This is a genomic window from Acetobacter suratthaniensis (assembly GCF_017377745.1).
Classification (GTDB): domain Bacteria; phylum Pseudomonadota; class Alphaproteobacteria; order Acetobacterales; family Acetobacteraceae; genus Acetobacter; species Acetobacter suratthaniensis.
The window spans coordinates 56,550-112,153 of sequence record NZ_JAFVMG010000009.1 but is presented as its reverse complement, the minus strand read 5'-3'; the positions used below and the strand labels follow the sequence as shown (position 1 = coordinate 112,153).

Genomic DNA, 55,604 nt, shown 5'->3' with positions numbered 1-55,604 from the left:
GGCCTTGGCCAGATCTTCCTGCGTAAGATTGTAATCTTCCTGCAGGCGGTTGAGGCCTTCGGCTTCTTCAACCGGATTCAGATCCGCTCTTTGCAGATTTTCAACCAGAGCCGCAGCCATTGCATCGGCTTCGTCAAGGTCGCGCACATGCACGGGTACATCGTGGCACTGGGCAAGCTGTGCCGCGCGCCAGCGACGTTCACCCGCGATAATCTGGTACTGCCCCGGCTGGTCCGGGTCGGGCCTAACCAGAATAGGCTGCAAAATGCCACGCTCGCGGATGGACTGGGCAAGTTCTTCCAACGCCTCGGGGTGCATATCCTGACGCGGCTGGAAAGGCCCCGGCACCAGTGCTTCTACCGGCAGAGAGCTAACCGTAGCGACCCGCACGCTCTGCGCAAGGGGTGCGCCCTGTTCTGGTGCTTCGGCCCCACCTGACTGAGCCGCAGACGCCGCAACAGACTGCGCCACGGCGGCATCACCCAGCAATGCGGCAAGCCCGCGCCCCAGTCGGGGCCGGGCTGCTGTTTTTTTCACGGTTCCGCTCATGCTGTCCTCTCGATGATTTCAGCCGCCAGCGCCTGATAGGCAGCGGCACCGCTGGCCCGGCTGTCATAAACGGTCACGGGCTGGCCGTAGCTCTGCGCCTCGGAAATACGGATATTTCTGGGGATGACGGTTTGCAGCACATCATCCTTGAAAAAGCTGCGGGCATCCGCCGCCACCAGTTCGGACAGGTTGTTGCGCCGGTCATACATGGTCAACACGATCCCGGCCATTTTCAGCTCCGGGTTCAGTTTTTTCCGTACACTGCCAATAGTGCGTACAAGATGGCCCAGCCCTTCAAGCGCAAAGAACTCACACTGCAAGGGTGCTAGCACGCCATCCGCCGCCACAAGGGCATTCAGGGTCAGCAACCCCAGACTGGGGGGGCAGTCTATAATAATATAATCCGCCTCTGCCTGAAGCGGGGCCAGAGCGCTACGCAGCCGGGTTTCGCGGTCGGGCGCATCGACCAGTTCAATTTCTGCCCCCACCAGTTCCGTATCCGAGGCAATAACGGACAGGTTTGCAACCTCGGTCGGCTGCAAGAGATCATGCGCGGTTTTTTCGAGCATAAGCAGCCCGTATGTACCCCCCATGCGGGCATCGTACGCAACGCTTACACCGGTTGACGCATTACCCTGTGGGTCAAGATCGACCAGAACCACCCGCGCACCACCAGCGGCCAGAGCCGCTGCCAGATTGATGGATGTAGTTGTCTTGCCTACGCCGCCTTTCTGGTTGGCGACGGCAAGAATACGACAGGTCTGTGTTTTTTTATCTGACACGATTGAAATTACTCACTTCCAGAATCACGCCATCGGACGCGGTTTGGCTCGGATAGGTTCGGATATCCATCCGCCAGTCCTGCTCCGCCTCCCTGATTTCCTGTTCGGCCTGCTGCCCTTTCAGGAACAGGCAGCGTCCTCCGGCCTCCAGCAAGGGAAAGGCCCATTCAAGCAACCGACCTAGCGGGGCCAGCGCACGGGCTGTCACCACGGGGGCAGCGGGCACCTGTGCCTGCTCCAGCCGTGACGCCACAACGTCTAGCTGTGCGCCGCCAACCCTTGCTGCCTCCCGCAGAAATGCCGCCTTTCGCTGATCAGACTCGATCAGCACACCGGGAATACCAGCCGCAATACCCAGCACCACGCCGGGAAACCCACCGCCTGACCCCATGTCGGTAAACCGCTCGTGTCCTTTTAACAAAGGAAGCAGTTGCAGACTATCCAGAATATGCCGCTCCCACAGCTTCTCCATATCTCTAGGCGAGACAAGGTTGATCCGTGGGTTCCATTTTTGCAAAAGCTCCGCGTACCGGGCGAGCCGCTCGCCTGTTTCACGTGAAACAGGCAGGTTCTCATACGGTGCGGGCATGAACTTTTCCCTTACGCAGATACGCCAGAACCGCCATGAGTGCTGAGGGCGTTACCCCTTTGATACGCTGCGCGGCTGAAAAACTTTCCGGCCGGGCGGCTTCCAGTCGTTCACGCATTTCCGCACTCAGGCCACCTACAGCCGCAAAGTCCATATCGGTGGGAAAACGGATTTCCGTTTCCACCTCAAGCTGACGGATTTCACGCTGCTGCCGCACCAGATAACCGCTATAACGCGCCTGCGTTACAATATACTGGCGCGCACGGGCGGGCACCTCCAGAAACCACGGGGCAATGCTACTGATCACGGCTTCATCCGTGCCGTAGCCCAAAATTTCCAGCAGGCTGCGCCGCCGTCCATCCTGCGCGATTTTCATGCCCATACGGGCCAACTCCTGTGGTTGCCAGCCCTGCTCTTCCGCCTGACGGGTTGCACTTTCTATGGCCGCCACATCACGCGCAAACACCGCTTGCCGGGCCGCACCAACACACCCCCACTCCGTGCCAAGCTGGGTCAGGCGCATATCAGCATTATCGGCCCGCAGGGTCAGCCTGTATTCCGCGCGTGAGGTAAACATGCGGTATGGTTCGCTCACGCCCTGCGTGGTCAGATCATCAATCATCACCCCGATATAGGCTTTGCCCCGATCAAGGCTGACAGCCTCCTGACCACCTGCACGGCGGGCGGCATTTACGCCAGCAACAAGCCCCTGCGCCCCGGCCTCCTCATACCCTGTGGTGCCGTTGATCTGCCCTGCCAGAAACAGATTGGGCACCGCACGTAGCTCAAGCGAGGCCGTGAGTTCACGCGGGTCAACATAATCATATTCAACCGCATAGCCATACTGGGCAATAACCGCACGCTCCAGACCGGGTATGGAACGGATCATCATCTCCTGCACGGTCGCGGGCAGACTGGTTGAAATACCGTTGGGATAAACCAGATCACCGCCTTCGTGCTCGGGCAGGGCTTCGGGTTCGAGAAAAATCTGGTGGCTGTTTTTTTCCGCAAACCGCACAACCTTATCTTCGATCGAAGGGCAATACCGTGGCCCACGACCGGAAATGCCACCGCCATACACAGCCGACAGGTGCAGGTGCTCACGGATGATTTTATGCGTTTCTTCCGTAGTCGCTGTAATGCCGCAGACAAGCTGGGGGGTCGTAATGGCCTGTGTCATCCGGCTGAACGGTTCAGGCACGGCATCACCCGGATCGCGCGCCAGACTGTCCCAGTCGATGCTGTCCCGCTTGATGCGCGCGGGTGTGCCGGTTTTCAAGCGCCCCATACGCAGGCCCAGCCCTTTTAACCGCTGGGAAAGCTGCACGGAGGGTGCCTCGCCAATACGGCCTGCCGGACGGCTTTCATGACCGATATGAATGACACCATCGAGAAAGGTACCGGTTGTCAGTACAACAGCAGCCGCCTGCAAATGCCTGCCGTCTTCCGTAACCACGCCACAGACATGGCCCTGCGCATCGCACACAAGATCCGCAGCGGCCCCTTCCACTATGTCTAACCCATCCTGCTCGGCCAGCAGGTCCTGAATAGCCGTGCGATAAAGAAACCGGTCAGCCTGCGCACGCGGCCCCTGCACCGCTGGCCCCTTGGAGCGATTGAGCAGTTTAAAGTGAATGCCAGCCCGGTCAGCCGCCTTACCCATCAGCCCATCCAGCGCATCAATCTCGCGCACCAGATGCCCCTTACCAATCCCCCCTATGGCCGGGTTGCAGGACATGGCCCCGAGTGTCGCCCGGCGATGGGTCAGCAATGCGGTGCGCGCGCCACACCGCGCGGCGGCCGCCGCGGCTTCGCACCCCGCATGGCCACCCCCCACCACAATGACATCGTAACCCGGCTGCATGATCCTGACCTTTTCCCCACTTCTGGCGCTGTATCTGCCAGCCCCTCTATTTTCCTATGCAGAACTGCCCGAATATCGCATCGAGCAGGTCTTCCACCCCGACTTCACCCGTCAGCCGCCCTAAAGCCCGCATGGCCAGCCGCAATTCCTCGGCGCGCATTTCAGGCCAGTCCTGCTGCATGGCGGCTTGCAGGTGTTCGCACGCCTCCCTGACACCAGCCGCATGCCGTGCACGTGTCAGCAATGGCATGCCGGAGGAAGACGCCGTAAGCGTTTCAGCCCGGCTTTCCAGCTCGGCTCGCAAAGCTTGCAGGCCATCGCCGGTTCTGAGGCTCACGGCCACAACCGGCACATCATCCACCGATTCCGGCACGGGGCCACAATCAGTTTTGTTTCCTACCAGAACAGCGCCAGGAAACACAGTGCGCGGTGGCGTATCCGCCGCGAACATCTGAATAACACAATCCGCCTGTTTCACGTGAAACAATGCCCGCCGAACCCCTTCGGCCTCAATCGCATCTTCAGTCTCACGCAGGCCAGCCGTATCAATAAACGTCACTCGTATGCCCGCAAGCGTTGTCACGATTTCAAGCGCATCGCGCGTAGTCCCTGCAACGGGCGAGACAATAGCAGCATCCCTGCCTGCTAACCAATTGAGTAAGCTGGATTTTCCTGCGTTGGGTGGGCCAGCGATAGCAAAAACCATCCCGCTTCTGATCCGCTCCCCCTGCTGGCCTTCGGCAATATGCTGCTCCATATCCGCCAGCAGCGCCGCCATACCGGACAGCAAAGCCTGCTCCACTTCGGGGGGTAGTTCTTCATCCGGGAAATCTATCAGCGCTTCCTGCCAGGCAAGGCTCTGCTTGAGCTGGTCTGCCCAGCCTGTGTACATACGGCTCAACGCACCATCGGTCTGGGCCAGTGCCTGCCTGCGCTGGCCTTCGGTTTCGGCTGCTACCAGATCGGCCACACCTTCGGCTTCCAGCAGATCCATCCGCCCGTTAACCACCGCACGGCGGGTAAACTCTCCGGGTTCCGCCGGGCGGGCACCCTGCTCCACCAGCACATCGGATACCGCCCTTATAATAGCTGGCCCTGCATGCAGGTGCAGTTCAAACCCATCTTCGCCCGTATAGCTGGCCGGGCCGGGAAACCACAGAACAACAGCATGATCCAGCACGCTCTCACGCGTGCGGGCATTATGCCAGAGCCGGCGCAGGCCCGCATGGCGCGGAGGTGGCAAAGTGCCACACAGGTGCTCCAGCAGGGCAGCACTCCCTTTGCCACTGACGCGCATGACGGCAATAGCGGCGCGTTCCACACCGCTGGCCAGAGCAAAAATCGTCTCTTCTCCCTGGTAGCCCAACGCCGCCTCTCCCTTTGCTGCTTCCTGTCATGATGGCAACACCGGTTCTAATGCAGTTTCTGCTCCAGACGTAGATTCAAATAATGATAAGATGCCGATAAACTCATGAATGCGACATAGTTTTACAACCGCATTCCGGCCCGGCTTTCTGGCGGGCCTGTCTTGTTATTCCCCGGAAGGTTTTTTCCTGACCATGCCCCAGCTTTCCCTGCACTCTCCCCTCGGCCCCCTGACCCTTTCGGAAGAAGATGGTGCCATTCTTTCTCTGGACTGGGGCTGGGGCCGCGATCAGACCGAAACACCCCTGCTCAGTCAGGCCTGCGCATGGCTCGATACATGGTTTGATGACCCCGCAGCCCAAGGAGCTTTTCCTTTCCCGCTCGCACCGTTCGGCACCACGTATCAGAAAAAAGTCTGGTCTGCCTTATGCGCCATTCCTGTCGGCCAAACCCTGACTTACGGCGCTCTGGCCGCACAGGTTGGAGGGAGCGCTCAGTCAATCGGGCAGGCTCTGGGGCGCAACCCTATTCCCATTCTCATTCCCTGCCACCGTGTTGTTTCCCGGCAGGGACTTGGCGGTTATTCGGGTGATGGTGGGGTAGAGGACAAAGCCTGGCTACTGACCCTTGAAGGCGCGGATTTTCCGGGCAAGGAAAAAGCCTGACCGATACCCGGCCCCCAAAAAAGGGGCCGGACAGCACCACCACAACCTTCCATAACCAAACGGTTACGGGCTTTCGCAGCTCTGGGTCATAACGTTAAAGAACCGCCCACCTGCACAATGCACCGCTGTCGGATCAGCCTGTGTCGTGCCGGGGTTAACAGTCGGCGTCGCAGTATAAACCGGTGAGGGAAACGGCGCCTGCCCGTTCACCTGTGTCATGCTCTGCGCACCACCCGGAACGGCATAAGTCGGATAAGACGCTACACCCCCGGACTGCACGGGCTGCGATGTCACATACTGTCCCTGCTCGTTGTAATACGCACCGCTAACAGCACCGGGAGAAGCCGCCACGCTCCCGGACTGGCCGTTGCCCCTGACCACAACGATATTGCCGACCGATGTGCCCATGGCCGCCCCAAACATGAATGGCGCTGACCAGCCCCAACCCCAACCAGCCCAGCCAGGGCTGATCCACGGATCGTTCCAGCTATCATAGCCCCAGCCATATGCCGGGTAATTCCAGCCACCATAATAATCAGGCGCCCACCAGCCCATGGAAGGGTATCCCCCCCAGCCGCCACCGCCCCAGCCACCGCCGTTAAAGTGATGGTGCCAGTCACCCCCACCACCCCAACCGCCACCGGGGCCGCCACCACCCGGGCCGGGGCCACCGCCCCAGCCTCCCGGGCCGCCATGGCCGCCAAAACCACCACCCGGCCCGCCGCCGCCAAAGCCGCCTCCGGGGCCGCCAGGCCCACCGGGTCCACCACCAGGGCCACCCGGCCCACCCGGATGGGCAAAGCTGACTCCGGGCACCGCCGTACACAAACCCATGCCAAGCAGGACAACCATCGCGCGTTTAGCCAGTTCAGCCCGTTTCATGAGCGCACTACCTTTTTCCTGATCTTTTTCCGGGCTGCGCCGGGCCAATCAGAGCCGGAGCCGCCTTTTCCTGTGTGTCTCACTACACATAGGTGTTGATACGTGAAGTTTCCATGAAACCGCGGTTTTCGTATGGCGAATCCAGTGTTCTCAGGCTGATTTATCTTGCAAATAAAGCATACCTGATATACATAAATAAGAACGGAAAAGCGGCAAACAATAAAAAATACCGCTGCTTTTGCCCCCTAACACCGCATAATTAGGAGGCCGGACCCATGGTAATGAAAAAAGCAACCTTCATCTCCTTATGGCTGGTGGCCCTGAGCCTCGCCATATGCTCGACATTTGTCTTCATCGCATGCGGGCTGAAGTTCTCGGTTTTCCATTCGGGTCTGAACGTCCGGCATCAGGATTTTTCAGACAGCACGCGGCTCTCGCTGTATCTGTGGCAGTCCCTGCCTGAATCCGGTGTATGGAGCGATTATGTGCTGTCCATTCCGGGCATGGTGGCGCTGGTTGCCTTCCTGTCCAGCATTGGCCTCGGCTCCTTTGCCGCCCTGCGTCTGGAAGATATCGACCACGGTATCTGCACTGATCGCAAGGCCGATATTCACCGCTGGGAAGCCATGCTGGTGGGCCAGTCCGCCACCGCTACCGAGCAGGCCTGACCGTTCAGCCCTACCCGCCTACAAAAGTAGGCGCATAACAGACCCGAACCCGGCCAGTCTCTTCTGGCCGGGTTTTTCATGTTTTTTTCGTAACAAAATAGCCCCGCAGAGATTGACGCACCGCCCTGCTCGCCAAACACTCTCCAAGGGCCAGACCGGCCCTGATACGGCAGGGACAGGAAGGGCCGCCCATGACCTTGAAGCTTTACGTTTTCTACCTTGGCGGCAGCGCCCCCGGCGCCAATCTGGAACTGCATGACGTGCAGTTTGCCCTTGGCACCAAACCGGAAGACACATACCCAACCCTTGCCCGCCACTGGTTTGGCGCACGCGAGACCCTGCATATCGACGCCTATGGCCTGATCGAATGGGCAGATGGCCACACGGTCACGCTTTGTCGCGAAGCGCCCCAGACAGATCAGCGCCTGTATTTTGTCAATATGGGCGGATACAGACCCGGCATACTGGCCGAAGAACATGAGTTTGGGTTTTTCGTTGCCGCATCCGCCGCCGAAGCCAAAAACAAGGCACGCAAACATCTGCTGACACAGCATGAAAACCAGCACCCCGACGCCGTGCGCGAGGTGGATCAATGTCTTTTACTGGAAGAACTAGATGGCTATTACATCCACCTGACCCCAAACCCGGAGGGGGTGCCACCCCACGCGCTATGGCAAGGGGCGGAATGGATCTAAATCGTGCGACAGGCCCATAACGGGCAGCACAACTCAAAAGCGGGAAAGACCTGGTCGGAGTGAGAGGATTCGAACCTCCGGCCCCTGCGTCCCGAACACAGTGCTCTACCAGGCTGAGCTACACTCCGATGCGGTGTGCTGGCTATACAGCGCTCAGGCCCGTCAGGCAAGAGCAGATTTACAGTGTATCAACCGATACGGGGATACCCTGCTCCCGCCAGACAGAACACGCCAGCGCTGTTTCAACATCTGGCACAACCTGCAAAAGCGCGCAGGCCTGCTCCGAGGCAAAGCCCTGCCGCACAGCTGTTTTAAGCATGGCCATTACAGCCTCGCCCCAGCCATCGGTGTTGACCAGAATGATGGGCTTGTCATGACGGTCAAGCTGCCGCCATGTCAGGATTTCCATCATCTCATCAAACGTGCCGAAACCACCGGGCAAAATCCAGAATGCCTCCGCACGGGTAAACATGATCTGCTTACGCTCGTGCATGGAAGTCGTAACAATCAGTTCCGACACGCATTCATGCATTTTTTCGCGTTCGCTAAGGAATTCAGGGATAACCCCCGTAACATCTCCCCCCGCCCGGATCACGGAATCCGCTACAACGCCCATCAGCCCGTTGGCGCCACCGCCATAAACCAGCCGGATACCTTCACGGGCCAGAACCTTGCCCGCATGCTCGGCGACCTGCTGATAAACCGGATCATTCCCCAAGCGCGAGCCACAGAAAACAGCAATAGTGCGTGCAATAGCGGACATTCTCGAAGTTTCCCCCCAATACGGCGATACGGGCAGCATAAACCGGCTTCACCAGCCGGGGCAAAGTCTGCCCGTTCTGTCAGAACGGCCGCACCACTACCATGATAACAATGATGATCATGAGCAGTGTCGGCACTTCATTGGCAAAACGATAAAATTTCTCGGTGCGTGTATTGGTGTCATTGGCAAAATCACGCCGCCAGCGACCGCACAGGCCATGAAAGCCTGCCATCAGTACCACGCAAAGAAGCTTCAGGTGCCACCACCCGCCGTGCCAGTCCACCGCACCGGGTGTCAGAACCAGCAATCCGCCAAACAGAAAGCTCGATATCATGGCTGGCGTGGTAATGGCCCGCAGCAGGCGGCGCTCCATCAGCTTAAAACGCGCACTCTCCTCCGTATCCGGCTGCACCTGACAATGGTAGACAAACAGCCGGGGTAGATAAAACAACCCGGCCATCCACGCCATCACCGACATGATGTGAAAAGCCAGAAGCCAGCGTGTCCAGGGCAGAAGCGCGTCAAAAACCATCAGGCGTTATCCTTGCCTGTGTTCAGCCGCTCAAGCACAGCAGGGAATTCAGACAGATGGGTAATCCGCAGCACGCCGGGTAATTCTGGCGGTGCTTTTCCCGCCTCTACCAGCATCACACAGGTCATACCTGCGGCCAGTGCCGCCTGCGCGCCGGGCAGACTGTCTTCAAGCACCACGCAGGCCTGAGGGGAAACGCCCTGCTGGCGGGCAGCAGTCAGGTAAATATCCGGCCGGGGTTTGGGCGCGCCCACATCCACGGCGGAATGAACGCCAGCACCAAAATACGGGCCAAGGTTGGTGGCCGCGAATTTGACCGCCATTTCCTCCATGGAGGAGTTGGTCCCCACCCGCATGGGCAGCCCCATAGCCCGAACCGCATCCAGCATGGCGTAAACGCCGGGTATGGGGCGGGCACCTTTTTCCATAGCCGCTACAAACCGGGCCTGCATCATGGCTGTCCAGTCGGAAGGCAGGGTTGTACCGGTTTTCTGCTCGATCATGGTACGGATCAACGGCAGGGCCATGCCCGAAAATGTCTCGATACTGTCTTCATCGGACACAACCATGCCGGCCTCACGCGCAGCCTGCGCGCACAGGCCGCAGGTTGCGGCCTCGCTATCGACCAGAACACCATCGCAATCGAAAATGACCAGCTCGACCAAGCCTGTTCCGGTCTTGTGCGACATTATGGCGTTTCCCTCACGGTGCGTACAAGGTCTTCCACATGTTCAACCGGTGTTTCCGGCAGAACGCCGTGGCCAAGGTTGAACACATGCGCCCGGCCCCGCCCGGCTTCGCGGATAGCCAGCGCCTCGCGGCGCATGGCCTCGCCACCAGCCAGAACGGCTACGGGGTCAAGATTACCCTGCACACCCAATGTTTCAGGCAGCAGGGTGCTGACCGTACGCATATCCGCCCCGGTATCGAGTGCAACAACATCCACCCCGGTTTCACGCGCGTATTCGGCAATCATCACCCCGGCCAGACGCGGAAAGCCGACAATACGCACATGCGGGTGCCGTGCCTTGACGGCCTGCACGATCTGGCGCGTGGGGGCGATAACATGGCGGCGGAACTCGGAGGGCGGCAGCAACCCCGACCAGGAATCAAACAGCATGACCGCTTCAGCCCCGGCCTCAACCTGTGCGCACAGATACGCCGCCGTGGTTTCTGTCAGCAGGGCAATCAGCCTGTCAAACAGCGCGGGTTCCTTGAACGCCATCTCACGGGTAATGGCGAACTCGCGTGAGCCTTTGCCTTCCACCATGTAGCAGGCCACCGTAAAGGGTGATCCAGTAAAGCCCAGCAGCGTTGTCCCGCCCGGCTTGGCCACGCCAACCGCATCCGGCCCATCGAGAATGCCCCGCAGGCGTGTCAGGGTTTCCAGAACCGGTGCTGTCACCTCGGCAATCCGCGCCGGGTCGAGTGCGAGCAGATCCTGCTCCGAACGGATCGCCCCTAGAACCGGCCCGGTTCCGGCAACAAACCGCAAGGACTGCCCCATAGCCCAGGGCAGGATAAGAATATCGGAAAACAGAATGGCGCCATCCATGCCAAAACGACGAATAGGCTGGAGTGTCAGTTCGGTTGCGATATCCGGTGTCATGCACCGGGTGAGAAAGTCGGCTTTTTCCCGCATGGCCCGGAATTCGGGTAAAAACCGGCCAGCCTGGCGCATCAGCCACATCGGCGGCGGCCAGAGTGCCTCACCATTGAGGGTTCTGAGCAGACGTTTGGCGGAGGGGATGGAAGCTTGCGTTGTCATGGTCTGAAGTCCTGCACGTCTTTATCCGCCCTGTCCACGCCCCATTTCCTATAAAAAAGAAAGAAAAGATATTGAGATGGTTTAAGGGTACTGTGGATGACGGGGTACCCGGTATTCCAAAAACGTACCCCGTTTTTCCCACAGTGTGTACAGTTTGCAGGCCCTTGCAAAATAAGGGGTTTTGAAGGTTATCCCGAATTATCCAAACCGAGCCTGTGTACAACTCACCCGTTCATGGTATTGCACAGTTGTGCACGGTACTCGGTACGCCCCTGTTCTGTTTTCCGTACAGTCCACATGTACCCCGGTACTCAGGAAAGTACTCACAGCCCTCTGACACGCCAGTACCTGAAAGAGACTCGATTCCATGACTGCTTTAGTACTAAAGCCGAATCCATTACAGGACAGTACCCGGACACTTCTGCTGGCGAGTGGTTCTGCAGCCCGGAAAAGGCTTCTGGAAAATGCAGGTCTGGCGTTTGGCATTGTCCGGCCAGAGGTGGATGAACAGGCCATTCGGGACTGTGCCCGCGCACAGGATCGCACAACGGATGAGACGGCTCTGGAACTGGCGGCGGCCAAAGCGCTGGCGGCAGAAGCAGAACCAACGGCGCTGGTGATTGGTTCGGATCAGATGCTGTCCTGCGAAGGGCGCTGGTATGACAAGCCGCCCACGCTGGAGCAGGCGGCCCAGCAGTTACGCGCACTGCGCGGGCGTACTCATACATTACATACGGCGGTGGTACTGTGCCGGGGCGGGCAGATTATCTGGCGCTATGTGGAGCAGGCGCATCTGACGATGCGGGCATTTTCTGATTCGTTCCTTGAGCAGTATCTGGCGGTGGAAGGGCGTGCCTGCCTGTCCTGCGTGGGGGCTTACAGGCTGGAAGGGCCGGGGCTTCATCTGTTTGAATCCGTGCGCGGAGACAGTTTTTCCATACAGGGATTGCCGCTTCTGGCCCTGATTGCCGCCCTGCGGGATATGAAAGTGCTGATGACGTAAAAATAATGGCTTGTCAGCCTGTTCGGAAGACGGTAATAGCTCCACCACGCACGGTGGTTTCCCCCAAAGAGGCCATTTAGCCGGGCGTCATAAAGTGTGGGGCCATAGCTCAGTTGGGAGAGCGCCTGAATGGCATTCAGGAGGTCGTCGGTTCGATTCCGATTGGCTCCACCAATATTGAAACCCCTGCCGGTTCTGGTCAGGGGTTTTTTTATGCCCTTTTTTTCCGCACAAATAGCTGGCTTTTGTCGCTTTAGGGAACAGTTTCCTTCCCTGTCTTCAGGAGAGGCGGAGAGTGCCTTTTTTTCTGAAAAACTGTTTTTATAAAAAGAAATAACCGATTTTATCGGAATATTTTTCATACAGGAAAATGAAAAAAAGAAACGGTTATTCTATAAAAACCGTTTCTTAATAAAGGAAAAGACGAACATTTATGAAGATTCATTCTTACAAAAAAATGTGATTTTTCTTATAAAAACAGAGAAAAATCACGTTTCTTTCAAAAAGAATGAGAAAACAGATTTTTTCAGCCTTTTAACGGCATACACGCTGCGTGCCATCCGCGGCGATATAGGTGCCGGTTTGGGTATTGTAGCAGGCGTTCTGTGTGCAGCTGTTCCCTGATGTCAGGGGTTGAGGGTAGTTCTGCACAGCCATGGCCATAGCCTCTCGCGCGGCTGTGCCGCACAGGGGCGTATCATGAGGGGCGGAGGGGTCGTTCTGTTTGGACGCTTTTGATGTTTCGGCTGAACTGACCGGAGCCATAGTCTGTACTGCCGGTGTGGGGCCAAATGTCTGCGGTACAATCTGGCTGGCCTGCTGGGGCTGCGTACAGCCACCCAGCAGCAGGGCCAGCGCGCTGAGCAGTGTGCCCGGCAGCACCCATGACCGGATACGTACCTGCTGGGAGGTGCGGTCTGATGAAAAAAGGGACATGGTTCAGCTTCCGGTTTGAGGTGTCAGTACCCTGCTACAGCCAGCATAGCCTTGTGTATGGGCCGGATTCAATCCGTGTATCCGCGTGCTGTCCGAGCGGTTTAGAAATCCAGTACACCTTGCGTGGCGGCAGTCCGGCCAATGGTGGCGTCCTGCGAGCCATCGGCAAAGGTCAGGGTTACATGCTGGCCTGTTTTCAGTGCAGAAGCGCCCGTAACAGGACGGCCATCATGGCTTACCAGCGCATAACCCCGTGCCAGAACCGCAAGGGGGGAGACAGCCTCAAGCCGTCCGGCTACGCCAGACAGGGCCAACCGCCTTTCGCGCAGCAGGGCAGCAAGCGGGGCGGTGGACAGCCGTCTTCCTGCCAGATGGGCTACACGGCGCTGGAGCGTTTTGCTCAACGCCGCTTGTAATGCAGCCTGCACGGCCATGAGCCGTGCCGTACGCGCCGCCAGTAGTGTTTCAAGCGCAGGCATGCGGCGTTCTACGCGCACCAGTTCGGCACGCCTGCGCTGGGTCAGGGCAGGCAGGGCGGTTTCCAGCCGGTGTGTGCGTTCATCCAGTCTCCAGCGCGCGGTCTGGAGCAGGCTTGGCAGATCAGGCAGGGCAGCGGCCGCGCGGTCAAGCCGGAGCCGGGCTGTCTGGAGCAGGCGGGCCAGAGCGCCTAAAGCGCGTGCATTCCGGTGGCCTAGATCCGCCAGCAGTTCTGTGCGTACGGGCACGGCCATTTCGGCGGCTGCGGTGGGGGTTGGTGCGCGGCGGTCGGAGGCAAAGTCTATCAGCGTGGTATCGGTTTCATGCCCTACGGCGGAAATCAGCGGAATGCGGCAGGCTGCTGCCGCCCGCACCACGGCTTCCTCGTTGAATGCCATCAGGTCTTCCAGCGAGCCGCCTCCGCGCGCGACAATCAGTACATCGGGCCGGGGAATGGCCCCACCGGGTTCAAGCTGGTCAAAACCGTCTATGGCTGCGGCTATCCGGCTGGCGGCCCCTTCGCCCTGTACAGGCACCGGCCAGACCAGAATAGGGCGGGCAAAACGTCGCAATACGGTCGTGCGGATGTCATGCAGTACCGCCCCCTGCGCGGATGTAACAACCCCGATCACGCGTGGCAGTAGCGGCAGGGCTTTTTTACGCGCAGGGTCGAACAGACCTTCCTGCCCGAGTTTCAGGCGCAGGCGCTCGATCCGGGCCAGCAGCGCGCCTTCGCCCGCATACTCCATACGTTCCACCACAAGCTGGTAGCTTGAGCGCTCGCCGTAAGCGGAAATCTTGCCGGTGGCGATAATCTCCAGCCCGTTTTCAGGCTCCAGCCCCAACCGGGAGACAGAGCCGCGCCAGACCACGCCCGAAATCTTGCCCTGCTCATCCTTGAGCGAAAAATACAGATGGCCCGAAGGATAGCGTTTGAACTCGGTTATTTCCCCGCGCACACGCACGCGCCCGAAGGTACCTTCGAGAGTGCGGCGGATAGCACCCGATATTTCCGATACCGTGTATTCAGGCAGGTTCCCGCCAGCCCCGCTATTGCCCTGCCCGTTACTGTGGGCCGCATTGGCAGAGAAAGAGCGGGACGGTTCAAAATTTTCGTGCATGGCTTAACCTATGCTACAGACGCACGCCCTGAAAGAGCAATGATACAGCGGGAGAGAAAGAATGCGCGTATTACTGGTTGGCTCCGGTGGCCGGGAACATGCCCTGGCTCAGACCCTGGCGCGTTCACCACATCTGTCCACGTTGTTTATCGCTCCGGGCAATCCCGGTACCGAGGCACTGGGCGTTAATGTGGCGATCGGCGCGCAGGATGTCTCTGCACTGGTATCCTTCGCGCTGGAACAGCAGATTGATCTGGTGGTGCCGGGGCCGGAAGCGCCGCTGGTCGCAGGGCTGGCCGATGCCTGCGCCAGTGTGGGTCTGCCCTGTGCTGGCCCGACACAGGCTGCCGCCCAGTTAGAGGGCAGCAAAGAGTTTACCAAGGAAATCTGCGATGCGGCGGGTATTCCCACCGCGCGCTGGCAGTCTTTCGACCGGGCTGAAAATGCCATCGCTTATGTGCGTGAACGGGGTGCGCCGATTGTGGTCAAGGCCGATGGTCTGGCTGCGGGCAAGGGTGTTGTGGTCGCCGCCAGCGTGGAAGAAGCCGAAGCCGCCATTACCGATATGATGACGGGTGGCTCACTGGGCGATGCAGGCGCGCGCGTGGTGATTGAAGACTGTCTGGTGGGTGAGGAAGTGTCCCTGTTCGCCTTCTGCGCGGGCGAGACGGCCTATCTGATCGGCGCGGCACAGGACCACAAGCGTGTGGGCGATGGAGATACCGGGCCGAATACCGGCGGGATGGGGGCTGTGTCGCCCCCCAAGGGGTTTGGCCCTCTTGAGCAGGAAGCCGCACTCGATCTGGTGGTGCGCCCCATGCTGTGTGAAATGGTGCGCCGGGGGACACCGTTCAGAGGCGTGATTTTTGCCGGGCTGATGCTGACGGATAACGGCCCGAGCCTGATCGAATATAATGTCCGCTTTGGCGACCCGGAGGCCGAAGCTCTTCTGCCGCGCCTCCAGTCAGACCTGCTGCCGGCTCTTTCCGCCCTTGCGGATGACAAGCTAGATGGCGTGTCGGTGTCGTTTTCCGATCAGGCTTCGGTCTGTGTGGTCATGGCGGCGCGGGGTTACCCTGCCTCCCCCGAAAAAGGCGCTGTCATTCATGGGGTGGACAATGCCGCAGCCCTTGAGGGCGTGCAGGTCTATCAGGCTGGCACCACACGCAACCTCGCGGGGGAACTGGTGGTCTCTGGCGGACGGGTTCTGGCGGTTACCGCTCTGGCCGATACGGTGGAACAGGCACGCACACGGGCTTATGCCGGGGTAAAGGCCATTTCATGGGATGGTGCGCACTGGCGGAACGATATTGGTGCGCGCGCCCTCTAAGACCGGCGGTTTAACGCTGTGTGCCTGTTGGCCAGAGCGTGTTTTAAAAGCGGGTCTTCAGCAAGGCTTTGCAAACGCATAAAAGTTTTTGGTGAAGCTTTTCCCTATAAAGCAACGCCAAAAACTTTTATCTTTTCTTATCCAGAAGGTTGTTTTGGAACAGCCTCTCAGGTGTGCCGGGTGTCGGGCAGAATGCTTGCCAGTACCAGCGCATCGCTGCCATCGGCATAATAGCGGCGGCGTATGCCCTGCCGGGTAAAGCCTGCCTGTTCATACAGGCGGCTGGCGGCCTCGTTATGTGTGGATACTTCCAAAAACAGACGTTCGGCCCCGGCTTGCGCGGCCTGCTGCTGGGCCTGTTCCACCAGATAGCGGGCAAGTCCGTGGCGGCGGCTGGCGGGCAGGACGCAGAGTGTCAGCACCTCGGCTTCATCCGCAATACAGCGAAACAGGATAAATCCGGCGGGTGCCTCGTTCTGGCAGGCCAGCAGGGCTATGGCGCCGGGTGAGGCCAGAAGGCTGGCCATGGCGGCTTCGTCCCACTGTTCTGGCGGGGTAAAGCAGGCGGCGTGCAGGCAGGCCAGTACGGCGGCATGGGCCACGCCCACAGGCTGGAGCGTTGTTGCCATGATCAGACGGGGGCAGCCCGCAATCCGTCCGCAGGTAATTTGGCTTCGGGCGGGTCCACATAGAGTGGCAGGGCCGGAAGGGGCGGCAGATCGCCTGCAAGACGGCGCAGGGCCGCCCGGGCAATCTGTGCGGCATCGGGCGTGCTGGATGCGCTGCGCACGGGGTGATCGAATGTCAGGGCTTCGGCGGCATCACCCGCTACCAGCCAGCGGCCTGCGGGGGGCTGCCAATCGGCTACGCTGACCGCCTGCAACCCACCCTGATGATCTTGTATAAACACCCGGCCACGGCGGGCCGATGTTACAAGCAGCCAGCCAGCCAGCCCGTCATGGCGGGCCAGTTCGGTATCCAGTGCCGGAGCCAGCGCTTCGGCCCGGCTGACCCCCACCAGTTCCGCCCCAACGCCCAGCGCATAGCCCGCCGCCACCGCGCATGAAGCGCGCAGTCCGGTAAAAGAACCGGGCCCGACCACAACCGCCACGCAGTCGGGTTTGGGGGCCGGGGTATCGGTATGGGGCTGGGTGGCCCAGCCTGCCTGTTCCAGTGCGCGGGCGGCCAGCAGGTTGATGCCCTCCGCTGCCTGCTTGCCCGCTTCCTCACACTGGCTGACGAGGGAGAGCGCGGGGCCGTGCCGATCAAGGCAGGCGGCCAGCCCTCTGGCGGCCTCTCCGGCCGGGCTGGCATCAAGAACGAGAAAACGTGCGGGCATGCTCAGTCCACCACGCGGCAGGCCTGCGCGAAATCCAGACGCGGTGCGCGGGGGGGCAGGCCAGTCAGATCACCATGGCCGAGGCAGAGCAGAAAATTGGCCCGCCAGCCGGTTTCCGCCAAAAAGGCGTCTTCCACCATCGACTGGTCAAAGCCTGAAACAGGCAGCACATCCAGCCCCAGTGCCCGTGCCGCCATGATTGTGTAAGCCCCTTGCAACGTGCCGTTGCGAAAGGCGGTTTCTTCCGACAGGCCTACATCCGCCGCAAACCATGAGCGCAGGTCTTCACCGGGGCAAAGAACGGGCAACTGTTCGAAAAACAGCGGGTCATGCGCCACAATGGCAATGACCGGCGCCCCCATGACACGATTGACATTGCCAGCTGAAAGAGCCGGGCGCAGGCGCTCGCGGGCATCCGTTCCTTTCAGGAAAACCAGCCGCGCGGGAGAGCAGTTGCCCGAGGTCGGGCCAAGGCTTGCCAGTGTGTAGAGCTGGCGCAGCACGTCATCGGCAACCGGGCGGGTGCTCCAGCGGCGTGGTGTACGCGCCGTGCCAAAAAGCTGGTCGAGTGCTGTCTGGGCCAACGCGCCCTCCGGCAGGGGGGTGGGCTGGCTGTCGTCCTGCGCGGGGGGCAGAGTGCTGCCCGTGCCGGTGTTTTCCGGCACGGTGGTTTCTGCCACGGTGCTGTCAGCCCCGCTGCCCGCCGTTAGGGCGTCATGGGCCGGGGTAGCGCCCTGCCCGCCTGTCTGCTCGTGGCGTTCGTCGGCCATGGCTGTTCAGTCCACCTGTTCGACGGAAACCACTTCCGGCACGTAATGGCGCAGCATGTTTTCCACCCCGTGCTTGAGGGTCGCGCGTGAGGACGGGCAGCCCGAACACGCCCCCTGCATGGTCAGGCGCACCACACCGTTGCGATAGCCACGGAAGACAATATCCCCCCCATCGCCCGCCACGGCCGGGCGCACGCGCGTATCCAGCAGTTCCTTGATCTGGGTGACGATTTCCACATCTTCAGGGGCGATGGCGTCTTCGGTAATTCCCGCACCATCAGCCACGATGGGCAGGCCCGCCACGAAATGATCCATCAGGGTGGAGAGAACCTGTGCGCGCAGGTCTTCCCATTCCGTGCCGTCTGCCTTGGTGACGGACACAAAGTCATTGCCAAGGAAAACCCGTGCCACACCGGGGATGGCAAACAGGGCATCCGCCAGAGGAGACCGACCGGCTACGGTGTCGGCATCAATGAAATCAACCGTTCCCGCGTCTCCCATGACAGTGCGGCCAAGCAGGAACTTGAGCGTGGCGGGGTTGGGGGTGCCTTCGGTTTCGATAAACATGCTTGCCGGTTCCGATCAGTGGGGCGTGTGCCGTGTTGTTGCCTTACATGCCTATTCAGTTGGCACTGGAATAAGGACAACACAAGTCCTGTACGGGAATTGCCGCCCCTACCGCGCCAGATGGCGGTAAGGGCGGGGTCTGCTCAGCGCAGGATGCCAGTATGGCCAATGCTGTAGCGGCCGGGCTGGGGCCAGACGGTCAGGCCATGCGGTTCCGCCCCGACAGGGATTTTGATAACCGCCCCGGTCTGGGTATCGAAGCGGTACACCACATCATCAAACCGGCCTGACAGCCATAGGCTTTTGCCATCCGCACTGACATTGCCCATATCCGGGCTGCCACCGCCGGGAATGGGCCAGTTGGCTACAACCGTGTTGGTGGCGAAATCAATGATCGACACCCCGCCCGCCTTGCTGTGGGGGCGGCCGTGGATCAGGTGTGAGCCACGGTTGGCCACGTACATCTGCTTGCCATCCCGCGTGGGGTACAGCCCATGCGTACCCACACCGGTATGGATGAAGCCGGTCTGGCGGAAGCTGTCGCCATCGACCATGAACACGCCATCGGCCATCATGTCAGCCACGTAGAACGTGCGGCCATCGGGCGAGACCAGAATATCCTGCGGCATGCCGCCCGATGTCAGCTTGAGATAGCCGAGCACCTTACGGTTGACGGTATCAATCTTGACCACATAGCCGCCGAACTCGCAGGTAAAGATTGCATAGCGTCCATCAATGGCAAAAGCGGCGTGGTTAATGCCCGCACAGTGCGGCGCTTCCACCGAGCCCTGCAACACCATGCTGTGCGGGTCACGGAAGTCCAGCCTGCGGCGGGCTTCGGCCACCACAATGGCGGAACGGCCATCGGGCGTGAAATACATGTTGTAGGGGTCATCCACTGTAACAGCGGTGCCGGGTTTGCCGGTGCGCGGGTCAATGGGGGTCAGGCTGCCATTGGTGCTGCCTTCGGCATTGTTGGTCACCCACAGGGTGCGCAGATCCCATGAGGGAACGACATGCTGCGGCCCACGACCAACCTTGAAGCGGTCAACCACGGTATTGGTGGCCGGGTCGATAACGGACACATCGTTCGAGCGCAGATTAGGCACATAGATACGCGCCAGATCCTGCGCCACTTCCGGGGCGATATGGCCGGATGCGGTCTCGCTATACAGGTTGAGCGGATTGATGACGGGCGGCATGCCTGCAATGGTCTGCGCCGCATTACTGTGGGTTATGGCCTGCTCGGGCAGGGGCGTGAGCGGAACATCGTCCGCTTTTGCCACCGGTGTGCCGGGTGCGGTCGCAGCCGTTGTAGCCGGGGGTATGACAGCCGGGGGGATAACGGGTGTGGTGGCGGCGTTCCCTGCCTGCGGCACCGTGGTGGGTACGGCTTGCGTTGCGGCGGGGGCTGTTGGCGCGGGGGTGGCCTGCGGTGCCGCAGGTGCGTTGCTGACGGGGCGTGAAAGATCGCTCTGCCAGCTCCAGTCCTGTGCATGGGCAAGCTGCCCGCCCAGTGTGGCGTTTGCGGCCAGAAGCCCAGTCAGGGCCGCCGCCGATGCCAGATACCGTTTTACACCCATGACATTATGCCTTTGTATACACGCTTTGCGCGGCTGTCCCTTACGGGGCCATTGCCCCGAAAAACCGGCGCTGTATCTAGCATGGCGTCGTGGGGAGCGTCCATTCAGCGGACTTTAAATTCCCTTTACGGTTTATGGCTGGTGGGCGCGGGCTGACTCTATGGCCTGTGTTGCGGCACGCACCTGCATATCCAGCCCCGGCTGGCCCAGTGCGGCAGTTGCTCCGCGCGGGTCGCCGCCGTAAATGCCCTGCGCGGCACTGGGGGGCGGCCCTGCATGCAGGGCTTGCTGGCGCACCATAGCGGGATCAACCGCCAGCATCAGCGCGGTATCCGAGAGTTCGGCATGCAGCCCGACTTCGCCTGCATGGCCGTTTTTCTTCAGCCAGTCAGCATACTGGTGGGGCAGGACATCATAATAATCGCGCACATACAGGGCTTTGGCTCCCGTGCCGCGCCATGCGGTGTTGAGGGTGTCCGCCGCCTGACGGAGCTGTGTCTGATAGCCTCCGTGGTCGCCCAGCAGCACGACAAGGCTGAAACCCTGCACGCGCAGGCTTTCAGCCGCTGAAAGGACGAGTTTTTCAAACACGTCAGGCGGAATGCTCAGTGTTCCGGCAAAGCGCATGTGGCTGGTGCGGGGCTTTGTGCCACCTTCGGGTACATAGGCCATGACGGGGGCCACCAGCGTGTCGCCCACGGTGCGGGCAATGCGTTGGGCCTGCGCCATAACCCGCACATTATGCTTGCCCACGGCAATATAAGGCCCGCTCTGCTCTGTCCCCCCCACGGGAATAATGACGGTGCGGACACCACAGGCCAGGCCCTCCTGTATTTCAGTCCATGTGCGTTGCTCGAACAGAACAGAGGCAGGGAGGCGCGTACAATCAGGCGCGGCAGCACTGGCGGGGGCGCAGGCCGCCAGATTAACCGCCAGACAGGCCGCTAGCCCGGCCACAAGCCCGGACAGGACACGCCCTGATGGCCCTTTTGCCGGTTCTGGCCTGTTTGCCACCGGTTGGCCCGCCCTGCGGGTGAGCACCCTGCCGGAGGGAGGGTGCCCGGCGGCACCGTGCGGGGGCGGAGGAACAGGGGCCAAGGCGGGCAGGCCCTGTGCCAGCAGGTGGGGCCGGGGCAGCATGGGGTTAGCGGCTCTTTGTCTGCGAGGGTGTCTGGGCGGCGGGATCGAGCAGGGGGGCGAGAAAGCGGCCCGTATGGCTCTGCGCACAGGCGGCAATGGTTTCGGGTGTGCCTTCCACCAGAATGCGACCGCCGCCGCTGCCCCCCTCCGGCCCGACATCAATAATCCAGTCTGCGGTTTTGATGACTTCGAGATTATGTTCGATCACCACCACCGTATTACCCTGATCCACCAGCGCGTGCAGCACTTCCAGCAGTTTACGTACGTCCTCGGTGTGCAGGCCGGTTGTGGGTTCATCCAGAATATAGAGCGTACGCCCTGTGGCCCGGCGCGCCAGTTCCTTGGAAAGCTTGACGCGCTGCGCCTCCCCGCCCGACAGGGTGGTGGCCTGCTGGCCCAGTGTCAGATATCCAAGCCCCACTTTCTGCAAAATGGCCAGCCGGTCGCGGATGCGCGTCTGGGCGGAAAAGAAGGGGTAGGCCTCATCCACGCTCATGGCCAGCACATCGGCAATGCTCTTGCCCCGGAAACGGATTTCAAGTGTTTCGCGGTTGTAGCGTGCGCCCTTGCAGGTATCGCAGGTCACATACACATCGGGCAGGAAGTGCATTTCAATCTTGAGCAGCCCATCGCCCTGACAGGCCTCGCACCGTCCGCCCTTGACGTTGAAGGAGAAGCGCCCCGCCTTGTAGCCGCGCGCCTTGCTTTCAGGCAGTTCGGCAAACCAGTCGCGGATGGGGGTGAACAGGTCGGTATAGGTCGCGGGGTTGGAGCGCGGTGTACGCCCGATGGGGGACTGGTCGATGTCGATAATCTTGTCGAGCAGCTCCACCCCCCGGATACGCTGGTAAGGCTCGGGTGTTGTGGCCGTACCCATGAGCTGGCGCGACAGGGCGCGGTACAGCGTATCCAGCACCAGCGTGGATTTGCCCGAGCCTGAAACCCCGGTCACGCAGGTAAAGGTACCAAGGGGAAAGCTGGCTGTAACGTTACGCAGGTTGTGGCCGGTGGCCCCTTCAAGAATGATCTGGCGCTTTTTGTCCACCTTGCGCCGGGTGGCTGGCACTTCAATACGCCTGCGGCCCGAAAGGTAAGCCCCTGTCAGGCTTTCAGGCACACGGGCGACCTGTTCGGGCGTGCCTGCGGCAATAACCTGCCCGCCGTTTAACCCGGCTCCCGGCCCCATATCCACCAGCCAGTCAGCACTGCGGATGGCGTCCTCATCATGTTCAACCACGATCAGCGTGTTGCCCAGCGTCTTGAGCCGCTGCAACGTACCCAGCAGGCGCTCGTTATCGCGCTGGTGCAGCCCGATCGAGGGTTCATCCAGCACGTAGAGCACGCCTGTCAGCCCCGAGCCGATCTGGCTGGCCAGCCGGATACGCTGGCTTTCCCCACCAGAGAGTGTGGCCGACCCGCGCGAGAGGGTCAGGTAATCCAGCCCCACATCATCGAGAAATTTCAGCCGTTCGGTAATTTCGCGCAGGATGCGCTGGGCAATATCCGCACGCTGGGGGGTAAGGGTGGGCAGCACTGTGCCGAACCATTCCAGCGCCTCGCCAATCGGCAGGTCGGCCGCTTGCGCAATGGTGGCGTTGGCCACGCGCACCGACAGTGCTTCGGGCTTGAGCCGTGCGCCGTGGCAGGCATGGCAGGGTTTTTCGGACTGATAGCGCGAAAGCTCCTCGCGCACCCACATGCTGTCGGTGGCGCGGAGGCGTTTTTCAAGGCTTTTCAGCACGCCTTCAAACGGTTTGGTAACGGCGTACGCCTTGCGGCCCTCGCGGTAGGTGAACACCACACTGTCATCCACCCCTTCCAGAATACCGGTGCGTGCGGTTTCGGGTAGGTCTTGCCAGGGGGTGTCCATGTCAATGTCGAAATGGGCGGCAAGGCTTTCGAGTGTCTGTTCCAGCAGGGGGGATTTGGCATCTTTCCACGGCGCTATGGCCCCCTTGCGCAACGAAAGCCGTGTGTCGGGCACCACCAGCGCAGGGTTGAAAAAAGTTTCAGAACCCAGACCATCGCAGGCAGGGCAGGCTCCCTGCGGCGCGTTGAAGGAGAACAGGCGCGGCTCGATCTCCTCCAGCGTAAAACCGCTGACAGGGCAGGAAAAGCGCGAGGAAAACACGAGTTTTTCGGCCTCTTCCTCGTTGCCGTCACGGCGCACTTCCTCGGCATAGACAATGCCGTCGGACAGGCCCAGTGCGGTTTCAAGGCTGTCTGCCAGACGGGTCTGGATGCCTTCCTTCACCACCAGTCTGTCCACCACCACTTCTACCGTGTGGCGCAGCTTGCGGTTAAGGCTCGGGACTTCGGCAATATCGTACAGCGTGCCATCCACCCGCACGCGGGTAAAACCCTTGCGCTGGAGTTCGGCCAGTTCCTTGCGGTATTCACCCTTGCGGTCGCGGATAACGGGGGCCAGCAGCATCAGGCGCAGGCCATCGGGCAGGGCCAGAACCCGATCCACCATCTGGCTGATGGTCTGTGCTTCGATGGGCAGACCCGTGGCGGGGGAATACGGCACCCCGGCCCGCGCCCAGAGCAGGCGCATGTAGTCATAGATTTCGGTTACGGTGCCCACTGTGGAGCGCGGGTTTTTGGAGGTGGTTTTCTGCTCGATGGAAATGGCGGGAGAAAGCCCCTCGATGGACTCGACATCGGGCTTGCCCATCAGTTCCAGAAACTGGCGCGCATAGGCGGACAGGCTTTCCACGTAGCGGCGCTGCCCTTCGGCGTAGATGGTGTCAAACGCCAAAGAGGATTTGCCCGAGCCGGAAAGCCCGGTCATGACTGTCAGCCGGTCACGCGGGATGTCGATGTCAATATTCTTGAGGTTATGTACACGCGCACCGCGCACACGGATGGCCTGCGGCCCCCAGCTTTGCGGCGTTGCGTGTATGGCCCCCTTTTGCGGCAGGGCGGCCTGCTGCTGGGTTGCGGGCGGCTGGGCCGGGCTGTCCTGCCGCTCGGGCGTTGGGGTGTCTTGCTCCGGGGTAGTCCGGGTTTTGCGCCGCTTTGCTGACTGTGCCATTGAACGCCCTGCCGCTGTTCCTGTTTTGTCCTAGTATGGGGCCAGAATGGGGTTACGTGCAATCCTCCCCCGCCAGATCCCTTCGGACGTGATTTTCTGAGGTCTTGCCCTGTGGGGCAAGATTGCCCATCTAGGACAGCAAGAACAGACACGCCACGGCGCGCCGTGGCCAGAGCAGGGAACAGAACCGATGGAACAGCTCATCGGCCAGCCGGATACGGCAGGCGCACAGGCGGATCTGATTAAGGACGGCACGCAAGACACCTTTATGGAGGACGTGATCGAGGCCAGCCGCGCCGTTCCGGTTCTGGTGGATTTCTGGGCGGACTGGTGCGGGCCGTGTAAGCAGCTTGCCCCCGTGCTGGAAAAGGTCGTACGCGCGGCCAAGGGTAAGGTGCGGCTGGTTAAGGTCGATATCGAGGCCAACCGTGCGCTGGCGGCCCAGCTTGCACAGGTGGGGCTGCCGCTCCAGTCCATTCCGCTGGTGGCGGCGTTCTGGAAAGGCCAGATCCTTGATGTGTTTCAGGGGGCGCAACCTGAAAGCGGCGTGAAGAAATTTGTTGAAACCGTGCTCAAGGCCAGTGGCGGCGGCACGCTACCCGCCACCGAACGCCTGCACGAAGCCGATACCGCGCTGGAAACCGGCCGCCCGGATGTTGCGGCCGAGCTGTATTCCTCTGTTATTGGTGAGGAAGAGGAAAACCCCCGGGCTTGGGGCGGTCTGGTGCGCGCCATGCTGGCACTGGATGATGAAGAATCCGCCGCCGCTGCTCTGGCGGACGTGCCGGAAAAAATCACCAATGCTCCCGAAGTGGCAGGTGCGCGCGCAGCGCTCGAACTCAAGCGCGAAGGCCGTCAGGCGGCTGAAGCCATGGAGGGCATTCAGGCCCGCCTTGCTGCCAATCCCGAGGATTTCGAAGCCCGCTGCGAACTGGCCACAGCGCTGAATGCGGCAGGCCGGAGGGCGGATGCCGCAGCCGAGCTGCTGCATGTCATCCGGGCTGACCGGGGCTGGAAAGACGGTGCCGCCCGTCAGCAGCTCCTGCGGTTTTTCGAGGCATGGGGGCATGATGACCCCGATACCCTCGCGGCCCGCCGCCGCCTGTCATCGCTGCTGTTCTCGTAACACATGGGTACGCGCGTCTCTCCTTTCGCGGAAGATGACATCCCCCGTCGCATTCCGCGCGTACAGGACATGACGCTGGCGGACATGCCGCCGGAAGTGGGGCTGTTTCCGCTTTCGGGGGTGCTGCTGTTCCCGCGTGGGCGGCTACCGCTCAATGTGTTCGAGCCGCGCTACGTGGCGCTGGTGGAGGACGCGCTGGCCACCAACCGTCTGCTGGGGCTGATCCAGCCCCGCTGGCGCGAGGAGGATGACGAGGACAATGCCGCCCCGCCTCTGTATGGCGTGGGCACACTGGGGCGGATTGCCTCCTTTACCGAGCGGGCCGATGGCACATACGCCATTACCCTGTCCGGGGTGACGCGCTTTAGGCTCCTGCGCGAGACCACGCCGCGCCGTGGCTACCGTGTGGGGCGGATTGATGCCTCCACCTTCGCGGGTGATCTGAACGAAATCCCGTCCGAGCCATTTGACCGCGCCCATCTGCTTGAGTCCATGCGCCGGTATTTCCACAGCAAAGGGCTGGATGCCCGCTGGTCGCTCATCGAACAGATGGATGACAGCATGCTGCTGGTTACCCTGCCCATGATCTGTCCTTTCCCTCCGGCGGAAAAACAGGCATTGCTTGATGCGGCAAGCCTGACCGAGCGCGTGCGGGTGCTGCAGACACTGCTGGACATGGCCGGGCCGGAACACGAAGGCCCGCCGTCCTGAAGGTGGCGGCACGCCACGGGCAACAGGCCTGTGCTGGCAAGAAATATGTGGGGAAAGCTGTCCATGTCCGATACCGCAACCGCAACCGCGCCGATTGATGCGCGCCTGCTGTCCGTGCTGGTGTGCCCTGTCACCAAGGGGCCGCTGACCTATAACGCCGCCACGGGCGAGCTGATCAGCGAAAAGGCCGGGCTGGCCTTCCCTATCCGTGATGGCATTCCCGTGATGCTGCCTGATGAGGCCCGCCGGATCGAAGGCTGAGCTTCCGGTTTTCTGGTTTTCTTCTTTCGGCGCGGGCGACACGCATGGTTCTGGACAGACAGTGCCGCAGAGTGGGCGGTGGCAGGCTTGTGCGTACGGCCGTGGGTGGCTTTCTGGTTCTCGGGCCTTTGCTCACCGGCTGCCATGAGCCGATTGAAGGCGATAACATAGACCTGCCTTACGAGCGGCCGGGCCGCTTCCTGCCCGAAGCCGCCGAGGCCGAGGCCCGCGCCGCCCAGCGCGATGTGGAACGGCAGGAAAAGCTCGAACAGGAGCGTGACCGTCAGGCTGCGGCCGCAGGTCATCCACGGGTCAAACCCCCGCCACCAAAACCCGAGGAACGGTACGAGGTTGTCTCGCCGGAGTCCGGTGGTACTGCTGGGCCGATGCGCCTGCAGGATGGCCATACCATTACTCCGCAGACACAGGCGGTCTACGGCAAGCCACCAGCTATGCTGAATACGACCGATTCCGGCCTGTCTTCGGGCAGGAAGGCAGGGCGCAGGTCATCTTCCTCCCCCTTGGGTGCGGATTCAGAAAACTAAAGGCGTGCGGCGGGGGTCAGGCTTCCTGTTCGTTCGCATCCGTTGCCTGACGGCGCAGCAGGTTACTGCCCGCCATGCAAACCGCGCCGGTTGCCATACCGATGGCAGTTGGCAGCGCACCATGTTGGGGCATGAGTCCCACCAGCACACTACTGCCCGCCCCCAGTGTGAATTGCAGCGTACCCAGCATGGCCGAAGCACTCCCCGCATGCTGCCCGTGGCGTGAAAAGGACAACACCGTGCCATTGGGGCCGATAAAGCCCAATGCCGCAGTGATGCTGGTAATCAGCATGCAGGTCAGTATGGGGTGGTTTGGCCCGGCAATGCCCATGACCGACAGCACCACAAACACCCCGCCCAGCACACAGGCCCACAGAATGGCGGCTTCTAAAATGGCAGGCAGGGAAAAATGGTGAACCAGCCTGCCGTTGATCTGGGTACCCAGAATGAAGAACGAGGCGTTAATGCCGAAAAACAGCCCGAAGCCGGAGGGAGAAAAGCCCAGAACCTGCTCGAACAGAACCGGCGCCCCCCCCAGATAGGCAAACATGACAAAGCTGGAAAAACTGGTGATCAGCGCATTGGACAAAAAGACCGGCTCGGCCAGAATGCCCCGGTAGCGGCTGAGCACATCCGATGCTGTCAGCCGGATACGGCGCTCAGGGGCTAATGTGTCAGGCAGCATGAGCTGGGTTGCGATAATGCCAAGTGCGGCATAAACCGCCGCCACCCAGAAGATATTCCGCCACGAGCCAAACCTCAGCACCAGACTGCCAAGGGTTGGGGCGAGTATGGGCATGACCCCAAAGACAAGGGTGAGCTGCGCCATAATATGTGCGCCCTTGTGGCCTGTGGCCACGTCCCGCACCGAGGCGCGTGGAATCACGGCGCTGGCCGAGCCGCCTAGTGCGCTCAGGAAGCGCAAAAAACAGAACATCCTGTAATCATGCGCCACAGCGCATCCCGCACTGGCTATGCCAAAAATGGCCAGCCCTACAATCAGCGGCCCTTTGCGCCCGAAGCGGTCTGACAGCGGGCCTTGAGAAAACTGGCCCAACGCCAGCCCCAGAAACCACGCCGCCAGTGTCATCTGCGCCGAGCCGGGTCCGTGGCCCAGTTCAACATCAAGCTGCGGAAAGGCGGGCAGATACATGTCTGTCGCCAGTGGGCCAATGGCCGTAACCAGACCGAGCAGAACGATCAGCGGGAAAGTAAGGGTAACAGGGGGAGAAACGTTTGCGCGCATCAATAACAACAATGTCTGGGGCGGAAAGCGGCACATCTTTCTCTGTGGTGTGTGCTTTGTCCACTGTTCTATGTGGGAGGCGGCTGCGACAAAACTGTTCGGCATGGGGGCAGCCAATAGAAAAGGGCGACCATGGAACATGGTCGCCCTGCCGTTAAAGTCGCGGCATAATGGGGGTTATTCGGGTTTGGGCGCATCCTTGCCGGGCGGCGGCGGAGGGGGCGGGGGCGGCATATCCGGGCGGGCCGCCAGTTCCTTGAGCTGTTCGGGGGTCAGCAGATCGTGAATCTGCACATCAATCTGAAGGTGCTTGAGCACGCGCTGGTTTTCCAGCGAGGCAAGCTGCTGTTCGAGTTCCTGCAGATGGGCTTTGTCCACCGGGCCGGGCGTGGTCAGCAGGGTGCGGATCTGCTTGTGCAGGCCGTGCATCTGCTCCATGGCGGCTTTGGGGTCGGCCGGGCGGTTGGCTTCCATAATGGCATGGAGCTTCTTTTTCTGGTCAGCACTCAGCGTAATGCCATCAAGGTGCATGAACGGGCTGCCGGGGCCACAGTGCATGGGGCCGTGGGGGCCGTCATGGGGGCCGTGCATGCCGGGCGTTCCTGGGGCGTTACCCTGTGTGGTGGCCGCTGGCGCGCTGTCCTGAGCGTGGGCCAGCGCGGGAACCCCGGCCGCGACCAGCCCCGTCATCAGGGGAAGCGCCAGAAACATTTTTGACATGGTCATGAATATCGCCTTCGCGTCATATCTGTCGTTCGCGGGGGGCCCAGACCCCTCGTGCGGTTGCCACCATTGCGTGTTGTTATGTCGGAAAAAAGGCGAATACCCGGCCCCTGCCCGGAGCGCTCTTTTCCGCAGGCGGTTTTACTGGTAGGACAGAAACCGCTTAACCCTGCGAGAGTGACGGAACGGTAGACGTAGTCGACTCAAAATCGACCGCCGAAAGGCATAGGGGTTCGAATCCCCTCTCTCGTACCAGATTTTCTTTCCCGTTTGAAATTCGGCCAGGCTTATGAACGCGCTTTCTCCCTCCGTGCTGTCCCGTCCATCTGTCCGGCCGCTCAATCCGTGTTTTTCGTCCGGGCCATGCGCCAAGCGCCCCGGCTGGAGTGTGGCGGCGCTCTCCGGCGCGCTGGTGGGGCGTTCGCACCGCTCGCCCGAAGGCCGCGCCCGACTGAACGATGTTATCGTGCGCTCGCGCCGGGTGCTGGGCGTGCCGCAGGACTGGCGTGTGGGTATTGTGCCCGCGTCCGATACGGGCGCGATGGAAATGGCGCTGTGGTCGCTGCTGGGCGAACGCCCGGTTGATGTGCTGGCGTTTGAAAGTTTTTCGGCTCTGTGGGCGCAGGACATTACGGCGCAGCTCGCGCTGGAAAATACGCGCGTGCTGTCAGCCGAGTATGGCAATCTGCCCGATCTGGCTCAGGTGGACTGGACGCATGATGTCGTGCTGGCATGGAACGGCACCACATCGGGTGTGCGCCTGCCGAATGGCGAGGCCATTCCCGCCCGGCATGACGGACTTGTGATCTGCGATGCCACGTCCGCTGCCTTTGCCATGGACCTGCCGTGGGACCGGCTGGATGTTGTCACATGGTCATGGCAGAAAGCGCTGGGTGGCGAGGCCGCACACGGCATGATTGCACTTTCCCCGCGTGCTGTGGCCCGGCTGGAAAGCTACAAAGCGCCGCGCGCACTGCCCAAGATTTTCCGCATGACCTCAAAAGGCGCGCTGATCGAAGGCATTTTCCGGGGGGATACCATTAACACCCCTTCCATGCTGTGCGTGGAAGATGCGCTGGATGGGCTGATCTGGGCGGAGTCTATCGGTGGGCTTGAAGCCCTGAAAGCCCGCAGCGCTGCCAGTCTGGCTGTGGTGACGGAATGGGTGGAAAAAACCGACTGGGTGGAGTTTCTCGCCACCGACCCGGCCCAGCGTTCCTCTACCGCCATCTGCCTGCGGATTGTCGCCCCGTGGTTTCTGGGGCTTGATGCGGCGGCTCAGGGCAAGGCGCTCAAGGCCATGCTGGCCCTGCTGGAAACCGAAGGCGTTGGCTTTGACCTTGCCAGCTACCGCGATGCGCCTACGGGCCTGCGGATCTGGGGTGGGGCTACGGTAGAAGCAGCGGATGTCAGCGCCCTGCTGCCGTGGCTGGACTGGGCCTTTGCGCAGGTTGCGCCGCAGGGCTGAAGCCCTGCCCCTCCTGCCCGGCTGGCCTGTCCTTTTAACGGCTTGCGTCCCCCCAATTCCATTCCTGCTGCGAATGGTCTAGAATCTCGCCCGCAAGAGGCTGGCGCAGGGGTCGGTCGTTACAGACGTTAAAAGGTGAATCATGGGTTATCGGGTCGCTGTTGTAGGCGCAACGGGTGCCGTGGGGCGGGAAATTCTCAAGACGCTGGCAGAGCGCGAATTTCCGGTCGATGATATTGTAGCACTGGCCTCGCCGCGTTCTGCCGGGCGCGAGGTTTCGTTCGGTAACCGCACGCTTAAGGTGCAGAACCTCGAAACCTTTGACTTTACCGGATGGGATATCGGGCTGTTCTCGCCCGGTGGTTCGGTTTCTGCCAAATACGCGCCTATTGCCGCCAAGGCTGGCTGCGTGGTGATCGACAACACATCGCATTTCCGTATGGAGCCTGATGTGCCGCTGGTGGTGCCGGAAGTGAACCCCAACGCGCTCAAGTCCCTCAAGCGCAACATCATTGCCAATCCCAACTGCTCTACCATCCAGATGGTGGTGGCACTCAAGCCGCTGCATGATCTGTTCACGCTCAAGCGCGTTGTGGTGTCCACCTATCAGGCGGTGTCCGGCGCGGGCAAGGATGGCATGGACGAGCTGTTTGCCCAGACACGTGGCACGTTCGTGAACGATCCGCCCAAGGTGGAACAGTTCCAAAAGCAGATCGCGTTCAACTGCATTCCCCAGATCGACCGTTTTATGGATGACGGCGCGACCAAGGAAGAATGGAAGATGCGAGTCGAGACCAAGAAAATTCTCGACCCCGATGTGGAGGTGATCGCCACCTGCGTGCGCGTGCCGGTGTTTATCGGCCATTCCGAGTCCATTGTAGCCGAGTTTGCCGAGCCGGTAGACCTCGCCCGCGCTTACGAAGCCCTGCGTGAATCTGAAGGCATTGTGGTGCTCGACCAGCGTGAAGATGGTGGGTACGTCACCCCCATCGAATGCGTAGGCGAGGATGCAAGCTATGTCTCACGCCTGCGTATTGACCCCACCGTGCCCAACGGTCTGGCGTTCTGGTGTGTGTCTGACAACCTGCGCAAGGGTGCGGCCCTGAACGCGGTGCAGATTGCCGAAACCATGATCGCACTTGATCTGCTGCCCGTGCATGCCTGAGGCAGTCGTGTTGCGGAGTCCGCGTGGCCTTTTGCCGCGCGGGCGGGCAGCACGCAGGCCGTAACAGGGGCATAACCGGCTCGAAAGGCGGTGCGGATCACACGGCTGAGTGAGAATCCCGCGCCTCTCGGTCTCGTGTTGAGCGGTTGAATTGACCGCTCCAAGGTGCGGGGCGTAGGACAAAACGATGCAAGCCCGCTGGGCTCCGATCCAGCGGCGGGATAGAGACGGGGTACAGGCACCAATGCAGGATATCCGCAAGGCCCTCTATGTAGGAAGCCGAAGCGACGGCACGCTGATTGAGCGACCCATGTCGCCGCATCTGCAAGTCTATCGTTACCGGCTTTCCATGGTTCTTTCCATATCGAACCGGATTACCGGCGTGATCGCCACGGGCGGGGCCGCTCTTGGTGTGTTCTGGCTCGGGGCCGCGGCCAAAGGGCCGAAGGCGTTCGAGACGGCGCGCAAGGTTACGGGCAACCCGCTGGGACAGCTTGTGCTGCTCGGCTGGCTGGGTTCGGTCGTTTACCATACGGTTGGCGGGATCCGCCATCTGATCTGGGATGCGGGCCACCGCTACGACAAGGAAGAACTGAACAAGGACGGCCCTGTTGCCGTCAAGGTGACGGCAGGCGTGAGCGCAGTGCTCGGTATCGCTCTGCTGTGTGTCGCTGGCCGCCGCAGGCACGCCCGCGCCAAAGCCGCGAAGGTGTCCTGACATGAACACATCCACTCCTCATATTGAGGTCATGCGCTCGCAGCTTGGCCGCGCACGTGGCCTTGGGGCCGGTCAGTCCGGCACGGCGCACTGGTGGGCGGAACGCGCTTCCGCTGCATCGCTCCTGCCACTTTCAACGTGGTTTGTGGTGCAGATGTTCCGCCTTGGCGGGGCCGATCACGCCGAAGTGGCCCGCTGGGGCGCCAAGCCCTGCAACGCCACCATGCTGGCGGCGGTGATTATCACCACCTTCTATCATGCGCAGGTGGGCCTGCAGGTGATCGTGGATGACTACGTGCATGGCAAGGCACATCTGCCTGCCCGCCTCGCGGTCAAGATCGTCACATCCCTGCTGGGGCTGCTGGGCGTGTTCGCGGTCATCAAGCTGGTGGCTGGCGGCAGTTCCAGCAAATAGCTGGCCCCGCACTGCACTGAAATTCTGCGCCGCCCGGCTGTCAAGGCTTGGTGCGGCATGAACCTGAACGGACTGACAGGCCTAACGCACATGGGAGCGCCGTCACGATGAATGCCAATTCCTCTCCTTCAAGGGGAGCTTACCGGATTGTTGATCACGCTTATGATGTCGTGGTCGTTGGGGCGGGTGGTTCCGGCCTGCGTGCGACACTGGGCATGGGGGCCGCTGGCCTGAAAACCGCCTGTGTTACCAAGGTTTTTCCCACACGCAGCCATACCGTGGCCGCACAGGGGGGCATTGGTGCCTCTCTGGGCAATATGGCCGAGGATAACTGGCGCTGGCACATGTACGATACCGTAAAAGGGTCGGACTGGCTGGGCGATCAGGACGCCATCGAGTTCATGTGCCGCGAGGCCGTGCCTGCCGTGCAGGAACTTGAACATTTCGGTGTGCCGTTCTCCCGCACGGAAGATGGCCGCATCTACCAGCGTCCGTTCGGTGGGCATATGAGCGAATACGGTAAGGCTCCGGTGCCGCGCGCCTGCGCCGCCGCCGACCGTACGGGCCATGCCATCCTGCATACGCTCTATCAGCAGTGCCTAAAGCATAACGTGGAGTTCTTTGTCGAATATTTCGGCATTGACCTGATCATGGATGACGAAGGGGCGTGTCGCGGTGTCATGGCCTGGTGTCAGGATGACGGCACCATTCACCGCTTCAATGCGAAAATGGTTGTGCTGGCCACGGGTGGTTACGGCCGCGCCTATCAGTCCTGCACCTCCGCGCATACCTGCACGGGCGACGGGAACGGCATGGTCATGCGTGCTGGCCTGCCTACGCAGGACATGGAGTTCGTGCAGTTCCACCCCACGGGCATTTACCCGGCGGGCTGCCTGCTGACCGAAGGCTGCCGTGGTGAGGGTGGTTATCTGACCAACTCCGAGGGTGAGCGTTTCATGGAACGCTACGCCCCTACCGCCAAGGATCTGGCCTCGCGCGATGTCGTGTCCCGCGCGATGACGATTGAAATCAAGGAAGGCCGTGGCTGTGGTCCTAAAAAGGATCATATCATGATGCATCTGGAGCACCTTGGCTCCGACCTGCTGCATGAACGCCTGCCGGGTATTCTGGAAACGTCGCGCATTTTCGCCGGTGTGGACGTTACCAAGGAACCCGTTCCGGTTCTGCCGACCGTGCATTACAATATGGGCGGTATCCCCACCAATATTCATGGCGAGGTCATTCGCCCCACAGCCGAAAACCCCGATGCCGTGGTGCCGGGCCTGATGGCCGTGGGCGAGGCCGCCTGTGTGTCCGTGCATGGCGCGAACCGCCTTGGCACCAACTCGCTACTGGATCTGATCGTGTTCGGTCGTGCGGCGGCCCGCCGTGCTGCCGAAGTGGTCAAGCCGACCGACTTTACGCGCCCGCTGCCCGCAGGGGCTGGAGAGTTCGCGCTCGATCGTCTGGACAAGCTGCGTTACGCCAAGGGCGGCACGCGCGTTTCGGCCATGCGTGAGCGCCTCCAGCGCGACATGCAGACACATGCCGCCGTGTTCCGCACGCAGGAAAGCCTTCAGGAAGGCGTGGACAAGATTCACGAAATCTGGGGCGGAATTGGCGATATTTCGGTTTCCGACTCTTCTCTGATCTGGAACTCGGATCTGATGGAAGCGCTGGAATTCGAAAACCTGCTGGCCAATGCCACCGCCACGCTGGAAAGCGGTCTGGCGCGGCACGAAAGCCGTGGTGCGCATGCCCGTGACGATTTCCCTGATCGTGACGACAAGGAATGGCTCAAGCATTCCGTGTCCTGGCTGGACGAAAAAGGCGGCGTGAAACTCTCATACCGTCCGGTACACCTGAAGACCCTGACCGATGAGGTCGAGGTTTTCCCGCCCAAAAAGCGCGTTTACTGATCCGCAGGGCAAAGGGAGGCGAACATGGTCGAACTCAGACTGCCGCGCAACAGCACCGTGGGGACAGGCAAGACCTTTCCCGCTCCGGCGGGCGCGAAAAACGTCAAGTCATTCAAGATTTACCGCTGGTCGCCGGATGACGGCAAAAACCCGGTCATTGATACCTATGAACTTGATCTGGATACGTTCGGGCCGATGGTGCTTGACGCCATCATCCATATCAAGAACGAGGTGGACCCCACACTCACCTTCCGGCGCTCCTGCCGAGAGGGGATCTGCGGCTCGTGCGCCATGAATATTGATGGCGAAAACACGCTGGCCTGCCTCAAGCCGATCAAGGACATCAAGGGCGATGTGCGGATTTATCCGCTGCCGCACATGCCTATCGTCAAGGATCTGGTGTCCAATCTGGATGGCGCTTATGCGCAGCTCCGCTCCATCCAGCCCTGGATGCAGGCTGACAGCGCCCCGCCGCCCGATGGTGAGCGCCGCCAGAGCATTGAAGAACGCAGCAAGCTCGATGGTATGTGGGAGTGCATCCTGTGCTTCTGCTGCACCACGTCCTGTCCGTCCTACTGGTGGAATGGTGATAAGTATCTCGGCCCGGCCGTGCTGCTGGCTGCCTATCGCTGGATTGCCGACAGCCGCGACGAAAACACGGGCCACCGGCTGGATGCGCTGGACGATACTTTCAAGCTCTATGCCTGCCGCACCATCATGAACTGCACCCAGACCTGCCCCAAGGGTCTGAACCCGGCCAAGGCTATCGGGCGGATCAAGGAACTGCAGCTCGAACGCAAGCTGTAAGCCAGAGACCCGCCACCTGCCCTGCGTAGGTGATGAGACAAAAAACCCCGGCGCGAAGTCTTTTCGCGCCGGGGTTTTTTATGCTGGACGCCAGAACAGAGAGTTGGCTCTTGTTGTGGCTATGGAAACAGGCCGCCTAACTCTATGTTTTTCGTGACAGGTTCGCATAGATGCAGGATAGCGGGCCAGAAACCCCGCCGATAGTTTTTGGCGTGGCGGGCGGGAATGATTGACGCGGAGAGCCGGAAATGAAACACCTTGGGGCTGCGAATGCAGGCCGCAGGGCCGTAAGCGGGGGCAGGGTTTTTCGTGTTTGATGGTAACCTTTCGTCATGGCGTGGTCGGGCGCGGGCATGGAGCGACAGTCTTTTTGTCGATCATGCCGTGTTTCGTCTGGCATGGACCAATTTTCATGAAGTGGTGCCGGGCAAGGTTTATCGCTGTAACCACCCTACGCCTGCGCGCCTGCGTCGGGCGGCCCGGCTATTGGGCCTGCGTACGCTGGTAAACCTGCGGGGGCATCGTCGTTGCGGATCGGATGCGCTGTCGCGTGAGGCCGCGCACAGGCTGGGGCTGGCCCATGTGGATATGGCGTTTGAAAGCCGTGGCGCACCGCACCGTGACCGTATTTTGCGCTTTGCGGGACTGTACCAGTCTTTAACCTTTCCCATGCTCATGCACTGCAAATCCGGTGCTGACAGGGCGGGGCTGGCTTCTGGTCTGGTTGTGCTGTTTGAGGGCGGTACGGCGCAGCAAGCATTGGCGCAGCTTTCATGGCGGTATGGGCATTTCAGGCGTTCGCGTACCGGCATACTGGATGCGTTTTTTCTGCGTTACCAGGCCGAAGCGGAAGGCCGCCTGCCGTTTCTGACATGGGTGGAAACGGAATATGACGAAGCCCGTTTGAAGCAGGACTTTACGGCCAGTGCCCTGTCTTCGTTCCTGAATGATCAGGTTCTGGGGCGCGAATAGGGGCTTTTTTTACGATATTCGGTGGGGGCCAGCAGGGCCGAAAAGGGTGTGGGTATGGCGCATGATCATCGCACTGGTGCTGTCCGTTCAGGCAGCCATGACCCCCTGCCGCTCTTTGCCCTGTGTGTAACCCTGCTTTCGTGGTCGTGCGGTTATCCGGTTATTCGGATGGCGCTGGAGTATTTTTCTCCAGCCGGGCTGTCGGCATTGCGTTACGCTCTGGCGGCAACGCTGATCATGACATGGGCGGCCTATACGCGCCCTGCCTTACCCCGTCTGGTTGATCTGCCGCGTTTTGCATTGTGTGGCGGCGTGGGCATTGCGCTTTATACAATCCTGTTCAACATGGGAGAGCAGAGCGTTACGGCCGGGGCGGCCAGTCTGCTCATCAATATTTCTCCGTTGCTGACCGCCATGATGGCGGTGGTTTTCATACGCGAAAAACTGCCGCTTGCGGGCTGGGTTGGCTCGGGTATCAGTTTTCTGGGGGTTGCTATTATCGGGGGCGGGCAACCGGGTGGCTTTTCCTTTGGTTCGGGGGCTTCCTGTATTCTGGCTGCGGCTTTGTGTACGGCTTTGTATTACGTACTGCAAAAACCCCTTATCAGCCGTTATGGCCCGCTGCCCACAACGGCATGGATTTTACTGTGCGGGGCGGTGGCGCTGCTTCCGTGGTTGCCGGGTGCGATTACGCAGGCACAGGGGCATGGAATGGCTCCGTGGATTCTGATGCTGGTGCTGGCGATTTTCCCCTCCGTTGTTGGCTATGCTGCCTGGGCGCATGTCGTGGGGCGTATGGGGGTCGCGCGTTCGGCAGGCTTTTTGTATCTCGATGCGCCTACGGTGCTGGTCATGGCGTATTTCATGCTGGGGGAAGTGCCAAGCCTGCGTACGCTGTTTGGTGGGGCTGTTGTTATGGGGGGGGTGCTGGTGGCGCAGTTGTTTAGCCGTATGCCTGCGCGGCGGAAAAAGCACTCTATGCAGAGGGATGTCGCGGTTATGAAAGACCAGTGAGCGCTGTGGTTCAGCCTGTGTCGGTTGAGCGGCCCAGCGTTGCGGAGCGGCTCCTGCGTGGGGTGTTGCACTGGCGGTTTTTGCCATTTGCGCTGCGCAGAAAGCTGCTGGGCTGGCTGGTGCCACGGGGCTTGAAGGGGGAGCGCCGCGTAAATCTGTTCGGATTGGACTATTGCTGCGCTCCGTCCAATCTTATTGATACATTTGTTTATTATACCGGCATGTATGAGCAGAGCACGCTATCCTGCATGCAGTATTGTGTGAAAATTATTCCCGGTCTTTCGGAGCAGGCTTTTCTGGATATTGGAGCCAATAGCGGGCTGTTTTCCATTCTGGGTAGCAGGCTGTTTTCATCCGTTCTGGCGTTTGAACCATTTCCGGCTGTTTTTTCAAGATTAAAAAGCAATGTAGAAAGAAACGGTTTTTCCAATATCAGGCTTTTCCCCTTTGGTCTGGGGGATAAGGCGGGGGCGCTTTTATTTGTCCCGCCTGAAAAAGACAATATGGGAACAGGATATTTTATAACAGCTTCCAAAGCCGGTTCTGGGGTGCCGCTGCCTGTGCGTGTGGGTGATACGGTTCTTGCGGATATACCGGTCGCCATTGGGCTGGTGAAGATTGATGTGGAGGGGTTTGAGCCGCATGTGCTGCGCGGCCTGCGCAGGACGCTGGAGCGTGATCAGCCGGTTATTATTATGGAGCTGAACCGGGATACGAAAAAAAGCTTTGTGAATGAGGAAACATTCATGAACACCCTGCCGCGTGGCTATCGTGTTCTGGCTATTCGTACCAAGGTGGAGGATTTTGTGCCCGTTGCGTTTGACTGGGCTGGCAAGCAGGAGAACATCCTGGCGGTGCCACCGCATCTGGCGGGTATCTTTTTTTAAGGGTAGCGGGCCACCGCCCCTTTGTCCGGTTATGGCCAGACAAAGGGGGAGGCTGTGCCTGCCGGGGTTCAGACCGGCAGCGTTTTTTCCAGTGTGGTGCTGATAGCCGTAAGGCCCGGCAGGATCTTGCCTTCCAGCCACTCAAGGAACGCGCCCCCGGCGGTCGAGACATAGGTCATGTCGTCCAGCACACCTGCATGGCGCAGGGCGGCCACGGTATCCCCACCACCTGCCACGGTCTTGAGCGTGCCGGCTTTTGTCAGCCGTGCGGCTTCCTGTGCGACAGCGTTTGTGCCCTCGTCGAAGGGAGGCAGTTCAAACACGCCCAGCGGGCCATTCCAGACCAGCGTTTTCAGCCCTGCCAGTTTGGCGTTGAGCATCTGCACGCTCTGAGGGCCGACATCGAGCGCCATCCAGCCATCGGGAATTTCCGATACCGGCACGACCCGCGTGGGGGCGCCAGCCATGAATTCCTCGGTTACGACCACATCCACCGGCAGAACCAGATCGCAGCCGCGCGTTTTGGCTTCGGCCATGATCTTGCGCGCGGTGTCGAGCATTTCCTCTTCCTTGAGGGATTTGCCGACATTCACGCCCTGAGCCGCAAGGAACGTATTGGCCATAGCCCCGCCAATGGCGAGCATGTTCACCTTGGCCAGCATGTTTTCAAGCAGTTCCAGCTTGGTGGAAATCTTGGCCCCACCCACGATGGCGCCCACGGGGCGTTCGGGGTTTTCAAGGGCGGCATACAGGGCGGCCAGTTCGGCTTCCATCAGGCGGCCACCAAAGGCGGGCAGGTGTTCTGCCACGCCAGCGGTGGAGGCATGGGCGCGGTGTGCCGCGGAAAAGGCGTCGTTCACGTACACATCGCCCAGACGGGCAATGGCCGTGGCCAGATCGGGGTCGTTCTTTTCCTCGCCGGGCTGGAAGCGGGTATTTTCCAGCAGCAGCACCTCGCCATCGCGCAGGGTGCGCACGGCGGCTTCGGCTTCATCGCCAATGCAGTCATGCGCGAAGCTGACAGGCCGACCCAGTGCGGTGGCCAGTGCCGTAGCAATGGGCTTGAGCGACATGTCGGGCACGACCTTGCCCTTGGGGCGGTCGAAATGGCTGAGCAGGATAACCCGCCCACCTTTGTCCGCCAGTTCGCGGATTGTGGGGACAATCCGTTCGATCCGGGTCTGATCGCCAACCTGACCGTCCTTCATCGGTACGTTCAGGTCCACGCGCACGAGAATGCGCTTGCCCTTGGGGTCAAGCGTATCCAGCGTTGCGAAGGGAAGGGCTTCGGCCATTAGAGCGAACCGAACAGGGCTGCCGTGTCGGACATGCGGTTGGAGAAGCCCCATTCATTGTCGTACCAGGAGCATACGCGCACCAGCTTGCCGCCATCGACCAGAGCGGTCTGGGTGGCATCGAAGGTGGAGGATGCAATGGCGTGGTTGAAGTCGGAGCTGACCAGCGGCGCATCACAGTAAGCCAGAGCGTTCTTCATGCTGCCGGAATCCACCACGGCCTTGATGGCGGCATTTACGGCTTCGACACTGGCGGGTGCGGTCTTGGGCACGAAGTCCAGCGACACCACGGACACATTGGCCGTAGGCACGCGAATGGCGGTGCCATCCAGCTTGCCCTTGAGCTGCGGCAGAACCAGACCCACGGCGCGGGCTGCCCCGGTGGAGGTGGGGATCATGTTCAGGCCAGCAGCGCGGGCGCGGCGGAGGTCTTTGTGCAGGGTGTCCACCGTGCGCTGATCGCCGGTGTAGGAATGGATCGTGACCATGTAGCCGCGTTCGATCCCGAAGGCGTCTTCCAGCACCTTGGCTACCGGAGCCAGACAGTTGGTGGTGCACGAAGCGTTGGAGATAACCTCCATGTCGGCGGTCAGAACGGACTCGTTCACGCCGTAAACGATGGTGGCATCCACATCGGTTGCGGGGGCGGATACGATTACCTTGCGCGCGCCAGCGGCCAGAAGCTGAGCGGCTTTTTCACGCGTGGTGAACAGGCCCGTGCATTCCATCGCCACGTCAATGCCCGCGAAAGGCACCTTGGAGGGGTCGCGCTCGGCGGAAACGGTGATGGGGTCCCATGTGCGGCCATTGGCGGAAATGACCAGTTTGCCGTCTACAACTTTTACATCGGCGGCCAGACGGCCGTGCACGCTGTCATAGCTGAGCAGGTGGGCGTTGTCTTCAACACTGCCGAGATCGTTGATGGCGACCGGCACGACATCGGTGCGGCCACTTTCAATAATGCCGCGCAGGACAAGACGGCCGATCCGGCCAAAGCCATTAATTGCGATTTTGACTGCCATGGGGTGGTTCTCCGTAGTTTTTTTTATGATCTTCTTCTAGGACAGATCCGCCTCTTGGGCTGACCCTTGCTCCGTGGCGACTACGCCAAGGCGTTCCATAACCCTGCCGCAGACTGCTTTGGCTGTTATACCGAAGCGTTCATACACCGCGTTGGCCGGGGCGGATATGCCAAAATCATCCATTCCGATGAAAATTCCATCAGCCCCAAGCCACCGTTCCCAGCCAAAACTGCTGGCGGCTTCTATGCCAACCCGCAGGGGCGATGGCGTGTCGTTCTGGGTGCTCCCCAGCACGGTGGCGCGGTAGGCTTCGGTCTGGCGGGCAAAGACTTCCCAACAGCAGATGGATACCACCGCAGCCCGTATGCCCTGCACGGCCAGAAGCCGGGCGGCCGCCGTGGCAACGGCTACTTCCGGCCCGGAGGCAATCAGGGTCACCAGCCTATTGCGCGTGCCGGACAGCACATAGCCGCCATGGGTGGCGGAACCAAAGCCCGAGGCTCCTGTGCCGGAGGGGGGGCTGTTGCCGTCCGGGGCGGTGGGGTCGGGCATATCATGCGGGCAGAGCACCAGCAGGGCCGGGCCTTCGGGCCAGAGAAGTGCTGCCTGCCAGCAGGCAAAGGTTTCCTGCGCACTGGCGGGGCGGAACACGGCAAGGTGCGGCATGGCGCGCAGGCTGGCCAGTTGTTCCACGGGTTGCCAGCCCCCTCCGCCATCGCTCAGGGCCAGCCCGTCATTGGTGAGCAGATATAGTACCTTACGGCGCATGAGGGCGGTCATGCGCAGGGCTGGGCGCATGCGGTCGATGGTAATCATGCCCGCAACCCCGCAGGCCAGTACGCCGCCATGCAGGGCCATGCCCCCCAGCATGCCCGCCATGCCGTGTTCTTGCAGGCCGCAGGGCCAGTGCGGGTCGGGAATATCGTGGGCCGAGCCGGATGTGCTGGAGGCCGCCGCCAGCACGGCCAGTTCGGGCCGTAATATCTGGAGCGTGCGAAGCCCTGCCAGTGCGACATGCTGCGAGGAATTGCCCCGCAGGTCATGCCGCCACAGGCGTGGCCAGTCCTCGGAGAGCAGCGGGGGGGCAAGGCCCGCCTGCTCGCGCTCGAACTGGGTGCGCGCCCTGTGGCGGGTCAGCCGCCGCAGCCATGAGCGCCGGGCCGATGCGCCGCGCCGCGCGGTGGGGCTCCATGGGCCGGTCTGTTCTTCCTCGGCGGGCATGGGGGGGTGCGGGTTCGGGCCATCGGGCAGGCAGGCCAGCAGGGTGGGCTTGCGCGCCCGCAAGGTAGCGTTCAGGGCTGCGGTGATGGCGGGCAGGCTGTGGGCGTTGACCCTGCGCACGCTCCAGCCCGATGCACCAAACCGCGCCAGCGAGTCTGAAAAATCGGTCGGGTCGGTGCGGGGGGCCGGGCAGACCAGCACCGCCAGCCGGTTCAGGCCAAATCGCCCGGCAAGCTGGGCGGCTTCAAGGGCTATGCCGGTCAGCAGGTCGCTGTCACGCGCCAGAACCCATGTCCGGTGGTTGACGAGCGAGCGGCCATGCCGAGCCGCCAGAATTTCTTCGGCCAGCGCCATACCCACGGCCGAGGCAATGCCTTGCCCGGCGGGGCCGGGGGCTATTTCCACCGCCGGGTGCAGGCCAAAGTCCAGCGGTAGGGTGGTGTCTGGTTCGGGGGTGCTCAGGAGCAGCATGGCCCGCAGCAGCGGCAGCATGGCTTGGGAGGGCACGATAAAACGGTCGCGGTCGGGCCAGTCGGGTGTGGCGGGGTCATACCGCAGGACGCGGCACCATAAGGCGGTTACGACAAGGCAGAGCTGATGCAGTTCGGTGGCGTTGTGGCTCTGGGCGGCGTCTTGTGCCGCTGGGTCGTCCAGTAGGGCGCGGGCGGCCGTGGCCAGCCGGATGACCAGCGCATCCTGAGCCGAAAGGGCAGCCTGCGGGCCGTCTTGCACGGCGGAGGGGGCAAGGATGGTGTGTGTGGCCATCGGGTTCCAGACGAGGGCGAGCGCATGGCGCGCCTGCGGGCGCTCCAGCTTTGGCGGCTATTTTAAGCGGGGCGTGCAGCGTTTGGCCAGAGCGTAAAAGACGCTGGGGGCTTGCGCGGGCTGCTGGCAGGCGCGAAAGAAAGGAGGAAGAGAAGCGAGTCGTCGTGCCGTACAGGCCCGGCAGGGCGGGCCGGAGCGGGGCCTGCGCGTAACCAGCAGGGAGCATTCTTCGACCATGCAGCCGGTTTCCATTCAGGATTTTTTTCGGACGGGTCGTCAGTGGGCATTAACCGCCCTGCCCCTGTCCTTTGTGCTGCTGAGCCTGACAGGCTGTAAGCTGGTTGACCAGAAAACCTTCAATCCGCATGCCGGTGTACCGCCCCGGCCTTATGTGCCGCCTGCGCGCCCCGGCCGCCCGCCCGCTCCGCCGCTGATAGAGTTGGTGGCAGGCACCCCCGAGGCAGACTGGAAAGCGCAGGTGCAGGACATTGCGCGCCGCGCACTGGCCCGTAAGCCTGAGGCGCTGTTTGTTGTGCGCTGTCTCGTGCCCCCCGGCCCGGCCGTACCGCCCCCGACATATAAAGAGGGGAGCAACGCGGAAAGGTTCGTCTCCACTGCCCTGATTGCCCTGGCATCGGGGGATGGACGGGCCGTTATGCAGGCGCTGATGGATGCAGGCGTGCCGCAGGCACAGGTCGAGATGACGGCCATGCCGGATTCGACCGTGACGAAGCCTACCGTGCGGGTGTATGTGCGATAAACCGACACGGAGCGGTCGGCGCCAGCACGGGCAAATGGCAAGGGGGCGAGCACCCGGCCCCAGCCATTTCTGACAGGGAGCGAGGAGAGACCTAGCGTGGGAGCGATCAAGAACGCCCGGCACCCCTTTTATAACCATTGCGACGAGGCGCTTGACCGGATCCGGCACGCAGGCCGGTACCGGACGTTTACGCCGCTTTCGCGTCAGGCGGAGCATTTCCCCGTCTATGAGGAAGAGCGTCAGGATGTTTCCGGCGCGCGCGATGTGGTTGTGTGGTCAACCAACGACTATCTGGGCATGGGTGTGGTGCCCGAAGTGCAGGAAGCCGCCATCGAGGCCGTGCGCGCGCATGGCGCGGGGGCTGGCGGCACGCGCAATATCGCGGGTACCAGCCCGCTGCATAACCAGCTTGAGGCCGAACTGGCAGCCCTGCACGGCAAGGAAGCCGGGCTTCTGTTTATTTCGGGCTATGTGTCCAATCAGGCCAGTCTTCAGACAATCCTGACCTCGATGCCCGGCTGGATCTGCTTTTCCGACCAGCTCAACCATGCCTCCATGATTGCGGGCATCAAGGGCGCGCGCGGGTCTCAGACCGTTATTTTCGCGCATAACGATCTGGCGGATCTGGAGGCCAAGCTGGCCGCCGCTCCGGCGGATGCGCCCAAGCTGATTGCGTTCGAGAGCGTGTATTCGATGGATGGCGATATTTCGGATATTGCCGGAATCTGTGCGCTGGCTCGCCGCTACGGGGCGCTGACCTATCTGGACGAAGTGCATGCCGTAGGGCTGTACGGCGCGGAAGGCGGCGGTGTTTCCCAGCGCGATGGCGTGGCCGATCAGGTGGATATTATCGAAGGCACGCTGGCCAAAGGCTTTGGCGTGCATGGCGGTTACATTACCGCTTCTGCCACGATTGTGGATTTCCTGCGCTCTACGGCGTCGGGCTTTATTTTCACAACCGCCCTGCCGCCCTGCGTGGTGGGAGCCGCACTGGCCAGTGTACGCAAGGTGCGTGCGGAAAGCTGGCGGCGCGAAACCCTGTTCGAGCGGGTGGACATGTTCCGCCACAAGCTGCGTGCAGCCGGGGTGCCGTTTACCATGACCCCGAGCCATATCGTGCCTATTCCTGTAGGCGATGCGGAGCGCTGCAAGCGTATCAGCCGCCGCCTGCTTAACGAGTTCGGGCATTATGCAACGCCCATCAATTATCCGACCGTGCCAGAGGGAACCGAGCGCCTGCGCCTGACCCCCGGCCCGTTCCATACGGATGAGATGATGGACGACATGGTGCGCGCTCTCGGTCTTCTGCTGCGCGAGGAAGGGGTTATCCCTGCCCGCGAGACCGCCGGACAGGCCGCCTGAACACATCAGCACCGCTCTTTGCCGCTGCCTTGCGGGGCATGAGCAAAGAGCAGCGTGGCTGATGGTTTCCACCGCCCCGATACACCACGCAAGCGGGTGTATCGGGGCGGTGTCGTTTGGGGGCGTTTTTCCTCGCCCCCCCGGAGTTGTTTTACGGGTGCGTGGCCATTTTCAGGCGCGACAGGGCGGCCTGAAGTTCTTCCAGAGAGACCGCACCGGGAATGATTTCGTGCGTGCCGATAATAAAGGTGGGTGTGCCGTCCAGCCCGATCGAGCGGGCCAGCGCCACATTGCGTGCAAGGGCGGTGGCGGTTTCGCTGCTGGTCATATCATGTTCCAGCTTTGCGGTATCCAGCCCGGTGCTGGCCGCAACCCGGCGGATACGTTCCATGCCCGGTGCGCCGGTATCGGTCATGAGCGCTTTCTGGAAAGCCAGATAGGCATTCTGCCGCCCCGCCGCCATGATGGCCTGCGCGTCCAGCGTGCTGTTGGGGCCAAGAATGGGAATAACTTTTTCCACCAGCCTCAGTTCGGGTTCCGAGGCGCTCAGGGTGGTCAGATCTTCGAGCACCTTGCGGCAGTAGGGGCAGCGCGGGTCGTAGAATTCTACCACTTCAAGCGTGCCATGCGGGTTGCCGATCACGACATCCGTGCTGCTTTTGCCGAATAGGCTCGGGTTGTGGCGCACGACATCCAGGGCCGAGGCTGATTTCTGTTCCGCTGCATGGGCCTGTAGCGAGGCCACGGCATCGGACAGAATGCTTGGGTCGGATTTCAGCGCCTCGCGTACGATGGAAATGATTTCCGCCCGCTGGGTCGGGGTAAAGCTGCCTGCCGCGGGAGTGCTGGATGCCGTAGCGGCCAGCGCCCCGGAGGGCAGGGCCGCAGGGGCGGCGGACAGGGCCGCCAGCACGGCCAGACCCGCGCGAAAAGGGGCCGGGCCAGTAAGGGCCGGGCGGAAAAACGAGGCGAGTGCGCGCATGGGGTTGGGTACTCCGTAAAACAGGATCGTATGGCACGAGCGAGGGCTCTCGCAAGGGGGGCAGTTGCTTGCGCGTGCGCATGTCTGTTGCTGCCTGCAAGAAAGCAGGTTAATCGAACAGAAGATGGAAAAGAGACGTCCGCCCGCCGGGTGGGCCTATCAACGGAGATATCAAGGCGTGGCTGCCCGATTCAAGACTAACCGTTTCGTCCAGATCCGTTCCCGCCTGCCGGGCCGTCTGCGCGGGGCGGCGCTGGCGCTGGCCATGACAGGCTCCCTGACGGCCTGCAGCGCTGACCCTTATCAGACACAGGCGAAAGTGACGGGCTTTAGCGGCTCTGTCGCGGCGGATGATCCGCGCGCGGTGCTGGTGGCGCGCGATGTGCTGGCGCAGGGTGGCAACGCGGCAGATGCGGCGGCGGCACTGGGTATGGCGCTGGCGGTCACGCTGCCTTCGCGCGCCGCACTGGGTGGCGGTGGCGCCTGTCTGGCGTGGAAACCGGGCGAGGCACAGGGGCAGGCTTTTGTGTTCCTGCCCAAAGCCGGTGCCGTGACAGCTGCGGCGGCTCCCCTGCCCGCCTCTGTAAAAGGCCGCCGGGCAATGGCTGGTGGCGCAACGGGCCTGACGGATCGTCCTGCTTCCGTGCCGATGCTCGCACGCGGGCTGTTCCTGATGCAGATGCGCTATGGCAGCGTGGATTTTTCTGACCTGATCGCCCCTGCCCGGGATATGGCGGCGCGGGGTGTGGCGGTTAGCGGTGTGCTGGCGGCTGATCTCAAGGTGGTGCGCTCCGCCCTGCTGGCCGATGAAAAGGCCCGCGCCATTTTCGGTAATGACTCCGGCGATGTGCTGGGCATGAACGACATTCTGGTGCAGACCCGCCTCGCGGGTGCGCTGGAACGCCTGCGCAATGCCGGTGTGGGCGACCTGTATAACGGCGCTCTGGGCCAGACCTTTCTTGAAGGCGCACAGGAAGCCGGAGCCGGGCTGACAGCGGCTGATCTGCGTGCGGGCCTTGCCAGCGCACTCAAGCCGCTGACCTTCCGGGCCGATGGCGTGGATATTATTACCCTGCCGCCGCCTGCCGATGGCGGGCTGGGCCTTGCTGCCGCCTATCTGGCGGGTGGGCAGGGTACGCGGGCGGATCAGGTCGTAGCGGGCTGGCGTGCTCGCGCGGGTGGTGCCGGCTCTGCCGTCAGCATTGCGGATGCTCAGGCGCTGCTCAATGCCGGTGCGCTGCCTTCGGGCGGCTCGCTGCCGCCGCTGCCAGCCTCTACCAGCTTTGTCGTGACAGACCGTCAGGGGCTGTCCGTAGGCTGCGCCCTGACCATGGATAACCTGTTCGGCACCGGTCGTGTGGCGGGGTCAACGGGTATTGTGCTGGGGGCTTCCCCCGCACGCAGGCCGCTACCGCTGCTGCCGGTGGGCATTGCCCATGCGGGTGGGCAGTTCCGCGCTATTGCCGCGGCTTCTGGGCAGAATGTCGCGGCGGATACGGCGGCCATTGCCCTGCGCTCTGCTGTGGCGGGCGTTGTGCCGCAGGTGGTGGATGGCGTGGGCCGTGCCAATTTTGTGTCCTGCCCGGCGGGTCTGCCGGGTGCGGGGGCGTGCTTTGGCTGGACAGACCCGCGTGGCTCGGGTCTTGCCGTGCCGTCACGCTCTGCTCACTGACATGACGGTTTGACAATGCGCCAGCCCCGGTTTGCAAGCTCTGTGCTTACGGATCGGGCGGCGCGGGCTGCCTGTGCGGCCGGGTTGGCTTTCTTTCTTGCAAATATTTCCTTTTGTTCTAAAAGAACAAAAGGAGACCAAATTCTTAATGTGGACCACAGGCGGTCGCGCACGCGTTGCGGCGGTTTGGCGTGATCACGGCGGAGGATGACAGGTATGGACAAGGCAAAGGCTCTTGAAGGCGCTCTAGGGCAGATCGAACGGGCGTTCGGCAAGGGGTCCGTCATGCGGCTGGGTCAGCGGCCGAAAGAACAGGCCGATGTGATCTCGACCGGGTCTCTGGGGCTGGATATTGCACTGGGTATTGGCGGTCTGCCGCGTGGCCGTGTGGTGGAAATCTACGGGCCGGAAAGCTCGGGCAAAACCACGCTGGCCCTGCACGCCATTGCCGAAGCCCAGAAAAAAGGCGGCACCTGCGCCTTTATCGACGCCGAGCACGCGCTTGACCCCGGCTATGCCCGCAAGCTGGGTGTGGATATCGACAACCTGCTGATCAGCCAGCCCGATGCAGGCGAACAGGCGCTGGAAATTGCCGACACGCTGGTGCGCTCGGGCGCTATCGACGTGCTGGTGGTGGATAGTGTGGCCGCTCTCGTACCCCGCGCCGAACTTGAAGGCGATATGGGCGATAGCCATGTGGGCCTGCACGCCCGTCTGATGAGCCAGGCGCTGCGCAAGCTCACCGGCACGGTGGCGCGCTCCAATACGCTCATGATCTTCCTCAACCAGATCCGCCTCAAGATCGGGGTCATGTTCGGCAACCCCGAAACGACCACAGGCGGTAACGCGCTGAAGTTCTATTCCTCCGTGCGCATGGATATCCGCCGTATCGGTTCGATCAAGGACAAGGATGAGGTTACGGGCAACCAGACGCGCGTGAAGGTGGTCAAGAACAAGATGGCCCCGCCTTTCCGGCAGGTTGAATTTGACATCATGTATGGCGAAGGCATCAGCAAGGTGGGCGAGCTGATCGACCTTGGCGTAAAGGCCGGCGTGGTGGAGAAATCGGGGGCGTGGTTCTCCTATGACAGCCAGCGCATCGGGCAGGGGCGTGAAAACGCCAAGCAGTTCCTGCGCGATCACCCCGAAATGGCTGCCGATATTGAAAAGAAAGTGCGCGAGCACGCAGGGGTTGTGGCCGAGGCCATGATGGTCGCCCCTGATGCGGATGCATCCGAAGACGACGCCTGAGCCAGATGGCAGATCCGGCCCTGTCATGGGGCCGGGCCTGTTGCCTTAAGCCTCGCCGGTGGGTGAGATGGGGCATGACAGCAGTCGTGCCTGTGCGTCGTAGGAGGCGAGTACCGCCTGTTCCTCCGCAGTTGGTTGTTCTTCAATAAAACCCTGTGCCAGCCAGAAGGCGCGGGCCGGGCCGGTTGAGGTCAGTGTCAGCCAGCGCAGCCCATGTTTGCGCGCAAGGCCGCGCATGTGCTCGATAGCCGTGCGTGCATGGCCACCCCCGCGCACGGCAGGGGCCAGAGCGATGTCATGCAGATACCAGCGGTCGGCGGGCTGGGGCAGGGTATGCAGCAACGCGTTCAGGGGCGGGCAGACCAGCCCACGCCACGGGTGGCTGATCAGATAGCCGCCGGGCGTTCCCTCATGGTCCAGCACAAGGCAGCCTTCGGGGGCCAGATGCAGGCGTTCAGCAAAAATAGCTTTATCTTCAGGGTAGTCGGCATGGATCGTATCGGCCAGTGTCGTTACGGCTTCAAGATCGTCTGGCGTCATGCCGCGCCAGATGGTATTTGCACAAAAAGCGGTCATACAGGGGTTCCGTTACGGTTGCGGGTGGCGCGGGACGTGCCCTGACCGACAGGCGGCAGTAAGAAGCGGACGGCATGACACGACTGAGGCTGACATTACGAGTGGATGTGGACGATGCGCCAGCCCTCGGACATGGCAAGATACGTCTTCTGGAACAGATTGAGCAGACCGGCTCCATTTCAGCGGCGGGGCGTGCCTTGGGCATGTCTTACCGGCGGACATGGCTGCTGGTCGATAGCGTCAACCGGCTTTTTGCCGAGCCTGTGGTGGCGGCCCGCCCCGGCGGCGGCGGCGGCGCGCGGCTGACGGAAAGCGGCCGGGCTGTTCTGGCCCTTTACAGGCAGGCCGAGCAGCAGGCCAAACAGGGCGCTGCTGACAGCCTCAGGCGGCTGGAAGATTACCTGGCGCCTGTCGCTCCCTGAGAGTTCTTAGAAACTGCCAAGAAAAAACCCTATAAGGCTGCCATAGTGTAGGGCATGATGAATAACCCTGCCGGAAACGGGCGGGCTCAGTGCAGGAGAAAAACGTGTCTTCAGAGGTTCAGCGGCGTGATCTTATACGAGGGGGGGCCGGTCTCGCTCTGGCTTCGGCTGTCGGGGGGAGTATCGGGCGCGCCCGCGCGGAAGATCTGGGTGGCGCGACAGGCACGTTCGATGACAATACGGTGGTGCAGATCGCGCGCAGGTTGGCCGCTTCGGCGTATCGCGCCCCGGATCAGGCTCTGCCTAAAGTGCTGGAAAACCTGAATTTCGACCAATTTCGCGGCATAGCCTATCGCTCTGATCGTGCCCTGTGGGGCAATGACGGGCTGGCGTTTGACGTTGAGTTTTTTCCGCGAGGCTTTCTCTACCGTCCCCGGATCGAGATTTACGAGGTCAAGGATGGGCAGTCCGCGCCCGTGCCCTATTCTCCCGATCTGTTCACCTATGCTGATCCCGCCCTGCGCGTGGGGGATTCCCTCGGTTTTGCCGGGCTGCGGCTGCGTAATGCCCTCAATACCCCCGGTGTGATGGAAGAGTTCTGCGTTTTTCTGGGGGCGTCGTATTTCCGCGCCGTGGCCAAGGGGCAGACTTACGGCCTGTCCGCCCGTGGCTTTGCCGATGGCACGGGCGATCCCAAGGGCGAGGAATTCGCGCTGTTTCGCGCATTCTGGCTGGAAAAGCCACAGCCCGGCGTGCAGTCCGTGGTCATTCATGCGCTGCTGGACAGCCCCTCGCTGGCCGGAGCGTTCCGCTTTACCATCCGGCCGGGCGATGCCACGGTCTTTGATGTGCAGAGCACGCTGTTCCCCCGCACGACCATTGCTCAGGGCGGGATCGCTCCGCAGACGGGCATGTTCTATTTCGACGCCAACGACCGCAACCACGTGGATGACTGGCGCCCCGCCGCCCATGACAGCGAAGCCTTGCAGATGTGGACAGGCGCAGACCAGCAACTGTTCCGCCCGCTGCGTAACCCGCTCGACCTTCAGGTTTCCACCTTCTCGGATGTGGCCCCCCGCGGTTTCGGGCTGATGCAGCGCCGCCGCGCGTTCCATGATTTCGAAGATCTGGCCCTGCATTACGAAAAGCGGCCTTCGCTGTGGGTAGAACCCATTGGCGACTGGGGTGCGGGCTGGGTTGATCTGGTGGAAATCCCGACCCCTAACGAGGTGAACGATAATATCGTGTCGTTCTGGCGGCCCAAGGAGCCGCTGCGCGCGGGCAAGGAATACAGCTACACCTACCGCATGTACTGGGGGTGGGATGTACCTTTCCCCACGCCCATGGCGCGTGTGGGGGCAACCCGCGTGGGCGGCGTGACAGACGACCCGGATGCACGTTTTTTCGCGCTGGATTTTGCCGGTGCACCATTCGACCATCTGCCCAAGGACACGCATTTCCATGCCGTACCCAAGGCTTCGGCCGGAACCGTGCGCAACGTGGTGGTGGAACCCAACCCCGCGATCAATGGTGTGCGCGTGACGTTTGCCTTTGCGCCGGGCGATACCAAGGTGGCTGACCTCTCCTGCGTGCTGGAAACCGATTCCGGCCCGATTTCCGAGCAGTGGCTTTACCGATGGACGCCATGAGCGGGTCTTTCGGGCAGGAAGCGCCGTTTCACGCCCTGCCGCCTGAAGCGCCTCTGGCCATGCCGGTGCAGGATCTGCATGCCCTGCCCAACCGGGAGGGACGCGGCCGCAGGCCCGCTACCTCGCCGCGCAGTATTGCGCTGCGGCGGCTGGCGGTGGTTGGTTCCGCCCTGCTCATGACAGCTTACGGTGCGTGGCGCACCCATAAGGTCATGGATGATGCAAGCGGGATTTCCACGCTGGGTATCATCATGCTGGTGCTGTTCGTGGCGCTGTTCATGTGGATCGCTCTGGCGTTCACATCGTCTGTCGCGGGGTTCTGTTCGCTGGTTCTGCGTGGAGGGCTTGGGCTGGGTATCAGCCGTTCTGGCCCCCTGCCCCGGCTTGAGCGGCGCACCGCCCTGCTGCTGCCTACCTATAACGAGCCGCCCGAGCGCGTTATGGCCGGGCTTAAGGCAATTTACACCAGTCTTGAGCAGACAGGCCAGCTAGACGCCTTTGACCTGTTCATTCTCTCCGATACCACCAACCCGGATGTATGGGTGCAGGAAGAGGCCGCTTTTCTGGCCCTGCGCGCCAGCACGGGGGGGGAGCAGCGTATTTTCTACCGCCGCCGCCATGCCAATACCGAACGCAAGGCGGGCAATGTGGGCGACTGGGTGCGCCGTTTTGGTGGCGCCTATGACCACATGGTGACACTGGATGCGGACTCCATCATGTCGGGCGAGACACTGGTGCGTATGGCCGCCGCAATGGAACGCCACCCCGGTGTGGGGCTGATCCAGACCCTGCCCGTGATTGTGGGGGGCACCACGCTTTTTGCCCGCATGCAGCAGTTTGCAGGGCGGGTTTACGGGCCGGTTATCGCGTATGGCATTGCGTGGTGGCACGGAGCCGAGGGCAATTACTGGGGCCATAATGCGATTATCCGCACATGTGCCTTCGCCAGTCAGGCAGGGTTGCCGCATGTGCCGGGCAAGCCGCCCTTTGGCGGGCATATTCTCAGCCATGACTTTGTTGAGGCGGCTCTGATGCGCCGGGGGGGCTGGGCCATTCACATGGTGCCTGCCCTCGATGGCTCGTACGAGGAAAGCCCCCCAACCCTGACCGATGTCGCCATTCGTGACCGGCGGTGGTGTCAGGGCAACCTGCAGCACGTCAAGGTTCTGCCCACCCGTGGGCTGCATTGGGTCAGCCGCATGCATATGGTGGTGGGGATCGGGGCTTATGTGACCTCGCCTTTATGGCTGGTGTTCCTGCTCACTGGCATTCTTATTTCGCTTCAGGCGCATTTTGAGCGGCCTGAATATTTTGGCGATACCAAAACCCTGTATCCGCACTGGCCGCATGTTGATCCGGTGCAGGCCAAATACGTGTTTATTGGCACCATGCTGGTGCTGCTCGCGCCCAAGATGCTGGCTTATATCGCACTGGTGCTCGACCCCGCCGCGCGCCGGGGCTGTGGTGGTGCCGTGCGGGCGGCTCTTTCGGTGCTGACAGAAACGCTCATTGGCGGGCTGATTGCCCCTATCGCCATGCTGATTCAGACCAGTGGCGTATTGTCTATCCTGAGTGGTCATGATTCAGGCTGGAACACCCAGCGCCGTGATGATGGCGGTATTCCGCTGATGGATATCGTGCGGCAGTACGGGCGCTTTACCCTGTTCGGGCTTGCTCTGGGGGCCGGGGCTTGGGTGGTTTCGCCTTCGCTATTTTTCTGGATGATGCCTGTGCTGCTGGGGCTGGTGTTTTCCATCCCGCTTGTCGCCTTGACCAGCAGCCGTGGCGTGGGGCTGGATTTCCGCCGTGCGGGCCTGTTGCTTGTGCCAGAGGAAACAGCGCCCCCGCCGGTGCTGAACCTGCTGGATGCGGCTGAAACCAGCATGGATGAGCAGGCAAAAGCCGCCCCCGCCCTGCCGGATGACGGCCTGAAAGCCCTGCGGGCCGATGCTGCTCTGGCGCGCGCACATCTGGCCATGCTGCCACCGCCCCGTAAGGCGGGCGACACCATCAACCCCGACCAGCTCGTCGGGCTGGTAAAACTGGGTGAGGCCGGGACACTCTCCAACGCCCTGCGGGTGCTTAGCCCCAAGGAAAAAGCTGCCGTGCTGGGCACGGCTCAGGGCGTCGAAACCATTTTGCATCTGCCGGACTAAACCGCCTTCGGGCGGTTTTTTCCTTTCTATTGACAGCGGGCTCTGTGGCGGCGCAGATATTATCGAATTATCGATAATTCAAGAATACAGGCTCATGTCAGACACTCCTTCCCTCCATGTCCGGGCCGAGCCGGTTGCCGATCTGCTGAAAACCCTTTCTCACCCCGCGCGTCTGGTCATTGCCTGCGCGCTGGCGGAGCAGCCGCGTTCGGTCGGGGAACTGGAGCAGGCGCTGGGCATTCACCAGCCTGCGCTGTCGCGCCATCTGACAACATTGCGGGCCGCGCGGATCGTATCGTGCCACAGGGAGGGGCAGAGCATGATCTATCATCTGTCTGATGACAAAGCCGGGCAGCTTATCATGGCCCTGCACGCCATTTACTGCGCCCCGGAACGGGCCGGTTCCCCCAAGGGGCAGCCGGTGCCGGAGTTCGTGGCATGATGGCGCAATACGGCCCCAGCCTTGCGGGGGGTGTGCTGATCGGTCTGGCCTGTAGTGCCTATCTGCTGTTTGACGGGCGTATTGCGGGCATCAGCGGCATTATGGGGCGTGTGCTCGCGGGACGGCAGATCTGGCCGGGGGCGGCCCTGCTGGCCGGGCTGATGGTGGGGCCGGGTGTGTGGCGTCTGCTTACGGGGCTATGGCCTGCCGTGCATGTGCAGGCTTCATGGCCAGTGTTGGTGGTGTCGGGGTTTGTGGTGGGGTTTGGCACCCGCATGGGGAGTGGCTGCACCAGCGGGCATGGGGTGATGGGGCTTGCACGGCTTTCGCCGCGTTCCTTGGTGGCGGTGGGGTGTTTTCTGGGCACGGGGGTGCTGGTTGCAACCGTGTTCCATCTGGCGGGATGGAGATAGCGGCATGGCGGTTTTACGGTCTGTTGCGGCGTTTGCCTGCGGTCTGGTGTTCAGCCTTGGCCTGATCCTTGGGGGCATGCTCGACCCTGCGCGGGTTCTGGCTTTTCTGGATGTGGCGGGGGTGTGGAATCCGGCATTGATGTTTGTGCTGGGGGGGGCTGTATGTGTGGCGTTTGCCGGTGTCAGGCTGGCGCGGCACTTGAAACGGCCTATGCTGGATGAGGCTTTTGCCCTGCCCACCGCCACCCGGATTGATGCGCCATTGGTGCTGGGGAGTTGCCTGTTCGGTTTAGGTTGGGGCATGGCGGGGTTTTGCCCCGGCCCGGCGGTGGCTTCTGTCGGGGCGGGGGTATGGCAGGGCTGTGTGTTTACGGCGGCCATGCTGGCGGGGATGCTGGTTTTCGAGCGGGTCAAACCAGCAGGCTAGCGGATAGCGGCGAGTCTTAATTGCAAAGTATTCTCATTTGTATATAAATCAGGCATGCCTCCGCTCCCTGCCCACCCGCAAAGACAGAAACATGCCGATGTCTTTGAGCGGAGCTATGGCCACCTGCTGTCCTACGCCAGAAAGCTGACCGGTGACCGCGCCGATGCGGAAGATCTGGTGCAGGAAGCCTGGTGCCTGACCGATGGCAGCCCGCCCGAGAGCGTGGCCTCGCCCTTTCTTTATCTGCGGGCGGTTATCCGCAACCTGTTTGTCAGTAACCTACGGCGGCGCAGGCGGCAGGCCGAGTCCGCGCTCGATACGGACAGTCTTGAGCAGATTTTGCCAGCCGATCAGCCCTCGCCTGAAGAGGTGGTGATGGCCCGACTTGAAATGGAGCGCCTTACAGGGCTGATCAGCGCCATGCCGCCCCGTCAGGCGACAGCGGTGCGGATGTATCATTTTGAAAACAGGAAGCTGAAGGATATTGCCGCACATCTGGATATTTCGGTTTCCTTTGCTCAGGCACTCATTGCCAGCGGACTGGCTGACTGCGCAGAGGAGCTTGACCGTGCCTGCCCGCGCTGAAATTCTGCGCGGCATGTCTGTGCATGATGTCGGTGGGTTTCCGGCTTTTTTCACTCCGTGTTGTTCTGTGGCCCGGCTGTTTGTCGTGCGGTGCCTGCTGGCGGTGGGGCGGGTATGACGGCGGGGCAGTCTCCCCGGCAGGCGGCGTCTGTCTGGTTTATTCAACTGCGTGAAAACCCGCAGGATGAAAGCCTGAAAGCTC

The 55,604-nt window shown here is 61.6% G+C and carries 56 protein-coding genes and 3 tRNA genes (2 of these 59 cut by a window edge); 32 read left to right on the top strand and 27 right to left on the bottom strand.

The window, feature by feature from the left end; all coding sequences use genetic code 11:
- The 5 genes in view from J2D75_RS09775 to mnmE are tightly spaced (at most 46 nt apart) and all read right to left on the bottom strand, a layout consistent with a single transcriptional unit that may run on beyond the window.
- Positions 1-549, bottom strand: partial view of a ParB/RepB/Spo0J family partition protein gene (locus tag J2D75_RS09775; protein WP_207854635.1) — the 5' portion only. It extends 411 nt beyond the left edge of the window; the window shows 549 of its 960 coding nt (coding positions 1-549); it begins with the start codon at positions 547-549; the stop codon falls past the left edge of the window.
- Entirely contained in the window at positions 546-1,331 is a 786-nt protein-coding gene (locus J2D75_RS09770) for an AAA family ATPase (protein ID WP_207854634.1), read from the bottom strand. Before J2D75_RS09770 ends, J2D75_RS09775 begins: the two co-directional genes overlap by 4 nt.
- Complete coding sequence (gene rsmG, locus J2D75_RS09765) at positions 1,321-1,920, bottom strand: 16S rRNA (guanine(527)-N(7))-methyltransferase RsmG (protein WP_207854633.1); 600 nt, start codon at positions 1,918-1,920, stop codon at positions 1,321-1,323. Before rsmG ends, J2D75_RS09770 begins: the two co-directional genes overlap by 11 nt.
- On the bottom strand, positions 1,904-3,784 hold the full coding sequence (mnmG, locus tag J2D75_RS09760; protein ID WP_207854632.1) for a tRNA uridine-5-carboxymethylaminomethyl(34) synthesis enzyme MnmG: 1,881 nt from the start codon (positions 3,782-3,784) through the stop codon (positions 1,904-1,906). Before mnmG ends, rsmG begins: the two co-directional genes overlap by 17 nt.
- Positions 3,785-3,830: 46 nt before the next feature.
- The gene (mnmE, locus tag J2D75_RS09755; protein WP_207854631.1) at positions 3,831-5,150 is read right to left on the bottom strand and encodes a tRNA uridine-5-carboxymethylaminomethyl(34) synthesis GTPase MnmE; all 1,320 of its coding nucleotides are present in this window, start codon (positions 5,148-5,150) and stop codon (positions 3,831-3,833) included.
- A gap of 193 nt (positions 5,151-5,343) precedes the next feature.
- Between mnmE and J2D75_RS09750 the strand changes: the two genes are divergently transcribed.
- Positions 5,344-5,814, top strand: coding sequence for a methylated-DNA--[protein]-cysteine S-methyltransferase (locus tag J2D75_RS09750; RefSeq protein ID WP_207854630.1), 471 nt, complete (start codon positions 5,344-5,346; stop codon positions 5,812-5,814).
- Positions 5,815-5,877: 63 nt separating this feature from the next.
- On the opposite strand, the gene J2D75_RS09745 is transcribed toward J2D75_RS09750, so the two are convergent.
- Positions 5,878-6,744 (bottom strand): hypothetical protein, encoded by an 867-nt coding sequence (locus tag J2D75_RS09745; protein WP_243428656.1) that lies wholly within the window; start codon positions 6,742-6,744, stop codon positions 5,878-5,880.
- 227 nt (positions 6,745-6,971) lie between these two features.
- Between J2D75_RS09745 and J2D75_RS09740 the strand changes: the two genes are divergently transcribed.
- Both J2D75_RS09740 and J2D75_RS09735 read left to right on the top strand, forming a co-directional pair.
- Positions 6,972-7,364 carry a hypothetical protein gene (locus tag J2D75_RS09740; protein ID WP_207854629.1) on the top strand — a complete coding sequence of 131 codons (393 nt, stop codon included), beginning with the start codon at positions 6,972-6,974 and terminating at the stop codon, positions 7,362-7,364.
- A gap of 191 nt (positions 7,365-7,555) precedes the next feature.
- Positions 7,556-8,059, top strand: coding sequence for a DUF1543 domain-containing protein (locus J2D75_RS09735; protein WP_207854628.1), 504 nt, complete (start codon positions 7,556-7,558; stop codon positions 8,057-8,059).
- Positions 8,060-8,110: 51 nt separating this feature from the next.
- Here J2D75_RS09735 and J2D75_RS09730 read toward each other — a convergent pair.
- The 5 genes from J2D75_RS09730 to hemE all read right to left on the bottom strand — a co-directional run bounded on the left by J2D75_RS09730 (position 8,111) and on the right by hemE (position 11,122).
- Positions 8,111-8,187, bottom strand: a tRNA-Pro gene (locus J2D75_RS09730).
- Positions 8,188-8,237: 50 nt separating this feature from the next.
- A complete protein-coding gene (locus J2D75_RS09725; RefSeq protein ID WP_207854627.1) occupies positions 8,238-8,822 on the bottom strand; it encodes an LOG family protein in 585 nt (194 codons plus the stop codon).
- 79 nt (positions 8,823-8,901) lie between these two features.
- Positions 8,902-9,354 (bottom strand): protoporphyrinogen oxidase HemJ, encoded by a 453-nt coding sequence (hemJ, locus tag J2D75_RS09720; RefSeq protein WP_207854626.1) that lies wholly within the window; start codon positions 9,352-9,354, stop codon positions 8,902-8,904.
- Entirely contained in the window at positions 9,354-10,043 is a 690-nt protein-coding gene (locus tag J2D75_RS09715; RefSeq protein WP_207854625.1) for an HAD family hydrolase, read from the bottom strand. The genes hemJ and J2D75_RS09715 overlap by 1 nt, the downstream gene beginning before the upstream one ends.
- The gene (gene hemE / locus J2D75_RS09710) at positions 10,043-11,122 is read right to left on the bottom strand and encodes a uroporphyrinogen decarboxylase (protein WP_207854624.1); all 1,080 of its coding nucleotides are present in this window, start codon (positions 11,120-11,122) and stop codon (positions 10,043-10,045) included. Before hemE ends, J2D75_RS09715 begins: the two co-directional genes overlap by 1 nt.
- Positions 11,123-11,489: 367 nt before the next feature.
- On the opposite strand from hemE, the gene J2D75_RS09705 reads away from it, so the two are divergent.
- Both J2D75_RS09705 and J2D75_RS09700 read left to right on the top strand, forming a co-directional pair.
- Positions 11,490-12,125 (top strand): Maf family protein, encoded by a 636-nt coding sequence (locus J2D75_RS09705; RefSeq protein ID WP_207854623.1) that lies wholly within the window; start codon positions 11,490-11,492, stop codon positions 12,123-12,125.
- 98 nt (positions 12,126-12,223) lie between these two features.
- Positions 12,224-12,299: transfer RNA gene (locus J2D75_RS09700), tRNA-Ala, on the top strand.
- Positions 12,300-12,659: 360 nt separating this feature from the next.
- Here J2D75_RS09700 and J2D75_RS09695 read toward each other — a convergent pair.
- Together J2D75_RS09695 and xseA are read right to left on the bottom strand one after the other, a co-directional pair.
- The gene (locus J2D75_RS09695; protein WP_243428655.1) at positions 12,660-13,061 is read right to left on the bottom strand and encodes a hypothetical protein; all 402 of its coding nucleotides are present in this window, start codon (positions 13,059-13,061) and stop codon (positions 12,660-12,662) included.
- Between the two features lie 101 nt (positions 13,062-13,162).
- Positions 13,163-14,659: an exodeoxyribonuclease VII large subunit gene (gene xseA, locus J2D75_RS09690; RefSeq protein ID WP_207854622.1), complete on the bottom strand. Its 1,497-nt coding sequence runs from the start codon at positions 14,657-14,659 to the stop codon at positions 13,163-13,165.
- Between the two features lie 61 nt (positions 14,660-14,720).
- On the opposite strand from xseA, the gene purD reads away from it, so the two are divergent.
- Positions 14,721-15,989: a phosphoribosylamine--glycine ligase gene (gene purD, locus J2D75_RS09685; protein WP_207854621.1), complete on the top strand. Its 1,269-nt coding sequence runs from the start codon at positions 14,721-14,723 to the stop codon at positions 15,987-15,989.
- 167 nt (positions 15,990-16,156) lie between these two features.
- Here purD and rimI read toward each other — a convergent pair whose 3' ends face one another.
- The 7 genes from rimI to uvrA form a co-directional block, all read right to left on the bottom strand.
- Positions 16,157-16,618: a ribosomal protein S18-alanine N-acetyltransferase gene (gene rimI / locus J2D75_RS09680; RefSeq protein ID WP_207854620.1), complete on the bottom strand. Its 462-nt coding sequence runs from the start codon at positions 16,616-16,618 to the stop codon at positions 16,157-16,159.
- Positions 16,619-16,620: 2 nt separating this feature from the next.
- Positions 16,621-17,328, bottom strand: coding sequence for a tRNA (adenosine(37)-N6)-threonylcarbamoyltransferase complex dimerization subunit type 1 TsaB (gene tsaB / locus J2D75_RS09675; RefSeq protein ID WP_207854619.1), 708 nt, complete (start codon positions 17,326-17,328; stop codon positions 16,621-16,623).
- A gap of 2 nt (positions 17,329-17,330) precedes the next feature.
- Positions 17,331-17,927 carry a malonic semialdehyde reductase gene (locus tag J2D75_RS09670; RefSeq protein WP_243428666.1) on the bottom strand — a complete coding sequence of 199 codons (597 nt, stop codon included), beginning with the start codon at positions 17,925-17,927 and terminating at the stop codon, positions 17,331-17,333.
- Between the two features lie 177 nt (positions 17,928-18,104).
- Complete coding sequence (locus J2D75_RS09665) at positions 18,105-18,665, bottom strand: NifU family protein (protein ID WP_207854617.1); 561 nt, start codon at positions 18,663-18,665, stop codon at positions 18,105-18,107.
- Positions 18,666-18,808: 143 nt separating this feature from the next.
- Positions 18,809-20,248 (bottom strand): YncE family protein, encoded by a 1,440-nt coding sequence (locus tag J2D75_RS09660; RefSeq protein ID WP_243428654.1) that lies wholly within the window; start codon positions 20,246-20,248, stop codon positions 18,809-18,811.
- 132 nt (positions 20,249-20,380) lie between these two features.
- Positions 20,381-21,388: a creatininase family protein gene (locus J2D75_RS09655; protein WP_207854616.1), complete on the bottom strand. Its 1,008-nt coding sequence runs from the start codon at positions 21,386-21,388 to the stop codon at positions 20,381-20,383.
- A gap of 4 nt (positions 21,389-21,392) precedes the next feature.
- The gene (uvrA, locus tag J2D75_RS09650; RefSeq protein WP_207854615.1) at positions 21,393-24,425 is read right to left on the bottom strand and encodes an excinuclease ABC subunit UvrA; all 3,033 of its coding nucleotides are present in this window, start codon (positions 24,423-24,425) and stop codon (positions 21,393-21,395) included.
- A 190-nt stretch (positions 24,426-24,615) separates the two neighbouring features.
- Between uvrA and J2D75_RS09645 the strand changes: the two genes are divergently transcribed.
- From J2D75_RS09645 to J2D75_RS09630, 4 genes are all read left to right on the top strand, one after another.
- Complete coding sequence (locus tag J2D75_RS09645) at positions 24,616-25,551, top strand: tetratricopeptide repeat protein (protein ID WP_207854614.1); 936 nt, start codon at positions 24,616-24,618, stop codon at positions 25,549-25,551.
- Between the two features lie 3 nt (positions 25,552-25,554).
- Positions 25,555-26,262, top strand: coding sequence for an LON peptidase substrate-binding domain-containing protein (locus J2D75_RS09640; protein WP_207854613.1), 708 nt, complete (start codon positions 25,555-25,557; stop codon positions 26,260-26,262).
- Between the two features lie 63 nt (positions 26,263-26,325).
- Positions 26,326-26,523, top strand: coding sequence for a Trm112 family protein (locus tag J2D75_RS09635; RefSeq protein ID WP_025861085.1), 198 nt, complete (start codon positions 26,326-26,328; stop codon positions 26,521-26,523).
- Between the two features lie 44 nt (positions 26,524-26,567).
- Positions 26,568-27,068 (top strand): hypothetical protein, encoded by a 501-nt coding sequence (locus J2D75_RS09630; protein ID WP_243428653.1) that lies wholly within the window; start codon positions 26,568-26,570, stop codon positions 27,066-27,068.
- A 16-nt stretch (positions 27,069-27,084) separates the two neighbouring features.
- Here the strand turns inward: J2D75_RS09630 and J2D75_RS09625 are convergent, their stop codons facing one another.
- Together J2D75_RS09625 and J2D75_RS09620 are read right to left on the bottom strand one after the other, a co-directional pair.
- A complete protein-coding gene (locus tag J2D75_RS09625; protein WP_207854612.1) occupies positions 27,085-28,314 on the bottom strand; it encodes a multidrug effflux MFS transporter in 1,230 nt (409 codons plus the stop codon).
- Positions 28,315-28,491: 177 nt separating this feature from the next.
- Positions 28,492-29,040, bottom strand: a complete 549-nt coding sequence (locus tag J2D75_RS09620) for a Spy/CpxP family protein refolding chaperone (protein WP_243428652.1) — start codon at positions 29,038-29,040, stop codon at positions 28,492-28,494.
- A 168-nt stretch (positions 29,041-29,208) separates the two neighbouring features.
- Between J2D75_RS09620 and J2D75_RS09615 the strand changes: the two genes are divergently transcribed.
- The 10 genes from J2D75_RS09615 (at position 29,209) to J2D75_RS09570 (ending at position 38,402) form a co-directional block, all read left to right on the top strand.
- Positions 29,209-29,292, top strand: a tRNA-Leu gene (locus tag J2D75_RS09615).
- A 34-nt stretch (positions 29,293-29,326) separates the two neighbouring features.
- Complete coding sequence (locus J2D75_RS09610; protein WP_207854611.1) at positions 29,327-30,505, top strand: phosphoserine transaminase; 1,179 nt, start codon at positions 29,327-29,329, stop codon at positions 30,503-30,505.
- Positions 30,506-30,647: 142 nt separating this feature from the next.
- Positions 30,648-31,670, top strand: coding sequence for an aspartate-semialdehyde dehydrogenase (locus J2D75_RS09605; RefSeq protein WP_207854610.1), 1,023 nt, complete (start codon positions 30,648-30,650; stop codon positions 31,668-31,670).
- 244 nt (positions 31,671-31,914) lie between these two features.
- Entirely contained in the window at positions 31,915-32,388 is a 474-nt protein-coding gene (gene sdhC / locus J2D75_RS09600) for a succinate dehydrogenase, cytochrome b556 subunit (protein WP_207854642.1), read from the top strand.
- Position 32,389: 1 nt separating this feature from the next.
- Complete coding sequence (sdhD, locus tag J2D75_RS09595; RefSeq protein ID WP_207854609.1) at positions 32,390-32,803, top strand: succinate dehydrogenase, hydrophobic membrane anchor protein; 414 nt, start codon at positions 32,390-32,392, stop codon at positions 32,801-32,803.
- Positions 32,804-32,910: 107 nt separating this feature from the next.
- Positions 32,911-34,722 carry a succinate dehydrogenase flavoprotein subunit gene (gene sdhA / locus J2D75_RS09590; protein WP_207854608.1) on the top strand — a complete coding sequence of 604 codons (1,812 nt, stop codon included), beginning with the start codon at positions 32,911-32,913 and terminating at the stop codon, positions 34,720-34,722.
- A 24-nt stretch (positions 34,723-34,746) separates the two neighbouring features.
- Complete coding sequence (locus tag J2D75_RS09585; RefSeq protein ID WP_207854607.1) at positions 34,747-35,529, top strand: succinate dehydrogenase iron-sulfur subunit; 783 nt, start codon at positions 34,747-34,749, stop codon at positions 35,527-35,529.
- Between the two features lie 309 nt (positions 35,530-35,838).
- Positions 35,839-36,501, top strand: a complete 663-nt coding sequence (locus tag J2D75_RS09580) for a protein-tyrosine phosphatase family protein (protein ID WP_207854606.1) — start codon at positions 35,839-35,841, stop codon at positions 36,499-36,501.
- Positions 36,502-36,555: 54 nt separating this feature from the next.
- Complete coding sequence (locus tag J2D75_RS09575) at positions 36,556-37,515, top strand: DMT family transporter (RefSeq protein ID WP_207854605.1); 960 nt, start codon at positions 36,556-36,558, stop codon at positions 37,513-37,515.
- On the top strand, positions 37,512-38,402 hold the full coding sequence (locus J2D75_RS09570) for an FkbM family methyltransferase (RefSeq protein ID WP_207854604.1): 891 nt from the start codon (positions 37,512-37,514) through the stop codon (positions 38,400-38,402). Before J2D75_RS09575 ends, J2D75_RS09570 begins: the two co-directional genes overlap by 4 nt.
- 68 nt (positions 38,403-38,470) lie before the next feature.
- On the opposite strand, the gene J2D75_RS09565 is transcribed toward J2D75_RS09570, so the two are convergent.
- Genes J2D75_RS09565 through J2D75_RS09555 form a run of 3 tightly spaced genes read right to left on the bottom strand, consistent with a single transcriptional unit; the run spans position 38,471 to position 42,705 of the window.
- Positions 38,471-39,697 (bottom strand): phosphoglycerate kinase, encoded by a 1,227-nt coding sequence (locus J2D75_RS09565; RefSeq protein WP_207854603.1) that lies wholly within the window; start codon positions 39,695-39,697, stop codon positions 38,471-38,473.
- The gene (gene gap, locus J2D75_RS09560) at positions 39,697-40,719 is read right to left on the bottom strand and encodes a type I glyceraldehyde-3-phosphate dehydrogenase (RefSeq protein ID WP_207854602.1); all 1,023 of its coding nucleotides are present in this window, start codon (positions 40,717-40,719) and stop codon (positions 39,697-39,699) included. Before gap ends, J2D75_RS09565 begins: the two co-directional genes overlap by 1 nt.
- Before the next feature lie 36 nt (positions 40,720-40,755).
- Positions 40,756-42,705, bottom strand: coding sequence for a transketolase-like TK C-terminal-containing protein (locus J2D75_RS09555; protein ID WP_207854601.1), 1,950 nt, complete (start codon positions 42,703-42,705; stop codon positions 40,756-40,758).
- A 235-nt stretch (positions 42,706-42,940) separates the two neighbouring features.
- Here J2D75_RS09555 and J2D75_RS09550 point away from each other — a divergent pair, with 235 nt between their 5' ends.
- Entirely contained in the window at positions 42,941-43,465 is a 525-nt protein-coding gene (locus tag J2D75_RS09550; protein WP_207854600.1) for a hypothetical protein, read from the top strand.
- A gap of 96 nt (positions 43,466-43,561) precedes the next feature.
- Positions 43,562-44,827, top strand: coding sequence for a 5-aminolevulinate synthase (hemA, locus tag J2D75_RS09545; protein WP_207854599.1), 1,266 nt, complete (start codon positions 43,562-43,564; stop codon positions 44,825-44,827).
- A gap of 151 nt (positions 44,828-44,978) precedes the next feature.
- Here hemA and J2D75_RS09540 read toward each other — a convergent pair whose 3' ends face one another.
- On the bottom strand, positions 44,979-45,809 hold the full coding sequence (locus tag J2D75_RS09540; protein ID WP_207854598.1) for a DsbA family protein: 831 nt from the start codon (positions 45,807-45,809) through the stop codon (positions 44,979-44,981).
- A 178-nt stretch (positions 45,810-45,987) separates the two neighbouring features.
- Here J2D75_RS09540 and J2D75_RS09535 point away from each other — a divergent pair, with 178 nt between their 5' ends.
- Positions 45,988-47,481 (top strand): gamma-glutamyltransferase, encoded by a 1,494-nt coding sequence (locus J2D75_RS09535; RefSeq protein ID WP_207854597.1) that lies wholly within the window; start codon positions 45,988-45,990, stop codon positions 47,479-47,481.
- A 216-nt stretch (positions 47,482-47,697) separates the two neighbouring features.
- Entirely contained in the window at positions 47,698-48,732 is a 1,035-nt protein-coding gene (recA, locus tag J2D75_RS09530; protein WP_279381460.1) for a recombinase RecA, read from the top strand.
- Positions 48,733-48,777: 45 nt separating this feature from the next.
- On the opposite strand, the gene J2D75_RS09525 is transcribed toward recA, so the two are convergent.
- Complete coding sequence (locus J2D75_RS09525; protein ID WP_207854595.1) at positions 48,778-49,308, bottom strand: GNAT family N-acetyltransferase; 531 nt, start codon at positions 49,306-49,308, stop codon at positions 48,778-48,780.
- Between the two features lie 74 nt (positions 49,309-49,382).
- Here J2D75_RS09525 and J2D75_RS09520 point away from each other — a divergent pair, with 74 nt between their 5' ends.
- The 8 genes from J2D75_RS09520 to J2D75_RS09485 all read left to right on the top strand — a co-directional run.
- Positions 49,383-49,730 (top strand): winged helix-turn-helix domain-containing protein, encoded by a 348-nt coding sequence (locus J2D75_RS09520; protein ID WP_207854594.1) that lies wholly within the window; start codon positions 49,383-49,385, stop codon positions 49,728-49,730.
- 104 nt (positions 49,731-49,834) lie between these two features.
- Positions 49,835-51,379 carry a glucan biosynthesis protein gene (locus J2D75_RS09515; protein WP_207854593.1) on the top strand — a complete coding sequence of 515 codons (1,545 nt, stop codon included), beginning with the start codon at positions 49,835-49,837 and terminating at the stop codon, positions 51,377-51,379.
- Complete coding sequence (mdoH, locus tag J2D75_RS09510) at positions 51,367-53,535, top strand: glucans biosynthesis glucosyltransferase MdoH (RefSeq protein ID WP_207854592.1); 2,169 nt, start codon at positions 51,367-51,369, stop codon at positions 53,533-53,535. Before J2D75_RS09515 ends, mdoH begins: the two co-directional genes overlap by 13 nt.
- Before the next feature lie 94 nt (positions 53,536-53,629).
- Entirely contained in the window at positions 53,630-53,977 is a 348-nt protein-coding gene (locus J2D75_RS09505; RefSeq protein ID WP_207854591.1) for an ArsR/SmtB family transcription factor, read from the top strand.
- A complete protein-coding gene (locus tag J2D75_RS09500) occupies positions 53,974-54,390 on the top strand; it encodes a YeeE/YedE family protein (protein ID WP_341534974.1) in 417 nt (138 codons plus the stop codon). Before J2D75_RS09505 ends, J2D75_RS09500 begins: the two co-directional genes overlap by 4 nt.
- 4 nt (positions 54,391-54,394) lie before the next feature.
- Positions 54,395-54,817, top strand: coding sequence for a DUF6691 family protein (locus J2D75_RS09495; RefSeq protein ID WP_207854590.1), 423 nt, complete (start codon positions 54,395-54,397; stop codon positions 54,815-54,817).
- A 54-nt stretch (positions 54,818-54,871) separates the two neighbouring features.
- Positions 54,872-55,402, top strand: a complete 531-nt coding sequence (locus J2D75_RS09490; protein ID WP_207854589.1) for an RNA polymerase sigma factor — start codon at positions 54,872-54,874, stop codon at positions 55,400-55,402.
- Positions 55,403-55,459: 57 nt separating this feature from the next.
- Positions 55,460-55,604, top strand: the 5' end (the start) of a protein-coding gene (locus J2D75_RS09485; protein WP_207854588.1) for a FecR domain-containing protein. 905 nt of this gene lie beyond the right edge of the window; 145 of the gene's 1,050 nt are visible here — the first part of the coding sequence; the start codon lies at positions 55,460-55,462; its stop codon lies off the right edge, out of view.

Excerpts from the sequence above, each read along its gene's own strand:
- J2D75_RS09565 (WP_207854603.1), bottom strand. The coding sequence starts at position 39,697 with ATGGCCGAAGCCCTTCCCTTCGCAACGCTGGATACGCTTGACCCCAAG.
- J2D75_RS09625 (WP_207854612.1), bottom strand. The coding sequence starts at position 28,314 with ATGCGCGCAAACGTTTCTCCCCCTGTTACCCTTACTTTCCCGCTGATC.
- xseA (WP_207854622.1), bottom strand. The coding sequence starts at position 14,659 with ATGCACGAAAATTTTGAACCGTCCCGCTCTTTCTCTGCCAATGCGGCC.
- J2D75_RS09540 (WP_207854598.1), bottom strand. The coding sequence starts at position 45,809 with ATGCGCGCACTCGCCTCGTTTTTCCGCCCGGCCCTTACTGGCCCGGCC.
- mdoH (WP_207854592.1), top strand. The coding sequence starts at position 51,367 with ATGGACGCCATGAGCGGGTCTTTCGGGCAGGAAGCGCCGTTTCACGCC.
- J2D75_RS09695 (WP_243428655.1), bottom strand. The coding sequence starts at position 13,061 with ATGTCCCTTTTTTCATCAGACCGCACCTCCCAGCAGGTACGTATCCGG.
- J2D75_RS09610 (WP_207854611.1), top strand. The coding sequence starts at position 29,327 with ATGAACGCGCTTTCTCCCTCCGTGCTGTCCCGTCCATCTGTCCGGCCG.
- J2D75_RS09490 (WP_207854589.1), top strand. The coding sequence starts at position 54,872 with ATGCCTCCGCTCCCTGCCCACCCGCAAAGACAGAAACATGCCGATGTC.
- mnmG (WP_207854632.1), bottom strand. The coding sequence starts at position 3,784 with ATGCAGCCGGGTTACGATGTCATTGTGGTGGGGGGTGGCCATGCGGGG.
- recA (WP_279381460.1), top strand. The coding sequence starts at position 47,698 with ATGGACAAGGCAAAGGCTCTTGAAGGCGCTCTAGGGCAGATCGAACGG.
- uvrA (WP_207854615.1), bottom strand. The coding sequence starts at position 24,425 with ATGGCACAGTCAGCAAAGCGGCGCAAAACCCGGACTACCCCGGAGCAA.
- J2D75_RS09715 (WP_207854625.1), bottom strand. The coding sequence starts at position 10,043 with ATGTCGCACAAGACCGGAACAGGCTTGGTCGAGCTGGTCATTTTCGAT.
- J2D75_RS09575 (WP_207854605.1), top strand. The coding sequence starts at position 36,556 with ATGGCGCATGATCATCGCACTGGTGCTGTCCGTTCAGGCAGCCATGAC.
- J2D75_RS09630 (WP_243428653.1), top strand. The coding sequence starts at position 26,568 with ATGGTTCTGGACAGACAGTGCCGCAGAGTGGGCGGTGGCAGGCTTGTG.
- J2D75_RS09555 (WP_207854601.1), bottom strand. The coding sequence starts at position 42,705 with ATGGCCACACACACCATCCTTGCCCCCTCCGCCGTGCAAGACGGCCCG.
- J2D75_RS09505 (WP_207854591.1), top strand. The coding sequence starts at position 53,630 with ATGTCAGACACTCCTTCCCTCCATGTCCGGGCCGAGCCGGTTGCCGAT.
- J2D75_RS09520 (WP_207854594.1), top strand. The coding sequence starts at position 49,383 with ATGACACGACTGAGGCTGACATTACGAGTGGATGTGGACGATGCGCCA.
- rimI (WP_207854620.1), bottom strand. The coding sequence starts at position 16,618 with ATGGCAACAACGCTCCAGCCTGTGGGCGTGGCCCATGCCGCCGTACTG.
- sdhD (WP_207854609.1), top strand. The coding sequence starts at position 32,390 with ATGAACACATCCACTCCTCATATTGAGGTCATGCGCTCGCAGCTTGGC.
- rsmG (WP_207854633.1), bottom strand. The coding sequence starts at position 1,920 with ATGCCCGCACCGTATGAGAACCTGCCTGTTTCACGTGAAACAGGCGAG.
- J2D75_RS09660 (WP_243428654.1), bottom strand. The coding sequence starts at position 20,248 with ATGGGTGTAAAACGGTATCTGGCATCGGCGGCGGCCCTGACTGGGCTT.
- J2D75_RS09585 (WP_207854607.1), top strand. The coding sequence starts at position 34,747 with ATGGTCGAACTCAGACTGCCGCGCAACAGCACCGTGGGGACAGGCAAG.
- J2D75_RS09550 (WP_207854600.1), top strand. The coding sequence starts at position 42,941 with ATGCAGCCGGTTTCCATTCAGGATTTTTTTCGGACGGGTCGTCAGTGG.
- J2D75_RS09750 (WP_207854630.1), top strand. The coding sequence starts at position 5,344 with ATGCCCCAGCTTTCCCTGCACTCTCCCCTCGGCCCCCTGACCCTTTCG.
- J2D75_RS09525 (WP_207854595.1), bottom strand. The coding sequence starts at position 49,308 with ATGACCGCTTTTTGTGCAAATACCATCTGGCGCGGCATGACGCCAGAC.
- J2D75_RS09735 (WP_207854628.1), top strand. The coding sequence starts at position 7,556 with ATGACCTTGAAGCTTTACGTTTTCTACCTTGGCGGCAGCGCCCCCGGC.
- J2D75_RS09655 (WP_207854616.1), bottom strand. The coding sequence starts at position 21,388 with ATGCTGCCCCGGCCCCACCTGCTGGCACAGGGCCTGCCCGCCTTGGCC.
- sdhC (WP_207854642.1), top strand. The coding sequence starts at position 31,915 with ATGCAGGATATCCGCAAGGCCCTCTATGTAGGAAGCCGAAGCGACGGC.
- J2D75_RS09620 (WP_243428652.1), bottom strand. The coding sequence starts at position 29,040 with ATGACCATGTCAAAAATGTTTCTGGCGCTTCCCCTGATGACGGGGCTG.
- J2D75_RS09605 (WP_207854610.1), top strand. The coding sequence starts at position 30,648 with ATGGGTTATCGGGTCGCTGTTGTAGGCGCAACGGGTGCCGTGGGGCGG.
- J2D75_RS09725 (WP_207854627.1), bottom strand. The coding sequence starts at position 8,822 with ATGTCCGCTATTGCACGCACTATTGCTGTTTTCTGTGGCTCGCGCTTG.
- J2D75_RS09640 (WP_207854613.1), top strand. The coding sequence starts at position 25,555 with ATGGGTACGCGCGTCTCTCCTTTCGCGGAAGATGACATCCCCCGTCGC.
- J2D75_RS09500 (WP_341534974.1), top strand. The coding sequence starts at position 53,974 with ATGATGGCGCAATACGGCCCCAGCCTTGCGGGGGGTGTGCTGATCGGT.
- hemE (WP_207854624.1), bottom strand. The coding sequence starts at position 11,122 with ATGACAACGCAAGCTTCCATCCCCTCCGCCAAACGTCTGCTCAGAACC.
- purD (WP_207854621.1), top strand. The coding sequence starts at position 14,721 with ATGCGCGTATTACTGGTTGGCTCCGGTGGCCGGGAACATGCCCTGGCT.
- J2D75_RS09740 (WP_207854629.1), top strand. The coding sequence starts at position 6,972 with ATGGTAATGAAAAAAGCAACCTTCATCTCCTTATGGCTGGTGGCCCTG.
- sdhA (WP_207854608.1), top strand. The coding sequence starts at position 32,911 with ATGAATGCCAATTCCTCTCCTTCAAGGGGAGCTTACCGGATTGTTGAT.
- J2D75_RS09705 (WP_207854623.1), top strand. The coding sequence starts at position 11,490 with ATGACTGCTTTAGTACTAAAGCCGAATCCATTACAGGACAGTACCCGG.
- hemJ (WP_207854626.1), bottom strand. The coding sequence starts at position 9,354 with ATGGTTTTTGACGCGCTTCTGCCCTGGACACGCTGGCTTCTGGCTTTT.
- tsaB (WP_207854619.1), bottom strand. The coding sequence starts at position 17,328 with ATGCCCGCACGTTTTCTCGTTCTTGATGCCAGCCCGGCCGGAGAGGCC.
- J2D75_RS09665 (WP_207854617.1), bottom strand. The coding sequence starts at position 18,665 with ATGTTTATCGAAACCGAAGGCACCCCCAACCCCGCCACGCTCAAGTTC.
- J2D75_RS09645 (WP_207854614.1), top strand. The coding sequence starts at position 24,616 with ATGGAACAGCTCATCGGCCAGCCGGATACGGCAGGCGCACAGGCGGAT.
- J2D75_RS09495 (WP_207854590.1), top strand. The coding sequence starts at position 54,395 with ATGGCGGTTTTACGGTCTGTTGCGGCGTTTGCCTGCGGTCTGGTGTTC.
- gap (WP_207854602.1), bottom strand. The coding sequence starts at position 40,719 with ATGGCAGTCAAAATCGCAATTAATGGCTTTGGCCGGATCGGCCGTCTT.
- J2D75_RS09635 (WP_025861085.1), top strand. The coding sequence starts at position 26,326 with ATGTCCGATACCGCAACCGCAACCGCGCCGATTGATGCGCGCCTGCTG.